Raw genomic sequence first — 49,101 nt, 5'->3', positions numbered from 1 at the left:
GAGCCCCCCTGGCCACCCCTGCTGGCGTTGCCACCGGAGCCACCCGAGCCCTGCGCCGAGCGGCCCCCTTCGGGACGGCCCTGCCCACGGCCTCCGCCGCCAGCGCCACCACGCCCCTCCCGGCGGCGGCGCGAAGCCCCCGCGGAGTGTCCGCCGCCACCACCGTTGCCCGCGGGACGCGGCGTGCCCTGGGGCCGCCCACCGTTGCCCGAAGGACGGGCCTCCGGCGCGGCGCCGGACGCATGACTCACGGGACGCGGCGCGGGCTGGCCCGAGCGGTACGGATGGTCCTCCACCACGGGCACGTTGCGGCGGATGGTGCGCTCGATGTCGCGCAGGTACGCGCGCTCCTCGGCGTCGCAGAAGGAGACAGCGGTGCCGCTGGCCCCCGCGCGGCCGGTGCGGCCAATGCGGTGCACGTACTGCTCCGGCACGTTGGGCAGGTCGTAGTTGACGACGTAGCTCAGCCCGTCGATGTCGATGCCGCGCGCGGCGATGTCCGTCGCCACGAGCACGCGGAGCGTCCCGGAGCGGAACTCGTCGAGCGCGCGCTCACGGGCATTCTGGCTCTTGTTGCCGTGGATGGCCGCCGAGCTGACGCCCGCGCCCTCCAACTGCTTCGCCACGCGGTTCGCGCCGTGCTTGGTGCGGGTGAAGACGAGCGCGCGGTGGATGTTGCCTTCCTTCAGCAGGTGCGTCAGCAGCCCGCGCTTCTGCTCGCGCTCCACGAAGTACACCTGCTGGCTCACCGTCTCCGCGGTGCTGGACGCCGGCGTCACCTCCACGCGGATGGGGTCCGTGAGGATGCTGCGCGCGAGGTCCACGATGTCCGGGGGCAGCGTGGCGCTGAAGAACAGCGTCTGCCGCTTGGGCGGCAGCGCCTTGATGACGCGCCGCACGTCGTGGATGAAGCCCATGTCGAGCATGCGGTCCGCCTCGTCGAGCACGAACACCTCGAGCGAGCGCAGCGACACGAAGCCCTGCTCCATCAGGTCGAGCAGGCGACCCGGCGTGGCCACCAGCACATCCACGCCATTGCGCAGCGTCTGGACCTGCGGATTCTGGCCCACGCCACCGAAGATGACGGCGTGACGCAGGGGGAGCCCCTTGCCGTAGGTTCCGAAGCTGTCGCCCACCTGACCCGCCAGCTCGCGCGTGGGCGTCAGGACCAGGCAGCGCACCGGGCGCGCCCCGCCCGCGGGCGCCTTGGCGGACAGCCGCTGGAGGATGGGCAGCGCGAAGGCCGCCGTCTTGCCCGTGCCCGTCTGGGCCACGCCGAGCACATCCCGCCCGGCCAGCGCGTGGGGAATGGCCTTCTGCTGGATGGGCGTGGGGGTGGTGTAACCCTCCGCCTTGACGGCGCGCAGGAGGGTGTCGTGAAGCTGCAGTTCGTCGAAAGTCATGGGTTCCTGACGTTGAAGAGAGCCCGCCTCCTCCCCAGGGGAGGAAGCCCGCGCAGCGCGCCCAGTCGGACGCATGTCCGGGGCGCCTGGCGGTGCGCGGTCGGGCCCGGTCGGCCGAACCGCTTTGGGAACGGATGGAAACAGGGGGTCACCCCTACCCATTCCGGAGAATCGGCGCGGGACCCTGCACTTTCCCGTCCCGGAAGTCCCGTGAAATCAACGGCTTGCTTTCCGGTTTTATGGCCCCTGATGGACATTTGTACAGGGTCCAGATCCTTCCAAGTCGAAAGACCCGGAATGTCCTACAGGCCCCGAGAGCCACTCCTGGCTCCCGGGGCCGCCCTTCACCTCAGGCCCGAGCCTCCGCCGCATAAGAGGCCTGGAGTGCCTCTGGCACCGGCTCGTACGCGCCCAGACGCATGCTGGCCTGGGCCCGGCCCTGGGTGCGGCCTCGCAGCCCGGTGACGTAGCCGAAGAGGCTGGCCATGGGCACCCGCGCGGAGACGAGCCGCACCACGCCGCGCGCCTCCATGCCCAGCACCCGCCCCCGCCGCGCCGCCAGGTCCCCCAACACCTCGCCGAGGTACTCCTCGGGCGTGGTGACCTCCACCTCCATCACCGGCTCCAGTGGCTGCACGCCCGCCCTGTGCGCCGCCGCCTGGAGCGCCAGGGAGCCGGCCACGGCGAAGGCCTGGGGCGTGGAGTCACGCACGTGCGTGTCCCCATCCACGAGCCGCACCTCCAGGTCCACCAGCGGCACGCCGTCCCGCACGCCTCGGGCCATGGCCCCGGCCACGCCCTTCTCGATGGCGGGCACCAACTCCTTGGGAATGGTGCCCCCGCGCGTGTCGTCCGTGAAGACGAGCCCCGCGCCACGCGGCGCCGGCCCCACGTCCAGCACCACGTACGCGTACTGTCCGGGCCCGCCCGACTGGCGGACGTGGCGGTACTCCTGACGCACCCGGCGCCGGAGCGTGTCGCGCCAGGCCACCTTGGGCTGGCCTACCCGGGCCTCCACGCCGTGCTCTGTCCTCAAGCGGTCCACCACCACCTCCAGGTGCAGCTCTCCCATGCCGGACAGCAGCACCTGGCCGCTCTCCGGGTCCACGCCCACACGCAGCGACGGGTCCTCCGCCGCCAGCCGGTGAAGGCCGTCCTCCAGCTTCGTCAGCTCCGCGGGCGAGCGCGCCTCCACGGCGAGTTGCACCACGGGCTCCATGACACCCAGCGACTCCAGCACCACGGGCTCCGCCGGGTCGCACAACGTGTCGCCCGTGCGCACGCCCTTCAGACCCAGCGCCGCGCAGATGTCTCCCGCATGGACCTCCGCCACTTCCTCGCGGCGGTTGGCGTGCATGAACATCAAGCGCCCCACCCGCTCACGCCGCCCGGTGGCGGGGTTGAGCAGGACGGTGCCCGCGCGCAGCGTGCCCGAATAGACGCGGAGGAACACGATGCCGCCCACGGCCTTGTCGCTCATGAGCTTGAAGGCCAGGGCACAAGGCGGCCCCGAATCGGATACGGGCCGGGACACACGCGCCTCCTTGCCCGGGACAAAGCCCTCCACGGCGGGCATGTCCGAAGGCGCGGGAAGGTAGTTGACGATGGCGTCCAGCAACATCTGCACTCCCTTCTTCTTGAAGGCCGACCCGCACAGCACCGGCACCAGCGTCCGCGCGAGCGTGCCCGAGCGCAACGCGCGCTCCAGGTCCTCCGCGGTGATGTCCTCCAACCGCCCGTCCACGAACTTCTCCAGCACGGTGGCGTCCTCGTCCGCGCACGCCTCGATGAGCCGCAGCCGCTGCGCCTCCACCTCCGCGCGCACGGCCTCCGGCACGGCCTGGCCGTCGACGAAGCTCCCGTCCTCCCCGTCGAACATCACGGCGCGCATGCGCACCAGGTCCACCAGCCCGCGGAATTCCGAGCCCTCGCCCAGGGGCCACTGCACGGCCACCGGCCGCGCGCCCAGCCGCGCCTGGATGGACGCGACGCTCATGGCGAAGTCCGCGCCCACCTTGTCCATCTTGTTGATGAAGGCGATGCGCGGCACGTTGTACCGGTCCGCCTGCCGCCACACCGCCTCCGACTGGGGCTCCACGCCCTGGCTCGCGTCGAAGACAGCGACCGCGCCGTCCAGCACACGGAGCGAGCGCTCCACTTCGATGGTGAAGTCCACGTGCCCTGGGGTGTCCAGGACGTTGATGCGGTGGGGCACACCCGCGCCCATCCCCTGCTGGGGTTGCCAGAACGCGGTGGTGGCCGCGGAGGTGATGGTGATGCCGCGCTGCTTCTCCTGCGGCAGCCAGTCCATCTCCGTGGCTCCGTCGTGCACCTCTCCCACGGAGTGGATGCGACCGGTGAAGAAGAGGACGCGCTCGGTGAGCGTCGTCTTCCCCGCGTCGATGTGAGCCATGATGCCGATGTTGCGGTACCGCTCGATGCGTGTGTGGCGAGACATGAAAGACTCCCGTTCCCGTCGAGCAGCGAGGCCCGCGGGTTGAATTGAGGCGCCGGTTGAAGTGAAGGGATGACGCCGCGAAGGCCTCAGCGGAACGCACGCGCGACTCGCCGGAGGGGCACGTCAGGCCCGCTCAGGGACACGTGAGGACACACGAGGACGCGGCATGAGAGAGATGGCGGAGCCGGAGCTCACGGCACACGGGAACCAGCCAACCCGCGCGCCGGAGACACCGGTCCGCCAACTCAAATGTCGAGCAGAACCTCGTGACGGGGGGCGAGGCACACGTCCGCCGCCGGCGCGAACGTGCGCGCACACAGCAGGGCGTTGAAGGAGACGGGCCTCATGATGCGTTTGAATTAAAGCACAGACGCCGTGTTGTCAATCCGGGCGCGGGTGCGAACACACGAGCCCGGAATGACAGACATGCGCGCCGTCAGGTGCTGAGCGCCCGCACGCGCGCCGCGAGGTTGTGCGTGAAGAGGCGGAAGATGCGCAGCGCCGCCGCGTCATGTGTGTCCAGGTAGTGCTGGAAACCCGCGCGGGTGATGCGCAGCGCGCGGACCGCCGTGCGCGCGCGGACCTGGGCGGACACCGGCGCATCCTGCACCAGGGAGATTTCTCCCAGGTAGGCGCCAGGCCCCAGCGTGTTGAGCCGGCGCGCGTCCGCCTCCGGCCCGCTGAACACGTCCACCTCGCCCTCCATGAGCACGAAGAGGCCGCTGCCCGGCGAGCCCTTCTCCAGCAGCACCGCGCCCGCCGGGATGAGCACCTGCCGCGCCACGCGGTACAGGTCTTTCATGTCCTCAAGCGACAGCTCTCCGAAGATGGGGATGGCCTTCAGGTAGTGGTAGCCATTGGACTCCGGCGCCGCCGCGTTCGAGGGCAGACGCGCGATGACGGCCTCGGCCTCCGCGTCCATGCCCAGGCGACGCAGCAGCCGGGCCTTCTCCGCCGCCAGCGCCGGGTCTCCCCGCGCCGACTCCGTGCCGCGCATCGTGTCGGCCAGGAGCGCCAGCGCACGCCGCGTGAAGCCCTCGCCATCCAGCAGCTTGCACATGCGCAGCACGGACTCCAGGTGACGCGGGTCACCAGAGGGAACGCTCGCGAGCGCTTCCACCTCCGCGTGCGGCTGGCCCAGCTCGCGGTAGAGCTGCGCCGCCTCGTACGGACGCCCCAAGCGCACCAGGCAGTGCGCCATGGCCTCACGCGCGCCCAGGCCGCGGTAGGCCTCCAGCGCGCGCTCCATGGCGCCGCCCCGCTCGAAGGCGGCCGCGGCGCGCTCCACCTCACCCGCGCGCAGGTACGCCTCCGCCGCGTCCACGTAACGCCCGCCCTGGACGTACAGCTCCGCCACCAGGGCCGCGGCGCCGCAGCCATCCAGCAGGCGCGCGGCGCCCGAGAAGTCACGGGCCTGGCGCAGGACTTCCGCCAGGCGCTGGCGCTCCGCCACCGCGGCCTGGGCGGCCTCCTTCTGGAGCCGCTCGCGCTGGGAGCTCCCGAGCTCCTCGTAGAGCTGCGCCGCCACCTCGGACGACGGCTGCGTGAGCAGCCCGTGGAACGCGCCCTCCCCCGCGACTGCTGCTCGGGGGCCCTCCAAACTCATCTCCGCCTCGGACCGCGACATCGCTCGCCTCCCCCATTCCGGGTCACCACGAACCTCCAGGTCGGTCCACACCGACCCAGACTTCCCGGAAGACAAGGAATTCCTATAGCACGTCGGCGAGCGGAGTTCCTCGCCTCCGTCAGCGGACGGACACGAGCTCGGTGTCGAAGATGAGGACCGTGTACGGCGGAATCCGGCCGCCCGAGCCGGTGGCGCCATAACCCAGGGACGACGGGATGATGAGGCGGCGACGGCTCCCCACGCGCATGCCGGCGATGCCTTCATCCCAGCCCGCGATGACCTGCCCCACGCCCAGTGTGAAGCTGATTGCGGGCCCGTTGCCGGTGGCGTCGAAGCTGCGGCCGTCCGGCAGGTAGCCCGTGTAGCGCACCTGCACGCGCTTGCCCGCCTCGGCCTGCGCGCCATCCTCCACGACGAAGGTGTCCTGGATGTAGAGCCCGCTCTCCAGCCGGGTCATCTCGGCCAGGTCCACGTTGAGCGACTCCGCGTACGTCACCTTGGTCGGGTCTCCCGAGTCGGGGTTGACGCTTTCGTCGTCGCCACAGCCGAGCAGCGAGACAGCCAGGAGCATGGGAACCAGCAGGGAGCGGAGCATGATGACCTCGAAGGGGTGCGTGAACCGGGAATCGGCCTCGCGGGATGGCGAAGCCTGCCCCGGCGCGGCGGCGTGGAAAAGGGGCCAGGGGTGTGCCCATGCCGCCTTCCCGCCTGCCCCCCTGGAATCCTGGAGCGCGGCGGGAGCGCTTTCGTTATGCAGGATTCCCGATGCCACGCTGGGTCAGCCTGCTCCTCTTCTTCGTCCCCGTGCTCGCCGTCCTGTCGGTGGGCCATGTCTATCTCTACCGTCGGCTCGTCCGTGACGTGACGAAGCGCAAGTGGCTGCGGCGCACCGCCCAGGGGCTGTTCGCCGTGGGCTTCGTCGGAGCGCTGAGCGCGCGGGCCATTGGCTCCGTGCTGCCCTCCGAGGGCGCCCGGCGCCTGGGCATCGTCTTCCTCCTGTGGATTGGCCTGGTCCTCTACCTGCTCATGTTCACCTTGGCGGTGGACATGGTACGGGCCCTGGCCGCGTGGCGTGAGCGCCGCAAGGCACGCGCGGAGACGACGGCCCCCACCGCGCCCGCGTCGCCGGAGCGCCGGGCACTGCTGGGTCAGGGGATCGCGGTGGGCGCGGGGCTCGCGGGCGTGGCGATGAGCTCCTACGGCGGCTGGCGCGCGTACCACCCACCCGATGTGCGAGACATCCCCGTGCGGCTGCCCTACCTTCCGCGCGAGCTGGAAGGCCTCACGCTGGTGCAACTCACCGACATCCACATCGGCGGGGTGATTCAGCGCCGATTCATCGATGAGCTGGTGTCCCGCACCAACGCACTCAAGCCGGACGTCATCGCCATCACCGGGGACCTCGTGGACGGCTCCGTGAATGCGCTGGGGGGCTTCGCCGCCAGCCTGGGGAAGCTGAACGCGCGGTACGGCACCTGGTTCGTCACCGGCAACCACGACTACTACTCGGGCGCCGATTCGTGGGTCGCCTTCCTGGAGGGGCTGGGCATCCACACGCTCCGCAACCGCTCCGTGTCCATTGGCGACAGCGCGGCCTCCTTCCAACTGGCGGGTGTGGACGACTGGAGCGCGCACCGCCTGGGCGAGCGCGGCTATGACCTGGACGCGGCGTTGCGCGACGTGCGGCCCGACCGCGCCTCCGTACTGCTGGCGCACCAGCCGTCCAACTTCGACGAGGTGGCCCGGCGCGGCGTGGGGCTCCAAGTCTCAGGGCACACGCACGGCGGACAGATGTTCCCGGGCAACCTGATGGGCGACCTCATCTGGGGAGACCGCAACGCGGGCCTGAGCCGCACGGGCGACTCGCTCATCTACGTCAGCCGGGGTTGTGGCTTCGTGGGCCCCCCCATGCGCGTGGGCGCGCCCCCGGAGATTGCCCGACTGGTGCTGCTGCCCGCGTAGCGCCCTCGGAGACCGCGTTAGCCCAACGACATGTCCAGCACCAGCGCGAGCACGAAGCCCCACATGAGGCCGGTGGTGGCCTCGCGCTCGAAACCGCCGCGGTGGCTCTCCGGAATCATCTCGTGGCTGATGACATCGCGCATCGCTCCGCCCGCGAAGGCCAGTCCCCACGGCAGCAGCGCGGAGCTGAGTGACAGGGCCAGGAGGCCGAACAGCGCTCCGACCGGTTCCACCAGACCGGCAAGCAGCGCCAGGAACGCGGCGCGCGACGCGGACGCCCCCTGAGCACATGTTCGTGCGGCCTCAGGTCGTGCCACACGCGCAGGAACAGCCTCCATCATCGAGGGGATGACCAGCGAGAAGGACGTGGCCGCCAGCATCACGCCCGCGTTGAAGCCCAACATCCGGTCCTGGGCCTTCCGGCTGAGCTCCGAGGTGACGAGCACGGGCAGCGCGCCCAGGCCCGTCGCCGTGCCCGCCAGCAGGCTTGCCACCAACCCCGCCCCCATGCCTTCGATGCTCCCATGGTCCACGCGTCCGAGGTGCCTCCGCGCTCAACACCAATGCCTCGCCTTCCAGGGCAGGACGGGATGTGGCTGGCGCTCGCAACCCCCTGACACTCCAGAGCTTTCCCCGCCGAACCTGGAGAATCGCGACCGCCGGAAACACTTTCGCGGGTGGCCCGTAGAGGAGTCGGGTGATGCGGAGCCAAACGGACGAAGCACTCATGGAACGGTTTCGCGACGGAGCACAGGACGCCTTCGAGGACCTCTTCGCGCGGCACGCGCCGCGGGTCCAAGGCTTCCTGGCCCGGATGGTGCGCAATGGCGCGCTCGCGGAGGATTTGCTGCAGACCACCTTCTTGTCCGTCATCCGCTCGCGCGGCCGCTACGAGCCCGGCACCCGCTTCACCCCCTGGCTGATGACCATTGCCGCGAACGCCGCGCGCGACGCGCTGAGGCATCAGCGACACGTAGACGCCTATGCATCCCGGGAGGACACCGCGACGCCCGCAGCCCCGGCGCCGGATGACAGCGACCCGTCGCTGCGCAGGCACCTGCTGGACGCCTTGCAACAACTCCACCCGGACCACCGTGAAGCCGTGGTGCTCAGCAAGGTGGAGGGCTGGTCCTTCGAGGAGATTGGCGCGCTGCGGGGCATCAGCCCTGGCGCCGCGCGGCTGCGGGCGCACCGAGGCTACGAGAAGCTGCGCGAGCTGCTGGGCGAGCTGGAATTGGAGGTGGCGCGATGAAGCCACCGATGGACCTGGACCAGTTGCTCACCCAGGCGCCCGCGAAGAACAACGCCGCGCTGGAGCGCGTGCTCGCCGCGGCCCGGGGCGAACTGGCGCTTCGTCGTCCGGTGCGGCGCTGGCGCACGCAAGCGGTCTGGTTGATGGCGGCGTCGGCGGGACTGGGCCTGCTGGCGGCCGGGGTGATGCTCGCGGTGGGCGCGGTCGCCGGCCCCCTGCTCCTGGCACGCGCGCCCCTGCTGGCCATGCTGGTGGGAACCAGCGCGGTGTGCGCCTGGGGCGCGCTGTCTCCCAAGGACCGCTGGATGCGCCGGCTGGGCGTGGGGCTGGCGGTGGTCAGCGCGGCCGCCCTGGTGCTCGCCCGGGGCACGCCGCACAGCCCCCCGTCGCTCCCGGGTTGGGTCTGCACCGTCAGTCACCTCGCCATCGGCGTGGTGCCGCTGGTGGTGGCGTTGTTCGCGCTGCGCGGCACCTTCTTCCAGCCGCTGCGCGCCGTGGTGGCGGGCCTGTCGGTGGGTTCGACGGGCGCGCTGCTCGGAGAGCTCGCCTGTGAGCAGGACGGGCGGCACGTCCTCTCCCATCACCTGCTCGCCTGGGTCGTCATCACCGTCGTGCTGGTGCTCATCTCGAAGTCGCTCAAGCCCCGCTCCTACGCACCATGATCCAGGACCCCTCACTCATCATCTGTCATGACGTGGACGGCGCACCGGTGCGCATTGGCGCGAAGGTGAACGTCGTACCGCACTCCGAGGACGGCACCGTCAGCCAGCGCTTCCTGGGCCAGACGGGAATCGTCATGGGGCTGGTGTTCGACGACCCGGCCACGCAGTACCCCGATGACCCGCTCATCCAGGTGCTCGTCGAAGGGCTGGGCGAAGACCTCTTCTTCCCGGAGGAGTTGGAGCTGGCCCCGGAGTGGGCCCGCAACCGGATTGCCCAGCACCGTCAAGCCGTGCGGGCCGGCGGCCGGAGTTCGCTGGAGCGCATGCCCTGACGTGGCGGGCCCCGCGTCAGCGCGCCCCTGACTGCGCTCGCGCGAACGCCACCGCCTGAGAAATCGCCTGGGAGCTGGGAAAGAGGCTCCGCGCCCGTTCCTCCACCTCCAGCGCCGCCTCCAGTTGTCCCTGCGCGCCCAGCGCGCGAATCCACCCCGCCCACGCTTCCTCCAGCAAGGCCATCGCGGCGCTGGCCGCGGAGGAGAAGGCGCGCTCCGCCTCATCCGGCGCCTGCCGCACCGAGGCGAGGAAGTGCCCCAGCGCCAGCAAGGGCTCCGGGGCCCCCGCGGAGACGTCCGACGCGGAGCGCAGCACCTGATCGGCCTCGGACACCGCGGCCTCCGGGTCCGCCGCGTCGCTCCGGCCGGCCAGCAACGTGCGGCTCAACGACAGGAGATTGGGAACGAACGCGGGACAGCTCTGCGCCAGCGCGCGGTACGCCTCGAGCCGGTGACCGCCCTCCAGCGGCTCCGCGTTCGCCAGCTTCCACTTCCTGCGCAGCTCCTGGGGGGACACGTGCTCGGACATGTCCGCACCCTACGCCTCCGCCGCGCCGGAGTGGGAGCCGACAACGCGCCTCAGTAGGACGCGGTGATGCCCCAGTGGAGACTGGAGTACGTCTCCGCCGCCACGCCGCCCTCATCCCAGCCCAGCTTCGTGCCAGCGCCGGAGAACGTGTCCTGGAAGCGGGACAGGCGGAAGCGGACCGAGTAACCGAAGGGCCCCCAGATGTCGCCCCCGACGCCCAGCTCCGCCTCCCAACCGAGGCTGGACACCGACGTGCCGTAGTCGCTGACCTCGGCGTCCAACGCCGCGCTGCCGGCGCCCAGGCCCTTGCCCGGCTTCGGGCTCAGGAAGAACTGACCCGCGCCCTCCAGCCGGACCCAGCGCAGCAGCGGCACCGACACCTCCAACCCCACGGCGGGGAACAAGCGGTGCGTCCCGGTGAGCGGGCTGTTGGAGGACGCATCCACGTCAAAGGCGCGGGTGAGGAGGCCCGCGCGCAGCCCCGCATGCCCCAACAGCGCGTTCGCCTCCCCCATGCCGAAGAAGTAGCGGTACAGCGCCTGCGCGGTGAGCACCGAGTCGGTGGCCACCGCCTCGCGCGTGGTCGACCGGCCGGCGTCACTCACCAGCGTCACGTCGGTGGAGGAAAACCCACGCCGGTAACCCAGCGACAGGCCCAGGCCGCGCAGCAGGGATTCGCTGTTCGCCAGCGGCAGCAGCTCCAGCTCGGCGGCGATGCCCAGGTACGGCACCGACGACGCGTAGCTCACCGTGTCCCCCAGGCGCTCGTTCGCCGGGAGCCGGTCATATTCGCCACAGGACTTCACGCCGGGCCGCGCGCAGGCGTTGCGCCACGTCGTCGTGCCCCCCAACGTCAGCCGCGCCAGGGGCGGGCGCGCCGGCGCGTCTCCCACCGTGCCGCCCGAGCCCGTATCCAGCGCCACCTCCAGGAAAGGGGCCTGCCGCTGCCGCGCAGCGCCCTCCACCTCCCGCCCCCCGACGCCCGGCTTCGCCGGTCCCGAGTCCTTCCGCTTCGCCGCGGCGGCCAGCGCCTGCGGCGAGGCCAGCGCCACCACCAGGGCACACCACAGCCCCCAGCGAACCCTCGAGTGTCGGGCGGTCGTCATTCCCCAGGGAGGTTCACCCACCCCGTCGGGGAAGTCCAGGCTCGGCGGTTCTCCCGCCGCTCAGGCATTGAGCGTCGCGGCGGGCCCCATCGCCGGCGCCGCGGGAGGCATGCGGGAGGAGGCGGGCTCGGACATGGGAGGCGCCGACGGGTGCTCATCATGAGCCGACAGGTGCTCGGCGCGGCCGATGCCCAGGAAGTCCCGGCGGTAGATGCGGACCATGGCCATGAAGATGGAGGCGATGAGCGGCCCCACCAGCAGGCCCATCATCCCGAACACGGCCAGCCCGCCGAACATGGACAGGAAGACGAGCAGCGGGTGCAGCGCCATGCGCGAGCCACACAGCCGGGGTCGGATGACGTTGTCGATGCTGCCCACCAGGAAGGCGCCCCAGGCCAGGAGGAACACGCCCTCACTCACCTGATTGGCGGCGATGAGCACCACGCCAATGGGCCCCCACACCAGGGCCGTGCCGCCCACGGGCACCAGCGCCACCAGCACCATGGCCGCGCCCCACACGCCGGCATGCGGCACCCCCGCGATGAGCAGCCCGACGAAGCCCACGGCGCCCTGGATGAGCGCGGTGACGGTGTTGCCATAGATGATGGCGTAGGCGACGTCGGTGAACTCGCGCGCGAAGGCCTCGAAGTAGCGCCTGTCCAGCGGGATGAGCCGCATGACCTCGGCCACCAGCCGACGCCCGTCGAGGAAGAAGTAGTACATGGCCACGGACATCAGGAACAGGTTGATGACCAGGTCCGTGCCCGCCGCCGCCACGTCGCGCAGCAACGACGCGCCACCCGTCATCGCGGCCAGGAGCGCCCGCTCCGTCTCCGCGCTGTCCACGTCCAGCCGGAGATAGCGCTCCAAGCCCAGCGGCAGGCTGGCGAGGAAAGGGTGACGCAGGTGTTGCTGCTCCAGCAGGACCTGCGCCTGGCCCACGAGCTGGAACACCTCGCGCGCCACCATCCACCCGACCAGCGCCAGCGGCGCAAGGATGAGGACGAACACGGTGACGGTGGACACCCCGGCGCTGAGAGACTTGCGGCCCCCCAGCTTCTGGCACAGGGAGTCCTGCACCGGCATGAACAGCACCACCAGGAAGCCGCCGAGCAACACGGGCATCAGGAACGGCAGCAGAATCCTGGAGAAGAGAATCAGCGCCAGGGCAAAGAGCCCGGCGAATACGAAATTGGACCACCGCCTCGAGTCAGCCACCGCAGGCTGTGGCGGAGAAGCCCCCCGCTGCACGGACTGTCCCGCGGTCGAAGGCCGCTACCGGCTGCAATTCGACACAAGCGCGGGCGTGCCTCCGGAGTGCGCGCTCCTGGGGGTGGAGGTTCCCACGGGTGAAGTCCTGGACATCACCCGCTCGGGCGAAAACCTCACCAGCCGGCTGGCGGGCGTCCCCGTCCGGGGCACCATCACCGCCCAGGGGACCTTCCTGATGACGGGAACGGGAGTGCCCTCGGCGAACCGGACGGACACCCTGACGCTCACCGGCAGCTACCTGGCGCCGCTGACGGATGGCGGGACGGCGTCCATCAACGGCGTCCTCACGGGCAGCTACGCGCGCGCGTCCGACACGGGGGGACAGCGCTGCACCGTCAGCAGTCCGTTCTCGGCGACCCGGGACTGAGCCACGGGCCGCACGAGCGCGGTCGGAACGACTACTTCTTCTTCGACTCGGCGGCGGCCTTGGCCTCGGCCTTGTTCTTCTTGGCCCGCTTCTTCCAGGCCTGCTTGATCTTCATCTGCACGCGACGGTGCTTGCTCTTGCTGCGGGCCATCTTTGACTCCTGTGCTCCGTACGGAGACGTGAAAAGAGGGGCTTAACTATCAGAACCCGGCGGGCTCCCGGAAGAGGAACCCTCGGGCCCCCCCGGCTCGCCGGTGTCGTCGGGTGCCGGACGGGTGGGAAACGGGATTCCCTCGGCGCTCCGGACCTGGGTCGGCCGGGCGGTGGACACCTTCAGGTCCCCCTCCCGGTCCTCGTTGCTGGGCCGCTCCTTGGCCGCCGGGGCGCTCGACTGCTGGGGGCGCTTCTTCACGGACGCGAAAATCGGCTTGCAGGCGTCCAGGAAGCGCCGGACCTCGTCCAGGGGGAGCGCCGGGCAGTGGTTGCCGTTGGCGCCCGTCATGGACGTGGCCATGCACATGGCGTTGAGGATGGCCTCCTCGGTGGCCTCCATGACCGCCTCATAGAGGGGGTCCAGGCGCTGATCCAGGAGGAGCTTCAGCTTGTAGACCATCTTCTGCGTGCGCCGGGGGATGATGTTCGCCGTGGAGAAGCCGACGACAATCTCCCCGGAGCCGTGCGCCGCGTAGCTGCCCACCCGGCCAATGCCCAGCGCCACGCGCTTGCAGAGGCGGTTGATTTGATGGCTCAGCAGCGGCGCGTCCGTGGCCACCACCGCGATGATGGAGCCGTACGTCTGGCCGCGCTTGGGCGTGCCCTTGAACTTCTCCGCCAGCACCTCGCCCACGGGCAGGCCGCCCACCCGCAGGTTGTGCATCTTCCCGAAGTTGGACATCACCAGCACACCCAGCGTGTAGCCGCCCAACACCTCCGGCAGCTTGCGGGACGACGTGCCGATGCCGCCCTTGAAGTCGCACGTCACCATGCCGGTGCCGCCGCCCACGTTCCCCTCGGCCACGGGGCCGGTGGAGGCGTTGTTGATGGCCTCGAAGACATGCTCCTCGCGCACGTGGCGCCCGGAAATGTCGTTGAGCCAGGAATCGTCACACTCCCCCACCACGGGGATGATGACATCGTGCTCGTCACCGATGCCGGGGTAGCGGTCCACCAGGTAACGGGCCACGCCGTCCGACACCGCGCCCACCGCCATGGTGTTGGTGAGGAGGATGGGCGTCTCGATGAGGCCCCACTCCATGAGCTGCGTCATGCCGGCGACCTCGCCCGCGCCGTTGAGCACGAAGCCGCCCCCCGTCATGCGCTCCATGAAGATGTTCCCCTGGTTGGGGAGGATGGCGGTGACCCCCGTGCGAACCGGACCGTGCCCGGGGCGAAGCGGGCCCTCGCCACGTATCAACGTGCTGTGCCCGACGAGCACCCCCTCCACGTCGGTGATGGCGTTGAACTTGCCGGGCTTGAAGCGCCCCAGCGGCAGGCCCAGCTCACGGGCCCGGACACGCGGACCTGTCTCCTCGGGGATGTGCACCATAGAGGGGGGACACTAACCGACCACTACTCACGGTCAACCACTCCAGCCGACCCCGCCCGCCCGCTCGAAGAGGAGGCACGGGACGGGGCGGCCAGCGCGTCGCGTGGGACTCAGGCCTTCGCGTCCACGCGCGGAGACGGCTCCGGCGCAGGGGACGCCGGAGCGGGGGCCGTCGCGGCCACGGGCTGCGCTGCGGCGGGCGTCCCCTCCTCCAAGGGCACGCTCTTGCGCAACACCGAAGCGGGGTGCTCGCTGGCGGCGCGGCGCGCCTCGCGCTCCTTGTAGCGGCGGATGGCGGGGGCCATGATTTCGCCGATGAGCCCCCGGTAGTCCATGCCGGCGCCCTGGGCGATGAGCACCAGGTCGCTCCAGCCCGGCGTCAGGCCTGGCAGCGGGTTGCACTCGATGAAGTAGATGCGCCCCTTGTCATCCATGCGGAAGTCGATGCGCGCGACGTCGCGGCATCCCAGCGCCATGAACGAGTTGCGCGCCGCCGTGCGCAGCCGCTCCAGCAGCGCGGGCTCCAGCTTCGCCGGCGCGTCGTAGCGGATGCGGTCCGTCCAATCGAGCTTGTGCTGGAAGCTGTAGACAGGGTTCTTCTCCTCGCGGTCCAGGAAGACGATCTCCATGGGCGGCAGGACGCGGGGACGCCGCTCGCCCAGCAGGCCCACGGTGAACTCACGGCCGCGGATGTACTCCTCGATGAGCGCGGGCTGCTGGTACTTGCCGGCAATCTCGCGCACCACCTCGCGCAGCTCCGCCTCGCTGTGGCAGACGCTCTTGGTGACGACGCCCTTGGAGCTGCCCTCCGCCACCGGCTTCACGATGAGCGGGAAGGTGGTGAACTCCTTGTTGAGGCGCTCCTTGCCCGTCGCCATGAGCTGGAAGTTGGGCGTGAGGATGCCAGCCTGCCGGACAATCTTCTTCGCCAGGCCCTTGTCCAGGGCGATGGACAGCGTGGCCGGGTCCGAGCCCGTGTACGGGATGTCCAGCAGCTCCAGCAGCGCCGGGACCTGGCTCTCCCGGTTGCGGCCCTTGAAGCCCTCCGCGATGTTGAACACCACGTCCAGCGGCGTGCTCGACAGCACCGACGGAAGCTCGGCCGTGGCCTCCAGGTCGATGACCTCGTGGCCCCACGACGCAATCGCCTCGCGGATGGCCTGGAGCGTGTTCGGCGAGTCGTACTCGGCCTCGCTGTCCTCCACTGTCTCCGCCGTGGCCGTGGGCTTCACGCGCTTCACGTTGAAGCTGAAGCCCACGCGCAGCGGACCGCTCTTGCGCGCCGGCTTGCCCTGGCGACGCGACGAGTCCTTGATTTTGTACCGCTTCGCCGCGCTGGTGATGATGGAGTTGATGACCCCATCCAGGTGCAGGCCGTCCAGCTCCGCCGCCGCGTAGATGCCCGCGCCCGGCTCCAGGCTGGGGAGCGCGTTGATCTCCAGGAAGTACGGCACGCCCGCGTCACTGAGGCGCACGTCGATGCGGCCCAGGTCGCGGCAGTCGAGCGCCCGGTACACCTTCTGCGCCATCCGCCGGACGTCCTCCGCCGTGCGAGGCGGAATCTGCGCCGGGGCGCGCACGCTGACCGTGCCCTCCCGCGACGTCTTCAGCGCGTAGTCGTAGATGGCGTACTTGCGGCCCTGCGTGACGGCCGGGTCGATGACGTACTCCACCGGGGAGAGCACGCCGTCGTAGTCATTGTCCACCGACTCCAGGAACGGCACGGCGAGGTCGCGGCCGGAGATGTACTCCTCCACCAGCACGCCGGACGGGTACTTCTCCAGCGCGGCGGCCACCTTGACGCGGACCTCGTCCAGCGTCTCCGCGATGGAGTCCTGGCTGATGCCCTTGGACGAGCCCTCGAAGTTGGGCTTCACGATGACGGGGAAGCGCAGGTTCTCCGCGGACAGCTCGTTGAGCTTCTCCACGTACTGCCAGCCGGGCGTGCGGATGCCCTGCTTGGAGAGCACCAGCTTGGTGAGCTGCTTGTCGAGCGTCACCGCCAGCGCGTACGCGTCCGAGCCCGTGTACGGGAACCCCAGCTCGTCGAAGAGGGCCGGATAGAAGGCCTCGCGGAAGCGGCCACGGCGGCCCTCGGCGGTGTTGAAGATGAGGTCCGGGCTGTAGGCCTCCAGCCGCGCCACGGTGCGCGAGGCCGGGCCGCTCACCTCGAAGCGCTCCAGCCGGTGGCCGATGCGCTCGATGGCCGCCGCCAGCGCGTTGACCGTCTCCTGCGTGTCGAACTCCGCCTCTTCTTCCAAATCAGACAGCCTGAGGTTGTGGGTCAGCGCGATGCGCATGGGTACCCCCTTCGCTTCCTGAACGACGAGCGTCCCCGGCGCACCTTCGCCGCGGACATGAGCCTGCCGGAGGCGCGCTCATGCGCGACCGGTGTGCGAGCTGCAACGGTTACGCCCGCGACGACCTTCCCGTCGACAACCTGCGTCTGCGCCCAGGTGTCGCCCAGCCGCCAGCCCAGCGGATCCCTCAGCACGCACCACGCTTCCACGCTGCCGATGACGATGAGCCCCGCGGCCGCGGCCACCGTCCCATGCGGCGCGGGCATCATTCCCAACAACACGATGAGCGCCAGCGGCGCGTTGCGCAGGGTGCTGTCGCGGTGCCGCGCCGCCGAGCGCGTGGGCAGATGCATCACCTTCACGCCGAAGATGCGCTTGCCCACGCTCTGGCCCTGGAGCATCCCGTCCGCCAGCAGCAGGAACAGCAGCGCCACCACCGCGCCCGCCGCGCCGCACACGACGTACAGGCCCCACGCCACCGACACGTCCACCGCCCGCGCGCCGCCGCGCAGCCAGAGCGACGCCTTGGGATAGGGCGAATCGGGTTGCGCGTCTCCGGACACCAAACGCAAGGCGCGGCCACCCCCTTGCTGGCTTCCCGCCATGTAAACGCGGCTTCGCGGGGTGCTCACTCCTCCGGCTCCAGCGTGAGTCCTTCCTCGCGCGGCTCGGGCTCATCCAGCCCCGCCAGACGCGCCAGCCGTTCGTGGGCGCTCAAAGGAGAAATCATGGGCGCGGCCCACTCGACGTGCTCGCGCGTGTACTCGGCCGCGAGCGCCGCGGTGGGGCTGCCCGTCTCCGACATCCGCATCAGCCGCCCGCGCGCCGCGTCTTCATCATGCCTGGCGGGGCTGCCCTGGCGCGTGAAGAGGACGAAGGCCATGGCCGGGCGCTTGGAGGACTCGCGCATCGCGAACTGGATGCCGTCGAGGTTCCAGCCCTGGGCCGCCCACTCGTTGAGGGTGCGCTCCAGGGAGCCCTCGTCCACCGTGGACAGCTCGACCACTTTGTACTGCAAGGGTCCTGGAGGGGTGACACGGGCCGCGCGACCGGCGCCGGACCGCTTCTTCGCGGTGGGCCGGCGTTGGGGCGGGGGCTTCTGGGACTTTCGTCCAGGCCGCTTTTTGGTTGGCATCGTGCGACGCACATTTGGACGCAACGCGCGCGGCGGATCAAGACTCAACCCGCCGCGGGTCCGCCCGGCTGTTGCCTACAGGAGCTTCGCCGCCTCCAGGGCGTGGTAGGTGATGATGAGGTCGGAGCCGGCGCGCTTCATGGACGTGAGCGTCTCCAGCATCACCCGCTCGTAGTCAATCCACCCGTTCTGCCCGGCGGCCTTGAGCATCGAGTACTCGCCGGACACGTTGTAGGAGACGACGGGCAGCTCCCAGCGCTCGCGCACGGCGCGGATGACGTCCAGGTAGGCCAGCGCGGGCTTGACCATGATCATGTCCGCGCCCTCCTCCACGTCCAGGGCCACTTCCTTGAGGGCCTCGCGGAAGTTGCCGGGGTCCATCTGGTAGCCCCGGCGGTCACCGGAGGTGGGCGTGTTCTGGGCGGCCTCGCGGAACGGCCCGTAGTAGCCGGACGCGAACTTGGCCGAGTACGCCATGATGGGCAGCTCGCCGAAGCCCGTCTCGTCCAGGGCGGCGCGGATGGCGGCCACGCGGCCATCCATCATGTCCGACGGAGCGATGATGTCCGCGCCCGCCTTGGCGCAGCTCACGGACATCTTCGCCAGCAGCGGCAGCGTGGCGTCATTGACGACGTGGCCGCCTTCCAGCACGCCGCAGTGGCCGTGGTCGGTGAACTCGCACAGGCAGACGTCGACGATGACCTGGAGGTCCGGCTCGGCCGCCTTGATCTCCTGGATGGCGCGCTGGACGATGCCGTCGTCGGCGTAGGCCTGGGTGCCACGGGCGTCCTTGTGGTTGGGGATGCCGAACAGGAGGACAGCCGGCACGCCCAGCTTCCGGGCGTGCCTGGCCTCGGCGACGACGTGCTCCAGCGACAGGTTGAAGATCCCCGGCATGGAGACGATGGGACGGCGCACGTCCCGGCCTTCCACGACGAAGAGGGGGTAGATGAAGTCGCCCGGGTCGAGGCGCGTCTCGCGCACCATGTCACGCAGGACGGCGTTGCGGCGCAGGCGGCGGGGTCGGTGGGTGGGATAGGCCATGGCGGTCGCCGGTATAAACCGGCGGCGCCGCGCCTTCATCGTTTTGGGCCCCGGCCCGCCTGCTCAGCCTGCGACGAGCCTCCAGCTCTTCTGATGGTTCCGAGCCTCCCGCGCGTGCCGCAGGGCGCGGCGCTCGGCGATGTCCGCTTCGTGCAGGGCGCGGGCGTAGCGCACGCGTGCCGCCTCCGTCCCGGCCGCCAGGTCCTTGTCGGCCTGCTCCAGCTCGCGGCGGGCATCCAGCAGCTGCTGTTCGATGCGGTCCTCGTACGTCATGTTCGATGCTCCTCGTGGCTTGAGTTTGCCGCCGGGCGATGCACGGGCCGGACCGTGGAGCTCCAAAGAATCTGCAAGCCGCCAAGTCCCCGGAACAACGAGCTACCGCGGCGCGGCAGGCACCGCAGGCGTGCGAAGCGGCCTTCCCACGGGCGCGAACGGAGCGTCGCAGGGCGCGGCCAGGAGACCGTTCCGCCCGTCCGGGCGACCGCCCGGCAACCTGACGCAATGGATGTACCGTCCAGTCGTCTACATTCCCGACCGTGACAAGCCAGGAACCCGCCATCGAAGTGAGGGGATTGAGGAAGACGTACCACCGGGCCTTCCGGAAGGGAGGCAACGAGGCCCTCCGAGGCATGGACCTGACGGTGCCGGTAGGAAGCGCCTTCGGACTCATCGGCCCGAACGGTGCGGGCAAGACGACCTTCATCAAGAGCATCCTCGGCATCGTCCAGCCCACGGAGGGGTCCATCCGGGTGCTGGGGGGCTCGCCCGAGGATCCGCGCATCCGCGCCCGCATCGGCTACCTGCCCGAGCGCCTGCACCTGCCCGGCACCTGGACGGCGCCCGCCTTCCTGGCGACGGTGACGCGGCTGAAGGGCCTCCCCGTGGACCCGACGGTGAACCTGCGCCTCCTGGAGCGCGTGGGCCTGTCGGACGCGGTGGGCCGGCGCATCGGCGGGTACTCCAAGGGCATGCGTCAGCGGCTGGGCCTGGCCGCGGCGCTGGTGGGCTCCCCTTCCCTGCTGGTGCTGGACGAGCCCACGGACGGAATCGACCCCATGGGACGGATGGAGGTGCGGCGCATCCTCCAGGACGAGGTGCAGCGAGGCACGACGCTGTTCCTCAACTCCCACCTGCTGGCGGAGACCGAGCGGGTCTGTGATCGCGTCGCCATCCTCGCGGGAGGCCGCGTGGTGCGCGAGGGCCGGCTGGAGGACCTGGCGCGCGGCGGCGTGCGGTGGCTGGTGCGCTTCGCCCCGGGCGCCAACATGGAGGCCCTGGTGGCGGCAGGCTTCGTCCGAGGCGTCGCGGAGGGACAATACGTCGTCGAGGCGGAGGACCCGGCGGCGCTCAACGGGGCATTGGACCGGGCGCGCGCGGCGGGGGCATTGATGGTGGAGCTGCGGCGTGACGGAACAGACTTGGAGTCGGTGCTGATGGGAACGGTGGAGGCCGCGGCGTGAAGCCAGTCCTTGGAATCGCGGGGTACGTGCTCCGTGAGGCGTTGTCGCGCAAGTTCATCCTGGCCTTCCTGGTGGGAATCACCCTGGTGCTCACCGTGGTGGCGCTGAGCTTGCGCATCGAGGTGGTGGACGGGGCGCTCGCGGCGTCCCGGCTGTTCGGCGAGGAGCTGAGGAACAGCATCCGCTCCGTCGACGTGGCCCTGCGGCCCGTGTACCAGGCCGCCGCGTTCCTGGTGTTCTACGGCGGCATCCTGTTCGGCATCGTGGCGTGCTCGGACTTCGCGCCGTCGCTGATGTCGCCGGGGCGCATCGAGCACCTGCTGGCGCTGCCGATTCAACGCTGGCACCTGCTGGCCGGAACGTTCCTGGGCGTGATGACGCTGGCTGTCGGCGGGACGCTGTATGGGACCACGGGGCTGGTGCTCATCTTCGGCGTGAAGGCGGGGTACTGGACGGCCGGGCCGCTCATCGCGGGGCTGCTGGCGTGCGTGGGCTTCGCGGCGGTGTACGCGGTGATGCTGACCACGGCGACGCTGGTGCGCAGCGCGGCGCTGTGCGCGGCCTCCGGCTTCGTCTTCCTGGTGGGAGGAATCATCGCGGGCTACCGGCAGCAGATGACGCCCTTCTTCGAGGAAGGATTTGGTCGCGAAGCCTTCAAGGCGGTGACGCTGGTGTTGCCGCGGCTGTCCGCGCTGGCCGTGGCCGCGGGCGACATCGCTTCATCCACGCCGCTGGAGGTGCGCTCGCTCGGCTTGCTGTTGCTCGGTGTGCTGGTGTTTGGATTCGGGGCCTTGGCGGTGGGGTTCTGGCGCTTCGAGGGAAAGGACTACTGACATGGACAACCGTGGACGCCGCCGGGTGTGGCTCGTCGTGGCGGCGATGCTGTTCGTGGTGGCCGCGGTGTTGATGTTCACCGGGCAGGGCGAAGAGCCCGCGATGGAGACGCCGAAGGTGGAATTCCCCCGGCGGATGCGAGCCCCCGAGCGGGAGCGCGCGGAACGGCGCCGGACGCATGTCCTGCCCGTGCAGGTGGACGCGGGCACGCAGGAGCGCGCGCGCCCCAGGGACCCCCTGCTGGCCGCCCTGCCCCGCGGCGAGGGCAAGACGGCGGTGGTCATCGAGGCGAACGCGCTGCGGCACTCGCCTATCGGCGAGCTGCTGCTGGACTGCCTGATGCGGGACGGTGGCAAGCGGCTGGAGGAGCTGCGGAACCTCAGTGGCGTGGACCCGCTCCAGGACCTGGACCGTCTGGTCATCACCGATGAAGGGATGATGCTGTCGGGCAACTTCGGCAACGCGAAGTTCAAGGAGCTGCTGGGTGAGCGCGTGTCCATGGACTACGGCGAAGGCGCCCGGGTGTACGAGCCGGGCGACATGACGGTGACGCGGCCGGATGGGAGCACGGCGCGTGGCCGGAGCGAGGCCGCGGTGGCGACGTGGAACAACGAGCTGCTGGTGATTGGCAAGTCGCCGGACGAGGTGAAGGCGGTGGTGGACCGGGTGGAGGGCCGCGGCCCGGACGAGCCCCCCGCCATCTCCGAGGGCAGCACCTACGGGGAGATGTATGGCGTGCTGTCCGTGGACCAGCTCGCGCGGCTGCTGCCCAAGGAGCAGGCGGAGTTGGCGGACCGCATCCGCAGGGTGGCCCAGAACGTGGAGCTCCACGTCGACGCGAGCGGCGATGTGGCGATGGTCGCCGAGGTCCGCGGCGCGAATGGCGACGAGGTCACGGACCTGGGCAAGACGCTGGGCGCCGCGCTGAGCATGGCGCGCATCAAGGCGCAGGCTGAAGGCGAGAAGGACCTGGCGCAGTTGCTCGACTTCGCGCGTGTCCAGCCGGATGGCACGTCCTTCAAGCTGGAGATGGCGGTGCCGCTCGACGTCATCAAGCAGCGCCTGGCGTTCTGCAAGGAAGAGCGGAGCGCGGCGGAGGCGGCCGAGCGGTAGGCCGGGAGTCGTCGCTTTCGCGGTACCCCCGACGCTCCTTGGCGAAGCGCCGAGGGGCGTCGTCGTTCCTGGAATCAGGGCTGGAGCGACACGTCCGCGTTCTCTTGTTCGCGACGTCGCAATTCGCCCGCGGCCTTCGCCGCGGTGACGAGCGCGGTGACGATGTAGGCTCGGACGATGAGAGCGAAGATGGGGAAGCGCCCTCCCTCCGTAAGCGAGTTCACGACCAAGAAGAGTCCGTCGGCGGTGAACAGGATGCCTGCGAGAATGGGCGCCACGCGGGTGCCGCGATGAGTGAAGAAGCCTAAAACCGCGATTGGCAAGCTGAAGAGGATGGAGCCCAGCCCCATCCCCGCCGCCTTCAGGATGTCACTCTGGCCCACCATGGCGACGACACCGATCAAGGTGTTCAGGCCCGCCAGGAAATAGAGCAGTTTCGCCGCGCGCTTGACCTGCTGCGCCGGGTCCGTGTCCGACCCGGGAACAGCCTCCCCGTCGCGCACCACCGCCAGGCCCGTGCGGAAAAAGCCACTCTGGAGCAGGACGTTCAGCGTGCTTCCGTCGGGGAGTTTGAAGCGCCCCCCTCGCCTGAGCTCGGACGCGCCGCCGTCCAGCGTTCCCACGACCTTTCCATCCAGGGTGACGGTGAACCGCTTCCATCCCCATCCCCATGACAACTCCAAGCGAGGCGGCCCCCCCGCCTCCAGCGCCAGCTTCTTCGACCCCACGTGAACCCCTCATTCGACCCGGACCGGGTCAAGGGGGCGAAACTAGCTGTCCGGTGGACACCATTGCAAAGCCACGAGCGACATCGGGCAGCGCCGTGACGAAGCCAGACTGCCCGCTCAGTTCCTCAAGGCCACCCCGAAGCCGATGATGACCAGCATGGCCACATGGAACCAGCCGACGTTGCGCGCGAGCACGGCCCATCCCTCCCCTGCGCCAGGAGCGGCACCGCGCCGGATGGCCGCCAGTTCCTGGTAGCCCAACACGAGCCCCACGAGGCCCGGCACGAACCCGATGAACCCCACCGTGGCGAAGATGAGCGCCAGCGTGGCGCGTTTGGAGGGTTTCTCTCCCAGCGCGACGGTGTGGCAGTGAAGGCAGAGCATGCGCCCCACCTGCCACCTGCGGCAGCCTTCACACAAGAAGGAGCCGCAGCGGCTACACGTCCCCTCCGCGGGCCGCTCGGGATGAAGGGGGCACAGCGCGACCGTCGCATCCATGCCCGTTCTCTACCATGCCCCGGGACAGAGCCAGTCCTCGCGGCTGGCTTTCCCTGGAGAATTACGACCCGCAATGACAGGCACTAATAGGACGAACCCTCACAAGGACTTGGTCGCGACATCCACTCCCCTCCCCTGGCGCTCCCCAGCCGATTGTTTGATATATCGTTGTGCGCTGCCGCTCTCAATTCCATGCGAGCACAGCCTCCTCAAAGGAGAATCCACATGCGCATCGTTTCGAAAGGGGCCCGTGGCCTTTCCGCACTGCTTGGCGCGGCGGCCCTGGCATCCATCGGTTGTGGTGATGTCCCGGACGCGTCGGAGAGCTCCCAGGCCGAGCTCCTGCAGACAAGCGCGCCTCTGGATTGCCTCTCCTCCATCAAACCGGAGCGGGAGCTGCTCATCCAGGATGCGGCAGTGCTGAATGACCCAGTGCGTACGGCCTGGTCCGGAGCGATGCCCAACGTGCACGGGGCCGCGGACGGCGCGTGGAGCTTCGGCCGACGACTGGCGGAGATGAGCGGCGACGTCGCACCCTCCGAGTTCGTCCGCGACGGACTCCTGCGGGGTGCGGAGCAGGACGCGGTCACCCGCGCGCTCGTGGCCCGGCTCCTCGAAGCGTGGCCAAGACTCGCGGATGGCACCCTGGACATGACGAAGGCGCCGCTGCGGCTGAAGGCCATCGTCAACCACGTGGACACCCACAATTCGGACCGGCACAGCGCTGGCGAGGGCCACCTGGTCTTCGATGCAATCGATGCGGACGGCAAGCCACTGCCCCTCACCGCCACCCTCGTGTACGACCTGCCGGCATCCAAGCCCTCGGACGCGCTCCACTGGGCCCGGCAATGGCATGCACTCGCCACGCAGATTCCGGGTACGGAGGCATTCAACACCACCCTCCAGACCGTCACCGACCGATTCACCGCCGCCCCTGGACGGCTCCAGGTGCGCACGACGGAATCGGTCCTCGACTCAGCGCGCTCGAAATCCACCGACGCGCGGCGCCTCGCGAAGGACTTCGGCAACCTGCTGTGCACCGATAGCGCAGCCCCTACCGTGACGCTCCTCTCGCCGAGCCCGGGCAGCGCCGTGCGCGGCACCATCACCCTGACGGCGAGCGCCTACGACGACCTCGGCGTCACGCGCGTGGACTTCTACTCCGGGTCCACCCTCATCGCCTCCGACACCCAGCCCCCCTTCATCGTGGACTGGGACACGACGACGTCCCCCTCGGGCACCCGGGTGCTGACTGCCCAGGCCTTCGACGCGGACAACAACACGGGCATCTCCGACCCGGTGAGCGTCATGGTGGACAACTTCGCGCCCATCATTCTTTCGGGCACGCCCCAGTACAACCCACAGACCCTGAACTACGTGCGCGGCAACATCTCCGTGAGCTGGTCCGTGACCGACCAGTCCCTCTCAGGCGTGGTCCTGGCAGAGTTCTTCCAGGAAGGGTACCTCAAGGGCTCGCTGACGAGCCCCACCAGCCTTGGGTACGCCTTCGCGTGGGACACGCGGGTGCTGGCCAATCGCCCCTACAGCCTGACCCTCCGCGCGACTGACAGGGCAGGCAATGTCGCGATGCACACCCGTTCGCTGATCGTCGACAACGCGCCGCCCACGTCCGTCCTGACCGCACCGGCCAACGGAGACGTCGTCAGTGGTGTCGTCACGCTGGCTGCCAATGCGAGTGACAGCCAATCGCTCTACTACGTCGCCTTCGAGATCGACGGTGTCATCCAGACACCCTATTCGACCACCGCGCCCTTCACCCGTACGTGGGACACGACGGGCAAGTCCGGCACGCACGTCATTGTCGCCATCGCGTATGACCGCGTGGGCAACAGCCAACGCAGCAACGCCGTGACGGTCACCGTTCCGTGAGCCACACGCGGGCACTGACGCTCCGGTAGCCCCCTGGTCTCACCTTGGCCGGGTGCCCCGTCGAAGGGCCGCGCCAGACCTGCTGGCGCGGCCTCTCTTCGCAACCGTCAGGCGAATGACGTGGCGTGAGATGTTGAAGGCGGTTGGGTGCCGTGCTCGGCGAGCGCTGCAACACGACTGGGCGAGAAGGCATGGTCCAGCGTGAGCCTCCAGGGAGTGAGGGCGATGCTCGGCGGAAGGCCCCTCCCTTCGTTGGAGCCCCCATGCAATCGCCGCGACAGTACAATGCGCCCGCTCATTTCACCCTATCGCCCCTGCTGTATGTGGTGATTGGCGTCCCCGCCTGCACGGCCTGTGTCCTCTTCCTCTCCGGTGTCTTCGTCACGTTCCTCGTGCGAGCGCTGAGTCAAGCGGCTCGGCGACGCGTCGCCTCTTCCATTCGTCGGGCAGCAACTCACCGATGCGTGAGTTGGGAGGCGTCTGCACGCGCGGGGCGTGGTCGATGGCTGTGCTGGCGCATTGCATGACTGCCGCTGACAGCTTGAGCCACCTGTCCACTGAACCCGGGCAATTTCACGGTCGAACCACCACCGACGGCACCACAGGGTGCCCAGGCAGGTCTGAGCCCGTTTTGCAGGGACTGCTTGCTATCCCACCTGCCGTCCGTGCCAGTCTGGCCGGATGAACCGCGTCCTCCTGCTGGCCGGACTGTTGAGCCTCGTTGCGTGCAAGGGCTCCAACGATCCAAACACCAACACCGGAGGCCCTGACAACCCAGGGGAGCCCGGGGGGCCCGGTGGGAACCTGGGCGCCGCGTGCGTGGTGCAGTCGGTGCTCGCCGAGCGCTGCGCCAGCTGTCACGGCGCGCTGCCGACCCAGGGGGCGACGATGCCGCTGCGCACCCTGCACGACATGCGGGTGAGTTCGGTGATGGATGGAGGGCTTAGCAACGCCCAGCGCGCGCTCATCCGCATGCGCGACGACGCGTCTCCGATGCCGCCGGCCCCGCATGAGCGCGCGAGCGCAGCCGACCTCGCCGCGCTCGAGACCTGGATTGGGGAGGGGATGCCCCTCTGCAGTGGCACGAGCGGCCCGCCCGTGACCGTGGTGCCCGAGCCCAACCTGCTCGATCAGTCTGCGCTCTTCAGCTGCACCGAAGGCGTGCGCTCGGATGCGTCGACGCGCATCCGCCGCTTGAACCGGCGCGAGTTCACCCGCAACGTCGGTGGCTCGGTCGAGCGCAGCTGGACCGGGTTCAGCTTCTACGACAACCCGCTCGATCCCAGTGCCATGGAGCAGTACAGCTCCTGGGCCACGGACGAGACGCTGGACGAGGCCACGGTGGAGCTATTCCTGCCGGTGGTCGGCGCGGCCGCCGCGCCGTGGACGATGAACTACCCGGACGGCAACCGGATGGAGCGTGTCTACACCGACAGCCGCTTCAGGTGCATGTTCGACGACGCGAACCCGAGCGACTCCTGCAAGCGCTTCCACCTCGGCCAGATGCTCGAGTTCGGCGTCTTCTTCCGCCCGCCCACCGAGGATGAGCTCACCCGCCTCACTGCCTTCGCGACCGAGGTCATCGCGCAGGAGCCGAGCTACTCCCCGCGAAACCGCGCGGACTCCATCACGCGGATCTCCAACGCCGCGTGGATGATGACCGGCGCCATGTTCCGCCGCGAGATGGGCGGCGAGCCGGCCGACGGTCGCGTGGAGCTGACCAGCCTCGAGCTGGGCTCGCAGCTGGCCTACGCGCTGGCGGGGCGCGCGCCCTCCGCCACGCCGAGCTTCGTGTGGCCCTACTACTCCGCGCCCCTCGAGGGGCATCTGGCGGACGTGGCCACCGCCGCGAAGGATGGCTCGCTCAAGCAGGATGCGACGACCACCGCCCTGATCGAGAAGTACCTGGGCGGCGTCGACGCCCACCAGAACGGGACACCGCGCTTCGATCTGGTGCAGGACTACAACGAGGAGCAGCGCTCCAAGCGCGGGCAGTACTGGCTGGGTGACGGCGTCGCGGGCTTCTTCCGCGAGTGGCTCGGCTACGGGCACGTGGCCGCGGTGTTCAAGGAGTCCCCGGCGGCGACCTCGCGCTTCGAGCTCGAGGGGCTCGGCTACATCAGCTCGGTCTCGTACGAGAACCTGCTCACCAACTTCCATCCGCTGGAGCCGACCTTCATCCAACAGTTCGACGATCTGATCGCGCGGGTGGTCGTCGAGGATAAAGACGTGCTGGCGAACCTGCTCACCACGCGCACCTTCTACGTGCCCTCCATGCAGCACGCGGCGTACGACTCGCACAAGGGACTCTCGCACCCCTACAACGTCAGCGAGATCCTCCCGGCGACCGTCGCGGGCCGCTGGAAGACGCTGCCTGCCACCGAGCGCGCGGGCGTGCTGACCCACCCGGTGTGGCTGGCCGCGCACGGCGGCAACTTCGAGGACGATCCGTCCATCGTCCACCGCGGCAAGTGGGTGCGCGAGAACCTCCTGTGCGGGTTCGTCCCGCCGCTCAGCAGCGTGCAGGTGGCGGCCCAGGTCGGCGCTCACGCTCCCGACAAGAACGCGCGCCGCCGCCTGCAGGAGGCGACCGCCGGAGCGCAGTGTCAGGGCTGTCACCGCCTGATGGAGCCGCTCGGCCTGCCCTTCGAGATCTACAACCACGCGGGCTTCCTGCGCGCGCGGGATCACTCGACCAGCGGAGGCTGGACCACGCCGGACGGAAGCTCGACGCTCACGTCGATGCCGGACCCCGGGCTGGACGGCCCGGTGCGCGACGCAGTGGAGTTGAGCGAGCGCCTGGCGGCCTCGCAGCACGTGAAACGCTGCTTCCTGCGACAAGCCTTCCGCTACTTCATGGGCCGCCCGGAGAACCCGAGCGACGCCTGTACGCTGACGCAGATGGAGCAGGCCTATGACCAGAACAACGGCTCGTTCTCCAAGATGCTGACCACGCTGATGACCAGCGACACCTGGAAGACGCGGCGTGTGCCGCAGGCTGGAGAGTGACTGCCATGTTCTCGCGACGAACCGTCCTGAAGGGCATGGCCGCCGGCCTCTTCGCGCCCTACTTCCACGACGTCTACGCCCAGTCGTCAGCGCTGCCGGCACGCCTGGTGCTGGTCCTCGAGTGCAATGGCGTCTACCCCCGCGCGCTCCTGAGCACGGGCACCCGCGCGGCGCTGGGCGGGCGCGCCAACACCTCCGACCGCATCTTCTGGGACGCGTACAAGGACACGCCGCTGGTGCGCGAGGGCGACAATCTCGCCAGCGCGATCAGTCTCGGGCCGCTGGCGGCGTCTTCCGGCAACATCGACCTGGTGAACCGCTCCGCCGTGCTGCTGGGGCTCTCGAACCTCATCGCGGGCGGCGGGCACTCCAGCGGGACGGGCGGGCTGAGCTGCGCGGTGAACGGCGCGGGCGCGACCTTCGACGCGGTGATCGCGCCTCGCCTGCGCCGTGGGGCACCGTTCGACGTGCTTCGGCTGGGCACCAGCTCCGCGCGCGTGTCCATCGTGTACGAGACCTGCGCGCTCGGCCCCCGCAAGCCCGCGGGCATCATCGTCAATCCGTCGCTCGCGTTCGACAGCACCTTCGGCTCGCTGCTCGGCGGCTCGACGAACGGGCGAGATCGCAAGATGCTCTTCGACTTCGCGCTGGCCGACTCGCGGAAGGCGCTGGCGGAGTTCAGCGGCAACTCCAACGAGCGGTTGAAACTGGAGCGCTACGTCTCCTCGCTCGAGTCGCTGCGCACGCGGGAGGATCAGCTCGAAGGCATGGCGAACCGCGTGCGGCCCTACCTGCCACCGGCGCCGAGGGACAACCCGCTCATCACCGGCGCGGGCTCACCGCCCGACTCGCTGAAGTGGTTCGAGGCGCAGTTCCAGATCGCCACCGCGTCCCTCCTGGGCGGGCTGACGAACACGGTGGTGCTGGCGACGGGCACCTCGGGCTTCGACGTGGCCTACGGCCCGGACGTGACCGACATCCCGCGACACAGCCTGCAGCACGGCCTGGATGCGGGGCAGAACTGGGACCGCGTCGCCGAAATCACCCGCCGTCACGTGCAACTGGTGGCGAACCTGGCGAGGACGCTGGCCGCCACGCCCGAGGTCGGCGCGAGCGGCTCGATGTTGGATCACACCGCGATCGTCTTCATGTCCGACAACGGCGAGCAGCACCACTCGACCTCGCGTGAGTGGCCGAAGCTCGTGGTGGGCGGCAACGCGCTGGGCCTGAAGACTGACGGGCGCACGGTCGTGTACCCGAAGTACGACGCGGCCCGGAACCGGCAGGTCTCGAACCTCTTCAACACGCTCGGCCACGCGTTCGGAGACGCGGACTTCAATACCTTCGGGCAGGAGGGCAGCACGCGCATCGCGCCGGGACCGCTGAGCGATCTGTACGGCTGAGCAGTGAGAACGCCCTTGCGTGCGGATGGCCACACCTCACGCAGGCGAACACGTCGAAGTCGAACGTCCTCCTGCCCTTCTGTGGGCTGCCCCGGGACACGCTGCGGCACCGCTGCGTGGGCGTCATCGGCGCGGCGGAGGCCATCTCCCGCGAGATGCTCCGGGGCGCCCTCCCGGAGAGCACCGCCGCCGCGACGCTGGCTTCGCGCATCGCCTCCTGGCTGTCCTCGAACAAGGAGCGGGAGGACGCGCGCGTGCATCATCGCCGTCGATGTGATGCAGTCGCGCGGTGCTCGAAAGCGTCACCATCGACCAGCTCCGCACGCTCCGCGCGGTGGCCGAGGAGGGAAGCTTCTCCGCGGCGGCTCGGAAGCTTGGCCAGGGGCAGCCCGCCGTCAGTCAAGCCATGCAGCGGCTGGAGAAGCAGCTCGGCCTGCGGCTCTTCGACCGGAGCGGGCGCGTCCCGCGTCTGACGGCGAAGGGAGAAGCCGTCGTCGCGGCGGCGCAGCGACTCCACGAAGACATCGCCTCTTTCCAGGCGGTGGTGGGCCGGCTCAAGAGCGGCGAGGAGACGAAGCTGTCGTTGGTAGTGGACGCAATGTTCCCCACTGACGCACTGATGGACTTCGTGCGGGAGCTGGCGCGCACGCACCCGGGTGTGGAGCTGGCGCTGGAGGTGGAGCTGCTGTCCGCGGTGACGGAGCGCGTGCGCGAGCGGCGCGCGACGCTGGGCATCGCCGGCGCGGACCTGGACCTCACCGGCCTGGAGCAGCGCCCCATCGCGCTCCTCAAGATGATTCCCGTCGCCGCGCCGTCACATCCGCTCGCGGCGCTGAAGGGCGTCCTCACGGAGGCGCACCTCGCCTCCGCAATCCAAATCGTCCTGAGCGAGCGGCTGCCGGAGGGCAAGACGGGCACGGCGGACCGGGGCGTCATCGGCTCGCGCCTCTGGCGTGTCGCGGACCTGATGACCAAGCACTCACTCCTCGTCGGCGGCATCGGCTGGGGCCTCGAGCCCGAGCACCTCGTCCGCGACGACCTCGCCGCAGGACGGTTGGTGGCGCTGCGTCTGGCTGCCTGGGAGGGCGGTCCCCCACCCCAGCGCCCGCTCGCCCTGGTGCGCCGCAAGGGCACGCCGATGGGCCCGGTGGCGACGTGGGCCTCGAACCGGCTCACCTCGCTGTGCCAGTTCGCGCTCGCGGGCGTGGACCATCACACGACGTGATGAAAAGCATCACGACCTGGAGCGATTTACAGACGGGGCTCGGCTCTTAGGTTTGGAACCATGAGCACCACGACCCAAGTCAGCGTTCCTACTTCTCCTCGAGCCACTTCCCGCCCCCGCACCCTGGAGAGTGTCCATGGTGGCGGCGAGCTGCACTGGGTGGGTGACGGCTTCCGCGTCCACACCCTCGTGCCGAGCGGCGGCCTGCGCCAGGAGCGGACCAGTCCGTTCCTGCTGCTCGACTACCATCCGCCCCATGACTACCCCGCGCTGGCGAAGGGCCAGCGGGGCGTCGGCTGGCATCCGCACCGTGGCTTCGAGACGGTGACACTCGCGTTCGAGGGTCACGTCGCGCACCGCGACAACGCGGGCAACTCCGGCGTCATCGGTCCCGGGGACGTGCAGTGGATGACGGCGGCGTCCGGAATCCTCCACGAGGAGTACCACGAGCACGACTTCTCCCGGCGCGGGGGCACGTTCCACATGCTCCAGCTCTGGGTGAACCTGCCTCGCCAGCACAAGATGTCCGCTCCGGGCTACCAGCCCATCACGAAGGAGCAGATTCCGGTGGTCCCCGTTCAAGGAGGCGGTGAGGCCACGGAGCACAGCCGGGTGCGGATCATCGCCGGGAGCTACGGTGACGCGAAGGGTCCCGCCAGGACCTTCACGCCCATCTCCATGCTCGACGTGAAGGTGCGCGCCGGCGAGGACTTCAACCTGTCGCTGCCCTCGAACCACAACGCCCTGGTGCTCGTCGCCAACGGCCGCGTGACGGTGGGCGCGGAGAGCATCCGGAGCGGTGAGCTCGCGGTGTTCGCCAACGACGGGGAGACCCTCTCCCTCCGGGCCGACGAGGACACGCACTTCATCGTCCTCGCGGGCGAGCCCATCCACGAGCCCATCGCCCACACCGGGCCGTTCGTGATGAACAACCACCGGGAGATCATCCAGGCCATCGACGACTTCGAGTCGGGCGCCTTCGGTGGGATTCCCGAGTAACGGGGCGCGCGGCGGCTGACGTCGTGCAAGGGGTGCTGGCGCCTCCGGGACACACCGTCCCGGGGGCGTCAACAGCAGGGGCCGCCGGCCTGGTGGCTATCTTGCGCCTCAACACCACGCGGCCTGGGGTGGCCCTCGCGCATGCCCGCGCCCCGAGGGACGCGATCCTCGGGGATGCGGTATGAGCAGGCATGCGCATCGCCGTGACGGGTTCACACCGGGTGGGCAAGTCGACGCTGATTGACTTGCTCGGAGAAGAGCTCGAGGGGTACCGGCTCGCGGAAGAGCCGTACCTCCTCCTCGAGGAAGAGGGTTACGAGTTCGCGTCTCCCCCCTCCCTGGAGGACTTCATCGAACAGCTCCGGTTCTCGGCCGAGCTGCTTCAAGCCGAGAAAGACTCACGCGACATCCTGTTCGACCGCTGCCCTGTCGACTTCCTGGGTTATCTCCAGGCGCATGAGGACGCGGAGGCGTTCGACCTGGAGGAATGGCATCCCCGGGTCCGCTCCGCCATCCAGACGCTCGACCTCATCGTCTTCGTGCCCATCGAGGCACCGGATCGCATCCGGCGCCGGGCCCGTGAAGACATCCACATGAGGACCGCGGTAGACGAGACGCTGTCCAGGGTGCTTCTCGACGACCCGTACGAGCTGGGCGTGGAGGTGCTCACCGTCCACGGCACGGCGGACGCACGGGTGAAACAGGTCCTTGCACGGGCAATCCGCTGACCGGGAGGCGTTTGACGGACGGCCCGCAGGCTCGGCCCCCACCGTCCCCTTGCCCCGCTCCGGCAAGGCTCCAGACGCGAACCCTTCTCGCGTCTGGAGCCCGCCCGTGAATCACGGCGTGTACGTCACTTCGAGCTGTATTCATCCCAGGCATTGTCTTGCACGAAGTGCGTGTAGGTGTTGCCCCAGGGACTCAGTACTGGGAATTCAACTACACGACCAACTGGCTCCACCCCCTCTACGAGCTGCCCTTCACCGGCGGCTTCCCCGACCAATACTCATCCAGGCCCGAAGCGTCACTCCCTTCAGCCTCGGCCCCCGGATCCTGCGAGTCGAAGTCGCCGTGCCCCTGTTGCTGGGACAGCTCGCGCTCCTGATTCACGCCTCGGCTGATGTGGTCGCGTTCCGGAGAGAGCCGAGAAGCGTGAGCACCGCCTGGGGCCGCTACTTCGCGGCGCGGCTCAGCATGTCCCAGTAGCTGTGCAGGCCACGGATGTGGTTTCCACCATCGACGGAGATGGTCTCCCCGGTGATCCACGCAGCGTCCTCGCCGCACAGGAAGGAGACCACGCCCGCGACATCCGACGGCATTCCACACGGCTTGCCCAGCGGCGTGCGAGCCAGGAACTCATGCCCCATGACCTCGATGAGTCCGACACTCTCCGCCAGCGGTGTCTGGATGGCTCCAGGGGCCACCACATTCACCCGGATTCCATGCCGCCCGAGCTCCGACGCGGCGACCTTCGAGAGGTTCGCCAGTCCCGCCTTCGACGCGCAGTAGTGCGACAACCCATCCGTCACCGCGAGCTGGTTCAGGGAGGAGATGTTGACCACCACGCCGGGCTTCTTGGCCTGCACGAGCGCCCGCGCGAAGGCCTTCATGAACAGGAAGGGCCCCTTCAGGTTGATGGCCATCACCTGGTCGAAGTCCTCGTCCGGCAGGTCGAGCAGCGGCGCCAGCGTGGCGGTCCCCGCGTTGTTCACCAGAATTCCTGGCAGGCCCAGCTCGCGCGTGGCGACCTCAAGACTCCGGGCGACATCCTCCGGCCGGCGGACGTCACCCGTGAAAGGCACGGCGCGCGCATTCCCGTCGAACATGCGGTTGAGGTCCCTGGCGGTCTCCTCCACCTTCGCCTGAGTCCGGCCAAAGACAAGCACGTTGGCCCCATCCCGCATCAGTCGCTCGGCGATTCCCCGCCCGATGCCCTGTGCAGCTCCCGTCACGATGGCACTGTTTGATATGAGATTCACGCTGCCTCCTGGCTGCTGGTGAGTCACGCGGGATGATGGCAGCCAGGAACTCTTCGTCCATTTCAGATGCTCCCGGCTGGTGGACAGAACGCTTGAACCCCCTTGGGGTACACGCCTGCCCAGGCCCCGCTCCCATCAGGTGCGTGGCAGGGGCCGTCGGCCTGGTGGCTATCTTGCGCCTCAACACCACGCGCGGAGCAGGGCGGCGTGGGCAAGGTGCTGCTCGTCAACTGAGCGTCACGTTTCGCGCGTCAGCAACACGACCGCGCCCAGGATGGCGCCCATGGCCAGCCAGGCTGTGGGCGTCATCGTCTCGCCCGCGAGCAGGCCCCCCGGACGGCGGACCTCAACCGCCAGGGCAGCGATACGGCCACGGTGCGGGTGACGGCGCCAGGGCTGTACCGCGTGCGAAGCGTCGCGAGTGCCCGGCGCGCCCGGGACGTCTACGTCGAGGTGACGGAGCCATTTCTCTCTCGTCGCCAACAGACGGCGAGGGTCGGTAGACAGAAGCCCCCAGGAGCGAGCCGAGGAGGCTTCGCCGTTTCTCCCCAGAAGTTCCGGGCGTTTCGCGCGCCGAGCGACCTCGCTGAGCGCCGCGTGGGACAGCCGGGCGGGCGTTCGCGAGGAGGAAATGAACGGCCCAAGCGCGGCTCCCGACGACGCGCTGGCCCGCGAGCTGGGCGCGATGGGGCTGCTCTGAGCTGAGTCAGCGCGCGCGCCGGTAGTGCATGGCGACCGCGCCGCTGCGGAGCGGCTTCGCCGAGACCAGCTCGAGCCGTCGCGTGCTGGGCAGCCCGCTCTGGTACAGGGTCGGGCCATGGCCGGCGATCCTGGGGTGGACGAGGAACTTGTACTCGTCGATCAGATCCAGCCGGTCCAGCTCGGTCGCGAGCTTGCCGCTACCGAGGAGCACGCCGGCGGGGGTCGCGTCCTTGAGCTTCTGCACACCCGTGCGCAGGTCGCCAGCGATGTGGTGGCTGTTGGTCCACGGGAAGTCCTTTCGTGTCGACGACGCCACGTACTTCGGCTTGGCCTCCAGCTTGACCGCCCACTCGCGCATCGCCGGCGGCGCCTCCTCGTCGCCGCGGGCGACCGCCGGCCAGAAGCTCTCCATCAGCTCGTAGGTGACGCGGCCCCACAGCATCGCCCCGCACTCGTCCATGAGGCGGGTGAAGAAGGCGTGTGTCTCGTCGTCGGCGATTCCCTCCTGGTGGTCAACGCAGCCATCCAGGGTGACGTTGATGCTGAAGGTCAGGATTCCCATGCGGCGGGTCTAACACTCCTGGCGATGGAACGGCAGGCCGTCGCAGAACTTGTCGCAGAGGATGTGCGCCAGGAGCGAAGGCGTCGCGAGCCTGCGTCAGAACACGCGTCATGACGTGAATGATTCGCATGACGAGCCGCTGGGCCCTGGGAATGCTGCACCTCGCAGTGGGCGTCATTACCTGGTTCCACGCGCGCCTACCGAGATAGGCTCCAAGCTCCGGGATGTTGGCCCCTCAATTGCTGGGGCTGAGGCAGCCCCCGTCTCGACACTGGAAGCCGAGCCCCCATGTGTTCCCGCCCCTTCGTCCCTGCCCTCCCGGCCGCTACCACCTCGTCTGCTCGCTCCAAGGAGGTGGCCCTGTGAGCCGCATCGCGGGATGGGTGTTGCTGGTGCTGGCGCTGGTCGTGTCGTACCGCCCGGCCGAGGCCGCGCAGGCGAAGAAGACGCAAGCGCAGAAGACCCGAGTCGCGGTGCTGCGCCCGGAGGGCCGCCAGGCGGATGCGCTGCGCAGGGTGCTGACGCAGGAGTTTGGCAAGAAGGGACGCGGGCGAGAGGTGCTGCCCGCGAAGAAGGTGGATGCCCAGGTGAAGCGCATCCGCGGCGGTCCGAAGACGGATGAGCAGCGGCAGGCGCTGGCAAAGAAGCTCGGCGCGGACGTGCTGATCCTCGCCTCGGTGAAGGGGACGAAGCGCTGGGACGTGGAGGTCCGCGCCTACTCCGGCAAGGACGGCACCCTCCTCGCGGAGGAGCGCTGGGACGTCCGCACGAACCGCGCCTTCCCCGACGTGCGGCGCGAACTCGAGCCCAAGCTGGGCGCGGCCCTGAAGGCGGGCCCGGAGCAGAGCCTCCCGCCTGCCGCCGTCACGCCTCCGACGCCTGTCTCCGAGCCGGAGGTCGCGCCCCCGACCCCCATCGCGGAGGCACCGCGCCCGGCGGTGGTGAAGCCTCCTCCGCCCACCGTGAAGAAGGAGGAGCCGCTGGTGAAGCCCGAGCCGAAGGCAGCCGGCCTTCGCAACCTGGACGGCCCCATCCTGGAGGCGCTGCTGTCCGGACAGGGGCTGTTCCGCCGCTTCAACTTCTCGGGCAGCAACGCCAACGTGCTGCCCGAATATAGCCTCAACAGCGCCGCGGCGGCGAGCGTCTCGGTGAGCTACTTCCCGCTCTCCCACTTCACGGATGGGATGGTGCACAACCTGGGTATCGTGGCGCGGGGCTCACGCGCCCTCGGGCTGTCCACGCGGCTCCCGGATGGCTCCGATTACGGCACCACCGCGCAGCTCCTGGAGGGAGGCCTGCGCCTTCGCCTGCCGCTGCCGTGGCTGGAGGTCTCGGTGGGCGCGCTATACGGCACCCACTCCTTCGCGGTGGAGCTCCCGCCGGAGAGCACCTTCGCCCTGCCCGACGTGGACTACCGCTTCGCGCACGTGGAGCTGGGCCTGCGCAAGGCGCTCACCGAGCGATGGGCCATCGCCGCGCGCGTGGGCTACCAGCACGTGCTGAGCGGCGGCGAGCTGTCCTCGGACGACTACCTCCCGGAGCTGAGCGGCTCCGGACTCGATGGCGAGCTCGCCGTGGAGTTCGCCCTGACGCGCATTTTGGGTCTGCGGCTGGGCGGAGCGCTGCGGAGCTACTCCTTCACCGCCGACGCCGCGGAGGGAGCCCCGGTCTTCGCCGGCGGCGCCAAGGACCTGTACTTCAGCGGTCAGCTCGGCGTGTACCTCAGGCTGTAACACCACCGCATTGAGGGGGTCTGTCCCCCACGCATGTGGCGCCTCCTCCTCACTTTCCGCGAGGCCCACACGAAAGATGCAACGCGTATGCACGCGTGACACGAGTTTTTCAGTATCCGTGTCATCGGGCCATTCGACCGATGCGCGTGCGAGTCGCGGCTACATTGACAGGAACGCATCATCCATCTGATTGGTATGTCTCTCAATGATGGAGGCGCTCGTGCCGAGGATGCGATCACAACGGCTGTCACGAGAGCCAGCGGAGCGGGGACGGTGGTGGCGCCCGGTGGTGCTCGGGCTGGTCTTGAGCGGGGCTGCTGGCTGCGAAGGAACCATCTCCAACCCGGAGGGCCCCGGTGGAGGGCCCGGCCCCGGTACGCCCCCGCCCACCGCCATCGAGAAGCCAGCCCCGTCCGTGCGAATGGCGCGCCTGACGCACGTCCAGTGGACGAACAGCGTGCAGGAGCTGCTCAGGCTGGACGCACCGCCCACCACGCTGGCGGGCACCTTCCGCGCGGACCCTGCCCAGAGCGGCTTCCTCTTCGACAACGATGCGCGCGCCCTCTCTGTCGACGAGGCACTCTGGGGCGCCTACCAGCGCGCCGCCGCTGAACTCGCCGGCCAGGTGACGACGGACGCGACGAAGCTCGCGCGCCTCTTGCCTCCGTCGGCCGCCACCGGCGAGGAGCGCGCCCGCGCCTTCGTGGAGTCCTTCGGCCTGCGCGCGCATCGGCGCCCGCTGACGTCCGAAGAGGTGGAGAGCTACCTCGGGCTGTACCGCCAGGGGCCCCAGGCCTACGCGGACATGTCGGCCTTCGAGGGTGGCATCCGGCTGGTGATTGAAGCCTTCCTTCAGTCGCCCCACTTCCTCTACCGCGTGGAGCGCAGCACGCAGGCCGTGCAGGACCGGGTGCCGCTCGACGACTACGAAGTGGCTTCGCGGCTGAGCTTCGGCCTCTGGAGCGCCATGCCGGACGACGCACTGTTCGCCGCCGCGAGCGAGGGCACCCTGCACTCCCGCGAGGGCGTCGCCACACAGGCACGGCGCATGCTCCAGGACGCGCGCTCGAACAAGGTGGTGGAGGCCTTCCACCGCACCCTCTTCGACGTGCCCCGCCATGCCGCCATCCGGCCCTCCCTCACGCGCTACCCGCAGGTGTCCGAGCGCCTCGGGGAGTACGCGGCCCGGGAGACGACCCTTTTCGTCCAGGACGTCGTCTTCTCCCGCAAGGGCGGCTACAGCGACCTGCTCACCTCGCCGGCCACCTTCGTCAACGACGAGTTGGCGCGCGTCTACGGGCTGAGTGGCACGTTCACCGCCGACTTCGTCCCCGTGACGCTGGACTCGCGCGAGCGCAAGGGCGTGCTCACCCAGGTGGGCTTCCTGGCCTCGCACGCGACGTCGGTGGACCCGGACCCCATCCACCGCGGCGTCTTCGTGTCCGAGCGCATCATCTGCCGGAAGATTGGCGCGCCGCCGGCCAACATCCCGCCGCTCCCCGCCCCCCAGGGCCGCACCAATCGTGAGGTCGTCGCCTCGCACACCGAAGCGCCAGGGACTGCGTGCGCCAGCTGCCACTCGAACCTCATCAACCCGCTCGGCTTCCCCTTCGAGAACTTCGACGCCATCGGCGGCTACCGCACCACGGACAACGGACATCCGGTGGACGCCAGCGCGTCTCCCAACATCAACGGAGAGACGGTGTCGGTGCGCGACGCGCTCGACCTGGCGGACGCACTCGCGGCCAATGAAGCGGTGCATGCGTGCTACGCGAAGCACTGGGTGGAGTACCTCCACGGGCGCCCGTCCGCCCACGAGGATGTGCCGCTGGTGGAGCGGCTCGGAAAGCTGTCGAAGGCGGGCAACCTGTCCATCGTCGATCTCGTCGTGGAGGTCGTCACCAGCGAGGGCTTCGTGAATCGCCACCCGGAGGAGCTGCCATGAAGCTGAGTCGCCGGAGGGTGTTGAAGGGCCTGGGCGGGACGATGCTGAGCCTGCCGTTTCTCGAGGGGCTGATGCCGAGGACCGCCCGCGCGGCGGACTCGGGGGGGCTGCCGTACGCCATCTTCTTCCGGCAGGCCAACGGCGTCGCCTCGGCCCAGACGACGTCGGAGCTCGGCGCGGAGCCGGAGCGCTTCTGGCCGCGCACCCTGGGTGCGCTCACCGCGGAGAGCATGGCCGGGCGGGCCGTGGGCGTGCTCGATGACCACCGCGCGCACCTGCTGCTGGTGCGCAACGTCAACATGAAGGACTACAACTACGGGGACGGCCACGCCCGCGGCGCCATGCAGGGGCTGACCGCGCAGGGCCCCGTGGTGGAGGGCGCGGGCGGCGGCTCCGAGTCCGCGGGCGAGTCCATCGACCACCGCATCGGCCGCGAGCTCAATCCGCAGCAGCGTGACTCGCTCGTCTTCTACGCGGGCCGGCGTGGCGGCTGGCTCGGGGGGCCCTGCCTCTCCTACCGGAGCAGCAACGTCCGCCGGGCCGCGCTGCATGACCCGTGGAATGCGTACCAGACGATGATTGGCGGCCCGGGAGGACTGACTCCCGAGGCTCGCGAGCAGCTCCTCGTCCGGCAGCGCAGCGTGAACGACCTGGTGAAGGCCCAGCTCCAGGCGCTCCAGCAGCGTCCCGAGCTGAGCGCGTCCGACCATGAGCGCTTGGACCTGCACCTGTCCAACGTCCGGGACCTGGAGGTCGCCCTGAGCTGCCGCATGCGCGCGGACCAGGAGCTCATCCTCCAGCAGCAGTCGCCCGGCTATGACAGCACGGACGGCACCGAGGTGCTCGCCACCGCCAGGCTGCACATGGACATCGCCGTGATGGCGATGGCGTGCGGCACCAACCGCGCGGCCGTCATCCAGGTGGGCAATGGCAACGACGGCGACACGCGCTACCGCAACCCGGACACGGGGCAGTTGATGGAGAACTTCCATTACGTGTCCCACCGTCGCTCGTCGCACGACTCCAGCGGCGGCATCATCACGGGTTCGGACCTGCTGCACCACCACGTGGACGTGCAGTTCGCGAGCGCCTTCAAGCACCTCCTGGACCGGCTGGTGGCCTACCAGATGCCGGACGGAAAGCGACTCATCGAGCACGGCGTGGCTGTCTGGTACAACGACCTGGGCAACGGGCCGGCTCACTCGGCGCGCAATGTGCCCTTCGTCCTGGCGGGGAGCTGCAATGGCTTCTTCAAGCAGGGCGTCTACGTCGAGGCGTCGGGCGGCGGCAATCCCAACCACAACCGGATGCTGAACACGATTGGCACCGCCGTGGGGCTGAGGAACGCGGCCGGCGGGAACCTGGACGACTTCGGCGACCCGTCGCTGACCAAGGGCGTGCTCTCCGAGCTCATCGCCTGAGTGGACGATTGCGTCCTGCTCCAGTGTCCTGCGCTGGAGCAGGTCGTTCAGGCAGCGTGACCACGCTGTCCGTGGAGTTGGGGCAAGCGCACCCGAGCGATGCTCCCAGCCGGTGGACAGACCGCTTGAACCCCCTTGGAGTACATGCCTGCCCAGGCCGCGCTCCCATCAGGTGCGTGGCAGGGGCCGCCGGCCTGGTGGCTGTCTTGCGCCTCAACACCACGCGGCCTGGGGTGGCCCTCGTGCCGGGGCCGACCTCGCACAGGCCGTGGGCAAGCCCCGGTGCCGCGCATTCGCCGCGCCCTCCAGCGCGCGGGTGGCCAGGGACTTGGTGATCAGGGCCAGCTCGTAGCCGTTCGGCGTCTCCGACTCGCGCGCCCTCAGGTGCGTGTGGCAGTCGATGAGCCCCGGCAGCACCGTGGACGTCCCCAGGTCCACCACCTCCGTACCCTCGGGGATTTGCAGCCCGGGGCCCACCTTCACGATGCGGTCACCCTCGATGAGGATGACCGGCTGGGCCACGTACTTGCCGCTCTTCACGTCGAGCATCCGCGCGGCGTGCACGGCGACGCGGCGGGCTGGGCCGTGGCGACAGCTCCCAGGACGAGGGTGGGCAGGGACAACACAGGGGCAAGCCGCTTCACGAAGCCTCCGACGGGAATCAGGAACGCAGCGTAGCGTGCGGCGCGTTCAGGACACGACACACTCTCTCAGAACTCTGAGGGTTCAACGGCCGCGAGCCTCAGATCTTCGAGGAGCCATTCCGCTTCGGATTCGGGTAACACTTCGTGGTGCGACAGGGGCCGGCTGTCTCGTGACTCCATTGGGAGGGGAAACCATGTCCTGGAAGCACCCTGGCTCACTCACGCTGCTCACGCTCTGCCTGGCCGCCTGTGGAAGCCCCACGGGCAACGAGTCTCTCGACGCCGAGGGCGCGGCACTCGACACACCTGACGTGCAGCAGCCCGCTGGAGCGGCCCCGGAACAGCCCGAGCCCCGCGGGCCGCGCACCCTCGTGGTGCCCAAGCACTACGACACCATCCAGTCCGCCATCGACGCCGCACAGCACGGGGACACGGTGTACGTCGCGCCGGGCGTCTACTCCGAGCACGTCGTCCTCAAGAGCGGCATCCGGCTCATCGGCGCGGGCGCGCCCATCACCCTCTGGGATGGCCTGGGCGAGCCCTTCAACCTCATCGACTACTCCGGCGCCAGCGACGTGGAGATCTCCGGCTTCACCTTCCGGAACGTGGGCTCCGACACGTGGTGCACGATGACGTCCGACCTGGACCGCTGGTGCGGCGGCAACTGGTACGCCTCCGCCATCTTCGCGGACGGCCATGACGCGACGACGTCCGCGCTCGTGACGAACAACATCTTCGAGGGCAACGGCACCGGGGTGCTGCTCTACTTCCACGCGCTCGCGGACGTGCGCCGCAACCTCTTCTGGAGGAATGACTACGCGCTCGCCTTCAACCACCTCCAGGACGCGGCCGTCGTCGAAGAGAACATCTTCTGGAAGAACACCTCGCTCGCCCTCGGCGTGCAGGCGGGCCAGGTCGACATCCGGCGCAACGTCATCGCCGGATCGGCAGTGGGCCTCAGCCACATGTACGTGCAGACGGGGGACATCCGCTGCAACGTCTTCTTCCAGAATGACCAGCACGCCGCGGAGACCCACGCCGTCCCGCCGCGCGTCGTCCTGGGTGAGAACGGCAACGTGGTGCTGGAGCCGCTCTTCAGGGACGCCGACGCGGGCGACTTCCGCCTCCGCCCCGACTCGCCGCTGAAGCTCGCCGACTGCCTGGGTGACGTCGACGTCACCTTCGAGGGACTGGGGCTCGTGGCCCCCTGAGACGAGGACGCCGCCAGCCCCACCCGGTTGGACTCACGGGGGTGCTGGCGGCGTGCGTGGAACGGAAGCTCCGTTCCGCCGCTCAGCCGTGCGTGGCCGGCCGGGGCTCGTCGGTGCGAGGCGGGTGCGGGCCCGACTCGGCATCCGGCTTCTTTCCCAGCCTCGCACCCAGCCGCGTCTTCATCCGGTCCGCCATGACGTAGAAGGCGGGCACCACCAGCAGGCTGAGCACGGTGGACACGGACAGGCCGCCGAGCTCGGCGATGGACATGGGCGCGCGCGTCTCCGAGCCCGCGCCCAGCGCCAGCACCGCCGCCATTATCGTCGCGGTGGACGTCATCAGGATGGGCCGCAGCCGCACTGGACCCGCGCGCAGCATGGCCTGGAACGCATCCTCCCTGCGCTCCCGCTCCTGCAGCGCGTAGTCCACCAGGATGATGGAGTTCTTCTTCACGATGCCCATCAGCAGCAGCAAGCCAACCATGCTGAAGATGTTCAGCGTGCTGCCCGTGGCCAGCAGCGCAAAGGCCGCGCCCGCCACCGACAGCGGCAGAATGGTGAGCACCGTGACGGGGGGCAGGAACGAGTTGAACTGCGCCCCCAGCACCATGTACGCCACGACGTATAGGCGGGATAGAGGCCCTGTTGAGGGTGATGGCTGGAGCGGAGGGGCCGAGGAAGGCCGCTGACGGGGCCTCCCGAGCGATGCTCCCGGCAGGAGGACAGACCGCTTGAACCCCCTGGGGAACACGCCTGCCCAGGCCGCGCCCCCATCAGGTGCGTGGCAGGGGCCGCCAGCCTGGTGGCTGTCTTGCGCCTCAACACCACGCGGCCTGAGGTGGCCCTCGTGCCGGGGCCAACCTCGCACAGGCCGTGGGCAAGCCCAGGTGCTCTAGAACCGCCCGCACCCCGGGGGGCCCCCTCCACGTACGCCAACACCCGCCGCCTGCCTCCACACCTCACGCAGGCGAACACGTCGAAGTCGAACGTCCTGCTGACCAGCATCTGTGGACGTCAGGGGGCATTGTCACACGATATCCAGCTGCAATTGCTCCTGAAGGCGTGACTGAAGTGATACCCGTCGCCGTCCGCATCCAAGACATCCCATCGATGCTGTCGAATATAGTACTCCTGCACGCCGCATGCCTCGTACCAAGGGCATGCCCAATAGCTAGCACTACGCTGCCAGTACTGCACCGATTCTCCCGCAAAAAAGACCCAAGAGCCCCATGCGCCACCATTGTAAGAAGCCTGTAGCCTCACGCTCCCCCTGTAGGGTCCAAGCCTGAAAAATGACGTCTTGGCAGATGCATGCGCCCATCCATGGCCGGTTGAATTGGGGAAGCAACCGAAGAACTCCCCGGCTTTGAAGCAGGCAGCATCTCTCCATTGTTGGCCATCGGCCCCCGTCCACGACTGGGTGACATCCGGGGCAAAGCCCTCTGAAGATTCCGGGTTGGCAACCATCTCATCTCGCGCAGGCATGATATGGGAGCCATCATGGGCCTCACTGAGCGATTCGGCCCTGACCAGTGCTTCTGGCGGTGTCGATCCTCCCGTAAGCCGACGATAGAGTTCGACGGCGGAGTGACCTGCAACATCTTCATCACGCAGGATATGTCCATTCTCAGCAGGGCCGCGCTCCATGATGAGCAGGCCACCGCCCCCCGAATCATAAAATTCAACATGGTGCTCAGGTGCCATTTCGACACGAGCAATCAGATGATTGATTTCATCGAGCCTTGGACGCAACTGCTGCTTGGCTTCCAACGCGGCCACCGGATTGGATTCATATAGCTTGTCGATGCGCTGGAGTGACAGTTGCGCTTCAGTGAGCGATGAAGGGTTGAGCTCTATGGGCGTTTGCTCTTCACCAAGAGAGTCGCTGCACCCTGTCGACCCAAGAGTGGCTGCCAAGAAAAATCCCAGTCGAAACGATCGCTTGCTTTTCATTGCGTGTCCCACAATCAATGGAGAATGCGCCACCGCCTGACCTGCAACCACATGCGCATCACGCCCTTCTGCGGCGCCAGTCGCGCATGGCCAGATATACCGCAAACACAGTCAGGCAACTTGTCGAATCTCGTCAATGGCGTTTCGTATCGCAGAAAGTTGCTTCCGACGTCCTGGTTCGATAGTCGACATTGCCAGGGCGCGTGGATGCGTGCGGGCGCACCGAGGTCAACGAGTCTTGTCATTCGTACGTGGCCGGGACGCTCGTGACGATCTTCATCTCCAAAACCCTGTGCGTATGTAAGGGCTGGGAGCTCTCTCTACCCATGGGCTTGTTCAGGTGAGCGGTTGTCCTGCGCCAGGGCTGTGCGAGCACATCCTCCTGAAGGACAGGGTCCATCCGGCCTCTCTTCCCGCAGGCGGGCGTAATGCTGTAGGCCAGCGTTTCCCAGTGATGCGGAAGGACTGTCGAGATGAACGGACGAATCCGGTTTTTGGCCGCGGTGCTGCTGGGGCTGTTTGGAGGGATGGGATGTGGCGGTTCGGATGACCCGCCCCCCCAGGAACCGCAGGTGACGGTCCCCCAGGCGCCGACCCAAGTGGCGGCGGTGGCGGAGGACTCACAAGTCACGGTGACGTGGGCGGCGCCCGCGAACGACGGCGGCAGCGCGATTCTCGAATATGCGGTGTATGTCTTCTCCGGGGAGACCGAGGTTCGGGTCGTGACCTTGCCGGCGTCCGCGACCCGGGCTCACATCACTGACCTGACCAACGGCACGGCCTACGCGTTCAGCGTGATTGCGGTGAATGACCGGGGCCGTGGTGCTGCGTCCACGCGCACGGCCCTCGTCACGCCGCACGTGACGCCCGGCGCGGTGAGCAACCTGGTGGCCGTGCCTGGGAACCAGGAGGTCGTGCTGACGTGGGATGCCGCCGATGGCAAGGGCATGGCCCTGACCGGCTATGTCATCACCGCGCAGGCCGAGGATGCGGGGATTGAGGCCGAGCCGGTGACCGTCACCGTCACGGAGACGCAGGCCACGCTGATCTCGTTGTCGAACGGGAGGGCGTACACGTTCACTGTCGTCGCCGACAACGGACATGCAAAGGGGGCCGGGACTTCCGTCTCCGCCACACCCTTCACGACGCCAGGGGCTCCCACGCTGACGGCCAATTCGTACTCGACGCGCGTGTTCTTGCGCTGGACTGCCGAGGACACGGGAGGCCGTCCCATCACCGGCTATCTGGTAACGGTGTACCTGAACGACGAGGTCCTACGGACCGCGGAGACGACCGAGTCGACGTTGAACGTGACGGGGTTGCTCTACTCGACGACCTATCATTTCACGGTCGTCGCCCAGAACGAGGCGGGGCGGGGCACCGTCTCGGAGCGCATCGCGAGCATGCTAGCTCGAAGACCGTCAGTGCCGCGCAATGCCACCTGCGACACCTCGGACGAGAACATCACGTTCGCCTGGACGCCGCCTGAGTTCGACTATGGGCACCCGGTAGTGGAGTACCGTATCGCGACGATGCTCGGCGGCTATTACACCGAGTGGTACACCACCAAGCTGCGCTACGTCCTCCCGGAGATTCCTCGCGAAGGGAACCCCATGCGGTTCTCTCTCGTCGCCCAGAATGCGTATGGGTTTGGAGATCCCGTGGAGCTCTACTGTTACTTTGACTCGCTGCGCCCCTGAGGCCGCGCCGCACCTCCCGACGCCTTTGGCCTCCTGAGCCAAAGGCCCGGCCAAGGACGTGGCGCGCGCGGTTGCAGGCGGCCGTGGACCGTGTTCGGCGAGCGCCGCGAGGAGCGAGGAGTTCAGTGACTGGTCATTCCCTTCGAACTTCCGGCCCATTCCTCCCGTGCGCCTCCCATGCGAAATGCCATCCCTTTGAGGAGGCCGTGTGCCCATGAGAGTCGTCGTCGACCTCACCCGCTGCCAGGGGTATGCGCAGTGCGCCTTCCTTGCGCCGAGCGTGTTCAGGATGCAGAGCGGGGATGCGCTGCTGTACGACTCCAACCCCGACGACGCCCTTCGTGAGCAGATCAAGCGAGCCGCTGCGGCGTGCCCCGTCCAGGCCATCCACATTGGTGGAATGGGCACCCTGGCGGCGATGCGGAAAGAGCCTGCACAGCGACGGAATCCCAGGGGGCCCGTGCGTCTCACCGACGCGGAAGCGGCGTTCAAGCGCGGTGGCCGCATCGTTATCGTCGGCGCATCCCTGGCCGGGTTGACTGCCGCCCTCATGCTCCGCACCGAAGGCTTTGCTGGGTCGTTGACCCTCATCGGGGATGAGGCCTACGATCCGTACGACCGGCCGCCGCTCTCCAAGCAGGTCCTGACAGGTTGGGTGAAGGCAGACCACACGCTATTGCCTTACAGCGACGAGCTCGATGCGGACTGGCACCTGGGAGTCCGTGCCATGGGACTGGACCTGGCCGGCAGGCAGGTCCTCCTTGCTGACGGGAACAGGGTCCAGTTCGACCGGTTGCTGATTGCGACGGGGGCGCGTGCCCGGCCGTGGCCCAACGACGCGGAGGCGTCGCTGGAGGGCGTAGAGGTGGTGCGCACCCGCGACGATGCGGCCCAGTTGCGGCGCCGTCTGGCCGCCAGACCCGGCCGGGTCCTGGTCATCGGCGGCGGGTTCACCGGCTCGGAGGTCGCCTCCGCGTGCCGCGAGCTGGGTCTGCCGGTGACCGTCACGGAGCGGGGGGCCACTCCACTGGTGGGGGCGCTCGGCGGAGTCGTCGGGGCGGTCGCAGCCGCCTTGCAACGCGACCATGGCGTCGACCTGCGCTGCGGCGTCACCGTCACGCGGCTGGAGGGGGATGCAAACGGGAGGCTGCGGCGGGCCCACTTCTCCGACGGCTCGACACTGAACGTCGACGTGGCCGTGGTCGCGCTAGGGGCGATCCGCAACGTGGAGTGGCTGCGCGACTCGGGGCTGGCGGTGACTCGATGGGGGGTGGCCTGTGATGCGGCCTGCCACGCGTTCGACATCAACGGCCTGGTGACCGGGAACATCTTCGTCGCCGGGGACGTGGCCCGCGTCCCTCACCCGCTCTACGACTACCAGTTCCTGTCCCTCGAGCACTGGGGCAACGCGGTCACCCAGGCCAAGATTGCGGCCCACAACATGCTCAGCCCGGAAGCGGACCGCTGGCCACACCTGGCCATCCCCACCTTCTGGTCCACGCAATTCGGCGTCAACATCAAATCGGTGGGTGTGCCGACCTTCTCGGACGCGCTCGTCATCACCCAGGGCTCACTCGCCGAGCGCCGATTCGTCGCCGTCTACGGCTACAAGGGGCGTGTCACCGCCGCGGTCGCTTTCGACCAGCCCAAATGGCTGGAGTTCTACCAAGGCTTGATCGATGCGGCCGCGCCGTTCCCGCCCGCCTTCCGCACCGTCCATCAGCCCGCCGAGATGCGGCCCGTCCCTCCCGAATTTCCGAAACGGGCCGTGTCCGACCAGGAGGCCACCGTCATGGTCACCGGCCGTGAACCCTACGAGCGGCGAGTCCGGTGGGTGTACCGGCACCTGTGAGCCGAGTGTCGGCAGCCGCGTCACCCCACCCCTCCAACGGACTCAAGGAGAGCGCTTCATGGCACAGGCCAGCATCTTCGAGCAGATCCTCGACCCGGCCAACCGGGCCAACCCCTACCCGCTCTACGCCGAGTTGCGGAAGACTCCCGTGGCGCGCGAGGCCGACGGCACGTACATCGTCAGCACCTACGATGAGATTGTCGCGTTGCTCCACGACCCACGGGTCAGCTCCGACATACGCAACCTCGTCCGGCAGGCCGGTGCCACGCCCTCCCCCCAGGAGGGCCCTCCAGGGCTGCCAGAGCCCTTCATCCGGCGCGACCCTCCCGACCACGACCGGCTCCGGAAGCTGGCGATGAGGCCCTTCGGGCCGCCGCACACCCCCGGACGCATTGATGCCCTTCGTCCCTGGCTGGTCGAGACCACCACGGGCCTGCTTGACGCGCTCGCGGGCAAGAACCAGGTCGACATCGTCGGCGACGTGGCCTACCCATTCCCTGTGACTGTCATCTGCAAGCTGCTGGGAGTCCCTCGCGAGGACGAATCGCGCTTTCACGAGTTGGCCGACGCGAGCATCGAGACCCTTGACCCCACCACAGGGACGATCGAGCAGCGAAAGGCCAAGCGCGACCGGACGAAAGCGGAGCTGGGGCAGTACCTCGCCGCGCTCGCCGATGCCCACCTGCGCCAGCCCGGCGGCGACCTGATCTCCGGGTTCCTGACGGATGACGGCCCCGACGGGCGGATGTCGCGGGAAGAGGTGTTGAGCACCGCTGCGTTGCTGCTCGTCGCTGGCCATGAGACCACCGTCAACCTCATCGCCAATGGCGTGCTCACCCTGCTGCGCCACCCCAGCGTGTTCGAGCGGCTGCGCCGCGAGCCCGAGCTGAGCATCCCGCTGGTCGAGGAGCTGCTGCGCTATGAACCACCGGTGCAGTTCCTGCCTGACCGCGTCACTCTGGCCGACATCGACATTGCCGGCACCACCATTCCCCAGGGCTCGCCGCTCGTGCTGATGCTCGCTGCGGGCAGCCGCGACCCAGAGCGCTTCGACGACCCCGACCGCTTCATGCCCGACCGGCCCAACAACTCGCACCTGGGCTTCGGCAGTGGCATTCACTACTGCTTTGGTGCACCGCTTGCCCGGCTGGAGGCACAGATTGCATTGACCGAACTCGCCTGCCGCCTTGAGCACCCCAGGCTCGTTGCCGACCCGCCCCCCTACCCTGTCTCTTATACACATCT

General features: G+C 69.0%; 43 protein-coding genes and 2 pseudogenes. 20 read left to right on the top strand and 25 right to left on the bottom strand.

From position 1 onward, the window contains the following. From HNV26_RS19630 to HNV26_RS19615, 4 genes are all read right to left on the bottom strand, one after another. A partial coding sequence (locus HNV26_RS19630; protein ID WP_171452850.1) for a DEAD/DEAH box helicase occupies positions 1-1,403 on the bottom strand: 1,403 nt, incomplete at its 3' end. A gap of 349 nt (positions 1,404-1,752) precedes the next feature. Then, positions 1,753-3,861, bottom strand: coding sequence for an elongation factor G (gene fusA, locus HNV26_RS19625; RefSeq protein ID WP_171452849.1), 2,109 nt, complete (start codon positions 3,859-3,861; stop codon positions 1,753-1,755). A 436-nt stretch (positions 3,862-4,297) separates the two neighbouring features. Then, complete coding sequence (locus tag HNV26_RS19620; RefSeq protein ID WP_171445299.1) at positions 4,298-5,488, bottom strand: cyclic nucleotide-binding domain-containing protein; 1,191 nt, start codon at positions 5,486-5,488, stop codon at positions 4,298-4,300. A 118-nt stretch (positions 5,489-5,606) separates the two neighbouring features. Beyond that, positions 5,607-6,083, bottom strand: coding sequence for an FKBP-type peptidyl-prolyl cis-trans isomerase (locus HNV26_RS19615; RefSeq protein ID WP_216612511.1), 477 nt, complete (start codon positions 6,081-6,083; stop codon positions 5,607-5,609). A gap of 170 nt (positions 6,084-6,253) precedes the next feature. Here HNV26_RS19615 and HNV26_RS19610 point away from each other — a divergent pair, with 170 nt between their 5' ends. Further along, positions 6,254-7,450 carry a metallophosphoesterase gene (locus HNV26_RS19610; protein ID WP_171445297.1) on the top strand — a complete coding sequence of 399 codons (1,197 nt, stop codon included), beginning with the start codon at positions 6,254-6,256 and terminating at the stop codon, positions 7,448-7,450. 17 nt (positions 7,451-7,467) lie between these two features. On the opposite strand, the gene HNV26_RS19605 is transcribed toward HNV26_RS19610, so the two are convergent. After that, on the bottom strand, positions 7,468-7,983 hold the full coding sequence (locus tag HNV26_RS19605) for a ZIP family metal transporter (protein WP_366816902.1): 516 nt from the start codon (positions 7,981-7,983) through the stop codon (positions 7,468-7,470). 167 nt (positions 7,984-8,150) lie between these two features. Between HNV26_RS19605 and HNV26_RS19600 the strand changes: the two genes are divergently transcribed. From HNV26_RS19600 to HNV26_RS19590, 3 genes are read left to right on the top strand one after another with little or no spacing between them, the layout of a single operon-like run. Further along, positions 8,151-8,702, top strand: a complete 552-nt coding sequence (locus tag HNV26_RS19600) for an RNA polymerase sigma factor (RefSeq protein ID WP_171445296.1) — start codon at positions 8,151-8,153, stop codon at positions 8,700-8,702. After that, positions 8,699-9,364, top strand: a complete 666-nt coding sequence (locus HNV26_RS19595; protein WP_171445295.1) for a DUF1109 domain-containing protein — start codon at positions 8,699-8,701, stop codon at positions 9,362-9,364. The genes HNV26_RS19600 and HNV26_RS19595 overlap by 4 nt, the downstream gene beginning before the upstream one ends. After that, positions 9,361-9,696, top strand: a complete 336-nt coding sequence (locus HNV26_RS19590; RefSeq protein WP_171445294.1) for a Carotenogenesis protein CarS — start codon at positions 9,361-9,363, stop codon at positions 9,694-9,696. The genes HNV26_RS19595 and HNV26_RS19590 overlap by 4 nt, the downstream gene beginning before the upstream one ends. Before the next feature lie 16 nt (positions 9,697-9,712). Here HNV26_RS19590 and HNV26_RS19585 read toward each other — a convergent pair whose 3' ends face one another. The 3 genes from HNV26_RS19585 to HNV26_RS19575 are packed head-to-tail and all read right to left on the bottom strand — an operon-like array spanning position 9,713 to position 12,549. Next, positions 9,713-10,225: a hypothetical protein gene (locus HNV26_RS19585; RefSeq protein WP_171445293.1), complete on the bottom strand. Its 513-nt coding sequence runs from the start codon at positions 10,223-10,225 to the stop codon at positions 9,713-9,715. A gap of 50 nt (positions 10,226-10,275) precedes the next feature. Continuing rightward, a complete protein-coding gene (locus tag HNV26_RS19580) occupies positions 10,276-11,331 on the bottom strand; it encodes a hypothetical protein (RefSeq protein WP_216612510.1) in 1,056 nt (351 codons plus the stop codon). A 60-nt stretch (positions 11,332-11,391) separates the two neighbouring features. Continuing rightward, positions 11,392-12,549: an AI-2E family transporter gene (locus HNV26_RS19575; RefSeq protein ID WP_171445291.1), complete on the bottom strand. Its 1,158-nt coding sequence runs from the start codon at positions 12,547-12,549 to the stop codon at positions 11,392-11,394. An 88-nt stretch (positions 12,550-12,637) separates the two neighbouring features. Between HNV26_RS19575 and HNV26_RS19570 the strand changes: the two genes are divergently transcribed. Further along, complete coding sequence (locus HNV26_RS19570) at positions 12,638-12,970, top strand: hypothetical protein (protein ID WP_253816795.1); 333 nt, start codon at positions 12,638-12,640, stop codon at positions 12,968-12,970. A 31-nt stretch (positions 12,971-13,001) separates the two neighbouring features. On the opposite strand, the gene HNV26_RS19565 is transcribed toward HNV26_RS19570, so the two are convergent. From HNV26_RS19565 to HNV26_RS19535, 7 genes are all read right to left on the bottom strand, one after another. Next, positions 13,002-13,121, bottom strand: a complete 120-nt coding sequence (locus HNV26_RS19565; RefSeq protein WP_002636551.1) for a hypothetical protein — start codon at positions 13,119-13,121, stop codon at positions 13,002-13,004. Between the two features lie 42 nt (positions 13,122-13,163). After that, complete coding sequence (locus HNV26_RS19560) at positions 13,164-14,516, bottom strand: DmpA family aminopeptidase (RefSeq protein WP_171444362.1); 1,353 nt, start codon at positions 14,514-14,516, stop codon at positions 13,164-13,166. A gap of 110 nt (positions 14,517-14,626) precedes the next feature. Then, positions 14,627-16,816 (bottom strand): D-alanine--D-alanine ligase family protein, encoded by a 2,190-nt coding sequence (locus HNV26_RS19555; protein WP_171444363.1) that lies wholly within the window; start codon positions 16,814-16,816, stop codon positions 14,627-14,629. Further along, complete coding sequence (locus HNV26_RS19550) at positions 16,801-17,448, bottom strand: RDD family protein (RefSeq protein WP_171444364.1); 648 nt, start codon at positions 17,446-17,448, stop codon at positions 16,801-16,803. The genes HNV26_RS19555 and HNV26_RS19550 overlap by 16 nt, the downstream gene beginning before the upstream one ends. Then, positions 17,445-17,834, bottom strand: a complete 390-nt coding sequence (gene sglS, locus HNV26_RS19545; RefSeq protein WP_228558335.1) for a type IV pili motility protein SglS — start codon at positions 17,832-17,834, stop codon at positions 17,445-17,447. Before sglS ends, HNV26_RS19550 begins: the two co-directional genes overlap by 4 nt. A 192-nt stretch (positions 17,835-18,026) precedes the next feature. Continuing rightward, positions 18,027-19,034 carry a porphobilinogen synthase gene (hemB, locus tag HNV26_RS19540; protein WP_171444365.1) on the bottom strand — a complete coding sequence of 336 codons (1,008 nt, stop codon included), beginning with the start codon at positions 19,032-19,034 and terminating at the stop codon, positions 18,027-18,029. 24 nt (positions 19,035-19,058) lie between these two features. Continuing rightward, the gene (locus HNV26_RS19535; RefSeq protein WP_237077276.1) at positions 19,059-19,268 is read right to left on the bottom strand and encodes a hypothetical protein; all 210 of its coding nucleotides are present in this window, start codon (positions 19,266-19,268) and stop codon (positions 19,059-19,061) included. Positions 19,269-19,567: 299 nt separating this feature from the next. Here HNV26_RS19535 and HNV26_RS19530 point away from each other — a divergent pair, with 299 nt between their 5' ends. Genes HNV26_RS19530 through HNV26_RS19520 form a run of 3 tightly spaced genes read left to right on the top strand, consistent with a single transcriptional unit; the run spans position 19,568 to position 22,402 of the window. Further along, on the top strand, positions 19,568-20,455 hold the full coding sequence (locus tag HNV26_RS19530) for an ABC transporter ATP-binding protein (RefSeq protein WP_171444381.1): 888 nt from the start codon (positions 19,568-19,570) through the stop codon (positions 20,453-20,455). Further along, complete coding sequence (locus HNV26_RS19525) at positions 20,452-21,288, top strand: ABC-2 transporter permease (RefSeq protein ID WP_171444367.1); 837 nt, start codon at positions 20,452-20,454, stop codon at positions 21,286-21,288. The genes HNV26_RS19530 and HNV26_RS19525 overlap by 4 nt, the downstream gene beginning before the upstream one ends. Before the next feature lies 1 nt (position 21,289). Next, positions 21,290-22,402: a hypothetical protein gene (locus HNV26_RS19520; RefSeq protein WP_171444368.1), complete on the top strand. Its 1,113-nt coding sequence runs from the start codon at positions 21,290-21,292 to the stop codon at positions 22,400-22,402. 74 nt (positions 22,403-22,476) lie between these two features. On the opposite strand, the gene HNV26_RS19515 is transcribed toward HNV26_RS19520, so the two are convergent. Together HNV26_RS19515 and HNV26_RS19510 are read right to left on the bottom strand one after the other, a co-directional pair. Then, on the bottom strand, positions 22,477-23,130 hold the full coding sequence (locus tag HNV26_RS19515) for a hypothetical protein (RefSeq protein ID WP_171444369.1): 654 nt from the start codon (positions 23,128-23,130) through the stop codon (positions 22,477-22,479). A 117-nt stretch (positions 23,131-23,247) separates the two neighbouring features. Beyond that, positions 23,248-23,514 carry a hypothetical protein gene (locus HNV26_RS19510; protein WP_253816792.1) on the bottom strand — a complete coding sequence of 89 codons (267 nt, stop codon included), beginning with the start codon at positions 23,512-23,514 and terminating at the stop codon, positions 23,248-23,250. Between the two features lie 339 nt (positions 23,515-23,853). Between HNV26_RS19510 and HNV26_RS19505 the strand changes: the two genes are divergently transcribed. The 6 genes from HNV26_RS19505 to HNV26_RS19480 all read left to right on the top strand — a co-directional run bounded on the left by HNV26_RS19505 (position 23,854) and on the right by HNV26_RS19480 (position 32,882). Continuing rightward, complete coding sequence (locus HNV26_RS19505; protein WP_171444371.1) at positions 23,854-25,518, top strand: Ig-like domain-containing protein; 1,665 nt, start codon at positions 23,854-23,856, stop codon at positions 25,516-25,518. 681 nt (positions 25,519-26,199) lie between these two features. Then, a complete protein-coding gene (locus HNV26_RS19500) occupies positions 26,200-28,527 on the top strand; it encodes a DUF1588 domain-containing protein (RefSeq protein WP_171444372.1) in 2,328 nt (775 codons plus the stop codon). Between the two features lie 5 nt (positions 28,528-28,532). Next, positions 28,533-29,930 carry a DUF1552 domain-containing protein gene (locus HNV26_RS19495; RefSeq protein ID WP_171444373.1) on the top strand — a complete coding sequence of 466 codons (1,398 nt, stop codon included), beginning with the start codon at positions 28,533-28,535 and terminating at the stop codon, positions 29,928-29,930. 289 nt (positions 29,931-30,219) lie between these two features. Then, positions 30,220-31,155 (top strand): LysR family transcriptional regulator, encoded by a 936-nt coding sequence (locus tag HNV26_RS38490; RefSeq protein ID WP_171444374.1) that lies wholly within the window; start codon positions 30,220-30,222, stop codon positions 31,153-31,155. Positions 31,156-31,215: 60 nt separating this feature from the next. Beyond that, on the top strand, positions 31,216-32,154 hold the full coding sequence (locus tag HNV26_RS19485; protein WP_171444375.1) for a pirin family protein: 939 nt from the start codon (positions 31,216-31,218) through the stop codon (positions 32,152-32,154). 191 nt (positions 32,155-32,345) lie between these two features. After that, positions 32,346-32,882, top strand: coding sequence for an AAA family ATPase (locus HNV26_RS19480; protein ID WP_171444376.1), 537 nt, complete (start codon positions 32,346-32,348; stop codon positions 32,880-32,882). 238 nt (positions 32,883-33,120) lie between these two features. Here the strand turns inward: HNV26_RS19480 and HNV26_RS19475 are convergent, their stop codons facing one another. From HNV26_RS19475 to HNV26_RS39325, 5 genes and pseudogenes are all read right to left on the bottom strand, one after another. Further along, positions 33,121-33,264 (bottom strand): hypothetical protein, encoded by a 144-nt coding sequence (locus HNV26_RS19475; protein WP_171444377.1) that lies wholly within the window; start codon positions 33,262-33,264, stop codon positions 33,121-33,123. A 62-nt stretch (positions 33,265-33,326) separates the two neighbouring features. Beyond that, complete coding sequence (locus tag HNV26_RS19470; protein ID WP_090490566.1) at positions 33,327-34,133, bottom strand: SDR family NAD(P)-dependent oxidoreductase; 807 nt, start codon at positions 34,131-34,133, stop codon at positions 33,327-33,329. Between the two features lie 237 nt (positions 34,134-34,370). Next, on the bottom strand, positions 34,371-34,616 hold the full coding sequence (locus HNV26_RS19465) for a hypothetical protein (protein WP_171444360.1): 246 nt from the start codon (positions 34,614-34,616) through the stop codon (positions 34,371-34,373). 223 nt (positions 34,617-34,839) lie between these two features. Next, complete coding sequence (locus tag HNV26_RS19460; RefSeq protein WP_171444378.1) at positions 34,840-35,397, bottom strand: dihydrofolate reductase family protein; 558 nt, start codon at positions 35,395-35,397, stop codon at positions 34,840-34,842. 9 nt (positions 35,398-35,406) lie between these two features. Then, positions 35,407-35,478: pseudogene (locus tag HNV26_RS39325) on the bottom strand (hypothetical protein); the annotation flags it as partial. Positions 35,479-35,759: 281 nt separating this feature from the next. Between HNV26_RS39325 and HNV26_RS19450 the strand changes: the two are divergent. The 3 genes from HNV26_RS19450 to HNV26_RS19440 all read left to right on the top strand — a co-directional run bounded on the left by HNV26_RS19450 (position 35,760) and on the right by HNV26_RS19440 (position 40,496). Then, a complete protein-coding gene (locus HNV26_RS19450; RefSeq protein ID WP_171444379.1) occupies positions 35,760-37,130 on the top strand; it encodes a hypothetical protein in 1,371 nt (456 codons plus the stop codon). 229 nt (positions 37,131-37,359) lie between these two features. Then, positions 37,360-39,075, top strand: coding sequence for a DUF1592 domain-containing protein (locus HNV26_RS19445; protein ID WP_253816791.1), 1,716 nt, complete (start codon positions 37,360-37,362; stop codon positions 39,073-39,075). Then, positions 39,072-40,496, top strand: coding sequence for a DUF1552 domain-containing protein (locus HNV26_RS19440; RefSeq protein WP_171445181.1), 1,425 nt, complete (start codon positions 39,072-39,074; stop codon positions 40,494-40,496). The genes HNV26_RS19445 and HNV26_RS19440 overlap by 4 nt, the downstream gene beginning before the upstream one ends. A gap of 213 nt (positions 40,497-40,709) precedes the next feature. Here HNV26_RS19440 and HNV26_RS37930 read toward each other — a convergent pair whose 3' ends face one another. Further along, positions 40,710-41,045: a hypothetical protein gene (locus HNV26_RS37930; RefSeq protein WP_216612518.1), complete on the bottom strand. Its 336-nt coding sequence runs from the start codon at positions 41,043-41,045 to the stop codon at positions 40,710-40,712. A 289-nt stretch (positions 41,046-41,334) separates the two neighbouring features. On the opposite strand from HNV26_RS37930, the gene HNV26_RS19430 reads away from it, so the two are divergent. After that, positions 41,335-42,351: a right-handed parallel beta-helix repeat-containing protein gene (locus tag HNV26_RS19430; protein ID WP_171445180.1), complete on the top strand. Its 1,017-nt coding sequence runs from the start codon at positions 41,335-41,337 to the stop codon at positions 42,349-42,351. Positions 42,352-42,433: 82 nt separating this feature from the next. On the opposite strand, the pseudogene HNV26_RS19425 reads toward HNV26_RS19430, so the two are convergent. Further along, a pseudogene (locus HNV26_RS19425) lies at positions 42,434-42,970 on the bottom strand (efflux RND transporter permease subunit); the annotation flags it as partial. A 395-nt stretch (positions 42,971-43,365) separates the two neighbouring features. Further along, complete coding sequence (locus HNV26_RS19420) at positions 43,366-44,304, bottom strand: hypothetical protein (protein ID WP_171445179.1); 939 nt, start codon at positions 44,302-44,304, stop codon at positions 43,366-43,368. A 473-nt stretch (positions 44,305-44,777) separates the two neighbouring features. Between HNV26_RS19420 and HNV26_RS19415 the strand changes: the two genes are divergently transcribed. Both HNV26_RS19415 and HNV26_RS19410 read left to right on the top strand, forming a co-directional pair. Further along, the gene (locus HNV26_RS19415; RefSeq protein ID WP_171445178.1) at positions 44,778-46,004 is read left to right on the top strand and encodes a fibronectin type III domain-containing protein; all 1,227 of its coding nucleotides are present in this window, start codon (positions 44,778-44,780) and stop codon (positions 46,002-46,004) included. A 214-nt stretch (positions 46,005-46,218) separates the two neighbouring features. Then, positions 46,219-47,856 (top strand): FAD-dependent oxidoreductase, encoded by a 1,638-nt coding sequence (locus tag HNV26_RS19410; RefSeq protein ID WP_171445177.1) that lies wholly within the window; start codon positions 46,219-46,221, stop codon positions 47,854-47,856. The last annotated feature ends 1,245 nt before the right edge of the window (positions 47,857-49,101 follow it).

The sequence above is a fragment of the Myxococcus xanthus genome, assembly GCF_013116825.1.
In the GTDB taxonomy this organism is placed as follows: domain Bacteria; phylum Myxococcota; class Myxococcia; order Myxococcales; family Myxococcaceae; genus Myxococcus; species Myxococcus xanthus_B.
This window is presented reverse-complemented; position numbering and strand designations above follow the sequence as displayed.

Excerpts from the sequence above, each read along its gene's own strand:
- fusA (WP_171452849.1), bottom strand. The coding sequence starts at position 3,861 with ATGTCTCGCCACACACGCATCGAGCGGTACCGCAACATCGGCATCATG.
- HNV26_RS19620 (WP_171445299.1), bottom strand. The coding sequence starts at position 5,488 with ATGTCGCGGTCCGAGGCGGAGATGAGTTTGGAGGGCCCCCGAGCAGCA.
- HNV26_RS19615 (WP_216612511.1), bottom strand. The coding sequence starts at position 6,083 with ATGCTCCGCTCCCTGCTGGTTCCCATGCTCCTGGCTGTCTCGCTGCTC.
- HNV26_RS19610 (WP_171445297.1), top strand. The coding sequence starts at position 6,254 with ATGCCACGCTGGGTCAGCCTGCTCCTCTTCTTCGTCCCCGTGCTCGCC.
- HNV26_RS19600 (WP_171445296.1), top strand. The coding sequence starts at position 8,151 with ATGCGGAGCCAAACGGACGAAGCACTCATGGAACGGTTTCGCGACGGA.
- HNV26_RS19595 (WP_171445295.1), top strand. The coding sequence starts at position 8,699 with ATGAAGCCACCGATGGACCTGGACCAGTTGCTCACCCAGGCGCCCGCG.
- HNV26_RS19590 (WP_171445294.1), top strand. The coding sequence starts at position 9,361 with ATGATCCAGGACCCCTCACTCATCATCTGTCATGACGTGGACGGCGCA.
- HNV26_RS19585 (WP_171445293.1), bottom strand. The coding sequence starts at position 10,225 with ATGTCCGAGCACGTGTCCCCCCAGGAGCTGCGCAGGAAGTGGAAGCTG.
- HNV26_RS19580 (WP_216612510.1), bottom strand. The coding sequence starts at position 11,331 with ATGACGACCGCCCGACACTCGAGGGTTCGCTGGGGGCTGTGGTGTGCC.
- HNV26_RS19565 (WP_002636551.1), bottom strand. The coding sequence starts at position 13,121 with ATGGCCCGCAGCAAGAGCAAGCACCGTCGCGTGCAGATGAAGATCAAG.
- HNV26_RS19560 (WP_171444362.1), bottom strand. The coding sequence starts at position 14,516 with ATGGTGCACATCCCCGAGGAGACAGGTCCGCGTGTCCGGGCCCGTGAG.
- HNV26_RS19555 (WP_171444363.1), bottom strand. The coding sequence starts at position 16,816 with ATGCGCATCGCGCTGACCCACAACCTCAGGCTGTCTGATTTGGAAGAA.
- hemB (WP_171444365.1), bottom strand. The coding sequence starts at position 19,034 with ATGAAGGCGCGGCGCCGCCGGTTTATACCGGCGACCGCCATGGCCTAT.
- HNV26_RS19535 (WP_237077276.1), bottom strand. The coding sequence starts at position 19,268 with ATGACGTACGAGGACCGCATCGAACAGCAGCTGCTGGATGCCCGCCGC.
- HNV26_RS19520 (WP_171444368.1), top strand. The coding sequence starts at position 21,290 with ATGGACAACCGTGGACGCCGCCGGGTGTGGCTCGTCGTGGCGGCGATG.
- HNV26_RS19510 (WP_253816792.1), bottom strand. The coding sequence starts at position 23,514 with ATGCTCTGCCTTCACTGCCACACCGTCGCGCTGGGAGAGAAACCCTCC.
- HNV26_RS19505 (WP_171444371.1), top strand. The coding sequence starts at position 23,854 with ATGCGCATCGTTTCGAAAGGGGCCCGTGGCCTTTCCGCACTGCTTGGC.
- HNV26_RS19500 (WP_171444372.1), top strand. The coding sequence starts at position 26,200 with ATGAACCGCGTCCTCCTGCTGGCCGGACTGTTGAGCCTCGTTGCGTGC.
- HNV26_RS19495 (WP_171444373.1), top strand. The coding sequence starts at position 28,533 with ATGTTCTCGCGACGAACCGTCCTGAAGGGCATGGCCGCCGGCCTCTTC.
- HNV26_RS19485 (WP_171444375.1), top strand. The coding sequence starts at position 31,216 with ATGAGCACCACGACCCAAGTCAGCGTTCCTACTTCTCCTCGAGCCACT.
- HNV26_RS19480 (WP_171444376.1), top strand. The coding sequence starts at position 32,346 with ATGCGCATCGCCGTGACGGGTTCACACCGGGTGGGCAAGTCGACGCTG.
- HNV26_RS19460 (WP_171444378.1), bottom strand. The coding sequence starts at position 35,397 with ATGGGAATCCTGACCTTCAGCATCAACGTCACCCTGGATGGCTGCGTT.
- HNV26_RS19445 (WP_253816791.1), top strand. The coding sequence starts at position 37,360 with ATGCGATCACAACGGCTGTCACGAGAGCCAGCGGAGCGGGGACGGTGG.
- HNV26_RS19440 (WP_171445181.1), top strand. The coding sequence starts at position 39,072 with ATGAAGCTGAGTCGCCGGAGGGTGTTGAAGGGCCTGGGCGGGACGATG.
- HNV26_RS37930 (WP_216612518.1), bottom strand. The coding sequence starts at position 41,045 with ATGCTCGACGTGAAGAGCGGCAAGTACGTGGCCCAGCCGGTCATCCTC.
- HNV26_RS19430 (WP_171445180.1), top strand. The coding sequence starts at position 41,335 with ATGTCCTGGAAGCACCCTGGCTCACTCACGCTGCTCACGCTCTGCCTG.
- HNV26_RS19420 (WP_171445179.1), bottom strand. The coding sequence starts at position 44,304 with ATGAAAAGCAAGCGATCGTTTCGACTGGGATTTTTCTTGGCAGCCACT.
- HNV26_RS19415 (WP_171445178.1), top strand. The coding sequence starts at position 44,778 with ATGAACGGACGAATCCGGTTTTTGGCCGCGGTGCTGCTGGGGCTGTTT.
- HNV26_RS19410 (WP_171445177.1), top strand. The coding sequence starts at position 46,219 with ATGAGAGTCGTCGTCGACCTCACCCGCTGCCAGGGGTATGCGCAGTGC.